Below are 56,672 nucleotides of genomic sequence, written 5' to 3' on the forward strand. Positions count from 1 at the left end.
TCTTTCCTGTATGGCGGGTTCCCGCCAAAGGACTTAAGGCACAAATTCCTGATGGCCCAGGAAAGCAGTGCAGAACACCTTACAGAGAAGGTTCTTCCAAATGGGATGAATGTACTTCCTCTTCCCGGCCATTTTTTTGATATGGTGGGTTATAGAGATATGGATGACGTCGTTTATTTAGCAGACTGCCTGTCGAGCAAAGAAACTCTGGAAAAATACCAGATCGGGTTTATCTATGATGTATCCGCTTACCTTAACACCTTGGAAATGGTAAAGACCTTGAAAGCAAAGGTTTTTATCCCCGCCCACGCAGAAGCAACCGATGATATCGCCCCGCTTGCTCAGATCAACATTGATAAGGTACATGAAATAGCAGTTGAGATACTTGGGATTTGTAAAGAGCCGGTTATCTTTGAAAGGGTTTTACAGCAGCTTTTCAATGACTATAGTCTGGTAATGAATTTTGAACAATATGTACTCGTTGGCAGCACTGTACGCTCATATCTTTCCTGGCTAAAGGATACCGGGCGAATTGAAGTGATTTTCGAAAATGGACAGCTGCTTTGGAAAGCATTGGAATAAGGGGGGATTTAAATGGTACTGTTGGTAGTAGATGCACAGGATATGATTGTTACAAATGAACTATTTCAATATGAAACCTTTGTAAATAACATGAAGCAATTAATTCGTTTAGCAAGAACCAAGGGCATAGAGATTATCTACGTTCGCCATGATGATGGTTTTGAGCTGACTAAGGGCATAAAAGGATTTGAAATATTTGAACAATTTGCTCCAATGAATGAGGAAAAAATCTTTGATAAACATGTTAATAGTGCATTTAAGGATACGGGATTGCTAGAATACTTACACTCTAAAAACGAAAATACCATTATGATTACTGGTTTGCAAACCGATTACTGCATAGATGCAACAATAAAATGCGGTTTTGAACATGGATTTGAAATTGTTGTTCCGGCTTATTGCAATACGACTGTTGATAATGAGTATATGACGGCGGAACAATCCTACAAATATTATAATGAGAATATGTGGAATTCCAGATATTCAAGGTGTGTAAGCTTTAACCAGGCATGTGATTTGTTTTAAGGATTTTACTGAGAATTATGTTTTTTTGACATAATTTAGAAAACTTGTCTTGACAAGAGGGGAGAAATCTTGTAGAATTATTCGTGTTGCAGGTGGTTATGCCCAGATAGCTCAGTTGGTAGAGCAGAGGACTGAAAATCCTCGTGTCGCTGGTTCGATTCCGGCTTTGGGCATTGTGCTTTTCAAAGCACTTTTGAAAAACTTCAGAAATTCCTTGCGGGTGTAGTTCAATGGTAGAACACCAGCCTTCCAAGCTGGATACGTGGGTTCGATTCCCATCACCCGCTTTAACTAAAGAAACCTATTTTTGGCAATAGTCAAGAATGGGTTTCTTTTTATTTCGTGACCTTTCGCCCCTTAAAGATCTGACTTTATACACCACCATGAATTATTTATGACATTAAAAGGCCAATTTAAAACAGCTTGTTCATAATAGCATAATAAATCTTGTACAATAAAATGAATATACATTTCTCCCTGTGAATCGAAAGCCCTCCAAGTCTGTGGAAAGCCGGTAAAGAGTTATGAATTTTCTCTCGTATTCGATTGTGCAGAATCGGCGGGGGTTTTGTTATATATTTTTACAGTACATATTAAGGAGGATTTTTTATGAGTTATGAAAGCAAACCATCTCAGTTCACCTGGGAATCCCTTGGAAATATTGATGAGGGAAGAAAAAATATGGGCTCTGATGTACCGGTGCTTGTTTACCGTCTGCTGCAATACACCTTAAAGGATATCCTGGCCCGTGAATATGACGAGGAGACTTCCAGCCGCCTGTTTAGGGCTGCCGGGCATTTGGCGGGCAAAGAACTGGCAAAAAATGTACTTGATCTTTCGGGTGATTTTGATTTCTTCATCGCCAACTTAACCAATAAGCTGATGGAGTTAAAGATTGGTATTCTGCGCATGGAACGAGTGGATATGGATTCCCTGTCATTTACTCTGACCGTTTCAGAGGATCTGGATTGTTCCGGCCTTCCCATATCAGGAAAGACGGTTTGTGATTATGATGAAGGCTTTATTGCGGGGATTTTGGAAGTCTACAGTGGTTGTCAGTTTCGTGTGAAAGAGATTGATTGCTGGTCTACCGGGGACAGAACCTGCCGGTTTGCAGCTGAGAGTCTGGGATAAGGATCAGCTGGAGTTGAAGTATGAGCCGTAATAAGGAGGCAGGGGATGAACCAGGAAGATCATACGATGCTTATGACAATACAGAATTTATTTGAGAACCTGTTGTCCGGGAAACAATGTGATATTGTGGAGTCAGATGACGCTGCGCCGGAATGGCAGAAACTAATTGGACAGATCAATCAATTGATTCAAGATATCAATGAAGTGAACCACCTGGCGATTGACTTATCGGAGGGAAGGCTGAATGGAACACTTCCTTCCAGGAGTAATTATCTGTCTGGCTCCCTTAAGCAGCTGCACTCGCGGCTCTCTGTTCTGACCCAGAGCGGGAAACTGCTTAAAGAAGGATATGTGGTCAGCAAGCTTGAGTATTCTGGAGAATTATTTGATATGTTTAACGATTTGATTGACCGGGTTGCAGACGCATCGATAAGAGATAACGGGGAGGCAGCCGGTAAGATTCCAGCTCCTGTCAGCAGCTGGCGTTATCATCAAATCCTTCAGGCGCTTGATCTCCTTCATATTTCCGTATTAGAGGTAGACTTTGGTGGACATGTGGTATATGCCAATCGCCCTGCGAAACGGATATTGGGAGATATTGAAAATCTGACGATTCAACAGGTACAGGGTAATGTCCTGTTGACGTTGATCACAGAGCTTGGTGAGCAGGATAACTTTCCGGTTTTTCGTGAAGTTTATGATGACAGCAATAACACATGGTATCGGATTATGTCAAACAGGTGCATGCTGCCCAATGGTCAGGTGCTGTACCTGTATGTTATCGAGGATGTCAGTGATTGGAAAACCAGAGAACACCGCTTGCAGATGACTGCGTCGACAGATATCATGACGGGTGCATATAACCGGGAAACAGGGCTGAAGGAACTGGAAAAGACCTTGTTATACAGCGATGTTCCAAGTTGCCTGGTCTTTATTGACATTGACAACTTAAAGGTAATCAATGATACATACGGTCACGATGAAGGTGATTATACCATTAAGAGCATTGCGAAGGTGATTTTACACACTGTTCGCAGCTCGGATGTTGTCTGCCGGTATGGCGGCGATGAATTTTTCATCATCTTTAAAAACTGTATGGAGAATACTGCTGAAAAAATCATAGAAAGAATGCACTGTGTACTGAAAAATCTGGAATGCACAGCTTCAAAGCCCTACGGAGTGTCGTTTAGCCACGGCAGTTTGTCGTTTGACTCCGAATCTGGATATACTACGTCAAATCTTTTGCAGGAAGCGGACCGAAGAATGTACGCATGCAAAAAAAACAAAAAGAAAGAGCAGATTTAACCTCATCAAGCAGCGAAGAGGATATCCGATTGTATAACCGGAATTATAAAGCGGGGCAAGGCAGCAGAAAGCGGCTTGCCCCGCTTCTTTTTCATCCTTTCTGGTTTTCGCTCAACCTGGGAATATGGATTCTGACCAGGAATGTCTTGTTTTTAAAATCCTCTTCATATATAACAAAACCACCTAAACCTTCTGCAATTTGTTCTACGATTCTAAGCCCCAGTCCATGACATTGCTTTTCTGGCTTTGTTGTAAGGAATTTTCCGTTATGCACATGCGATTTGCCGTTATAGGAATTGACCACCTGAAGCGTGACCCACTTCAGCTCGTTAGTACTGACAATATCTATAAACCGATCTGAAACCGGGACCTTATAGCATGCTTCCACAGCATTATTGATAAAATTCGAAAAAATACGGACTGCATCAATTGTAGACAACCCCGTGTTGCGGGGAAGAGATACGTTTGATGAGAGGCGAATTTTATTTTCTTCACAAATATTAGAAAGATCCTGAAGCATGGCGTCCAGAATAACACTATCGGAATATTTTTTATGGACAACCACTTTTTTCTGCATCTCTTCAAACATATCATCAATCAGAAGAAGAGCCTTTTCATTATCATTTGTCCGGATCAATGATTTTAATACTACCATCATGGATCGGTAGTCATGCTTGAAGGCCCGGAAGCTTTCCGTGTATTTCTGATATGATTTGTAATGCCGCACCTGCCGTTCGTACTGCTCCTCCAGCATTTCCATTCTCCATTGGTACTCCTGCAGTTCCGTACTCCGGATCGATTGGTAAATGGCGTAGATGAGCATGCCAATGGTAAGGACATAAGCTCCTAAGCCAATATTTACATACCACCTGCCGTAAGGAGATAAGATGTTACCGGATGAAAATATATCAAAAGGAAATAAATCACGTCCGGAATTAATGACAACCAAATTGGCTGCAGCTGTAATCTCATAAGTAACGACATATTTAAGCTGATTGCGGTTATACAAAAAGAGCTTTAGCTTGTCATCGGGGAGAATGGTCTTATATAAAATAGTAAGGAATAAAAGTACTAAAGGAAGGACCAAAACGGTACTTGCATAGTAAGTCTCTATATTAGAAAGATCTTGGCCGCCGAAAATAATCGCACTGATTACTGCCAGTATGCCGCGGAAGCAGTAAGCGTTTAACACCGAAAAGCTTCCGCCATAGACTGCCTGCAGCCAGTCCATACCAGTGGAAAAGCGTAGCCCTATGGACATGGCAATCATGATTACTGGAAGCCTTAGCCATCGTATACCTAATGGGGTTAAGTAGATATACGATGAGGCGATAATTGCCAGAATAAGCATAACTTGAATAGGCCTTTTCTTTTGCATAGGAAAAAGCTTACGGTAGTAAAACAGAAAAAAATAATAATACAGGAGAACTACCGGAATAACAATATAGATCATAGCTTCTCCTTCTTCTAAGATAAACTTTTGGAAGTGTAAATATGAAAACGTGAAATATAATCAGAAAATGCCTTTTTCAGGGATTGAACGTAAGTGACTCCTACTGGAACTGTTTCTCCGGTTTTTAACTGGACGGTCTGCTGCCTAAAAGTCACGATATAGGGCAGATGAATCAGGTAAGAACGGTGCGACCGCACAAAGTCTTTTCCGGAAAGCCTTTTTTCTATGCGTTCCATGCTGCCGTAGAATTTTGCCGTTTTTCCATCGCTGTAATGTACCGTCACAATTCTTTGCCAAATTTCAAAATAGGAGATTTGATGGATAGGGACTGCGGTTGTCTTGCCGTCAAATTCAAAAGTAAATAATTCATCATCTTTTTTTGAAGCAAGCTCTGCTGCCTTCAGGAAAACTTCCTCAAACTTTTCTGCACTTGTATTATCTTTTAAAAGATATTGAAGAGCATTTACATCAAATGCCTCATAAACATAGTCTTCATAACTTGTTAAAAAGACGATTTGTGCTTTGCAGTCGCAATCCCGCAGCTTACGGGCCGTCTCCAGCCCATCTGTTTTGCCCATCATGACATCTAAAAATATAATATCTGTTTGTTCAGGGGCTTCGGAAAAATGAAAAAGCAAGGATTCTCCGCTTAGATAACTGGAAACCTGGATCTTTATCTGATGCTTCTCTGCAATTTGGGAAATTAACTCCGCGTATTGATTGATCGCACATCGGTTGTCATCGCATAATGCTATTTTCAGCATATTTTGTTTAACTCCCTTCTTCATAAAAAACTAGTTATTAATTGTCTATTATGATCCTCTCTTCCTATTACCCCACCTATTTTTATTGTCCAGCTCATTTCCTTTTATTTTGGGAAATGCCAGATTGTCCAAAGGGGCTTATCATTTGTTTAGACCTTACGGTTATATGATAATATTTAGGATTGGATACGTCAAGTGATTAATCCTAAACAATTGTCTGTAACCAAAATTATAGTAATAATGGTATATTTTTTACTTATCTGTTATAATAATAACTGGATGTTTCTGAGCTTTTTTGGATACTTTTACAGGACAACAACGCAAAGCGATGATTATAGAGTCCATGCTTGAAGCCGCTTTACAGATATTCACAGCACCAGTTTACGTCTATTATGTTCCGGGGCAGATGAAGGCGTTTCTTGACCATTTTGGGTACCAAAGGATGGCTCATCAGCCGAGAAAGGAAATGTTTCATAAGCAGGTTCTTATCATTTCTACGGCCGCAGGTGCAGGAACCAGGTCTGCACTGAGGGATTTAAAGGATAGCATGACCTTTTGGGGCATTTCGCATATTTATACATTTGGAAGGAATGTCTATGGAAGCGATTGGGATACGGTGGCTGGCAAAAGGAAGGCAAAGCTGCAAAAGAAAATTGACAGGCTTTCGGATAAAATCAAAGGAAAAAACAAACTGGTAACTCCTTCTTTGAAGATTAAAACTCTATTTTATGCCATGAGGTTTATGCACAAACAGTTTCATTTTAACCCTGCGGATGTGAATTACTGGGAATCTTTGGGATGGTTTGAAAAGGAAAGGCCATGGTGATTCGGATTTATTAACTCTTTGATCCGAATTCATTTGGATTTTCCAATATTGCGAATATCCCATTGACTCGGACAGCCATGCTCTTGTATCTTGTTAAAAATAAGAATAATTCTCATTTATGTAACAATGTCACTGAGACATTGCCTTATAACCGTTATAATGAGACCATCGTTATAAGAATAATTTAAATGAGAAGGAGATGCTGAAATGAGCATATTTAACTTTTTTTCTAACCATTCGGATTTTGCTTCCGGAGTTGAGCAGGCAAACAACACGTCCAATGCAGTATTGCTGGATGTACGTACGGTACAGGAATATGCCAATGGTCATGTTCCTGGCAGTGTTAATATGCCGCTGGATCGTTTGGAATCCATTAAGCTTAACAAAAATAATCCGGTATTTGTTTATTGCCGCAGCGGAGCCCGCAGCAGACAGGCCTGCCGTTACCTGCGGACCTATGGTTATTCTGTTACAGATATAGGCGGAATCGCGGATTACCGCGGCAAACTGGAAAAGGGAACATAACTGCATGCCAGGTTCTTATCACCTGCTGGCGCATCATTGCCTGTTGCCGCATTCTTTCCTCTGGGAGTATATGGGAAGGTGGTCTGGCTTTTGATATCCATGATGGTTTTGGGAATCGGGCATATTGGTATTCATCTGCAGCATCACAGGGAAATGGACGGTAACGGCAATGGATAAAATTGAAGAATTAGTAAATGGGTTAAGAAATCAAGATAATGATTATGCTTATCAATGCCTGAAACAGCTTGAGGAGGAATGTGGCAGTTCCGATTCTGTTTACCCCTATTTTGACGCTATCACGGAAATGCTTTATGACCCAAACTCATATGTCAGAACCAGGGGCATCATCCTGATTGCCGCCAATGCCAAATGGGACAGGGACAACCGGATTGACGAAATAATCGATGAGCTTTTGATGCATGTAATGAACGAGAAGCCTGTCACGGCAAGACAGTGCATTAAGGTTCTTCCTCAGATTGCCGCAAGCAAGCACCATTTGGCTGATTGCATCATCGATGCGCTGGAATCTGCCAATCCGCAAAGATATAAAACCAGTATGCAATCACTGATTTGCAAAGATATTCAAAATGCACTGAAAAGCATTAATCGTGTTCAGCGAAAAATATAAACATGCCATCAAACCTGTAAAAATTATGATGATTTTAATACGGAGCCTCGCTCCATGACTGGATCCCAGTCATGGAGCGAGGCTCTCTTTTCGTTATGAAAAGGACTTGTTCATCGCCTTCTGCGCTGCTATTGGGGCAGATTTTTAAGGAATGCAAGTAAACTTGTATGCAATCCTCCAGCCGGAGCATTTTTTGGGATAATATGGCATTTATTTGTGAAAAAAATCAGAAGTACGCCAAAAGATTAATAATTAATGTAGAAAATGCTAATAAAATAGTTGATTTTAGAAAATGAATGTGATATATTTTACAAAGTAAATAAATAGAAAATGATTGTAATAACGCATATTTCGAGTACTGATATGCATTTTGCGGGATACTGATGTGCAATCCTGATAAGTGCTTGTGTGCAATTGGATACAACAGTTTTCATAGGGAGGCAAAAGAGTGATGGAAGTAGAAGTAGAAGTAGGAAAAGGTGACCAGAGGAGCGACATCTATAACCAGCTGCGCATGCAAATATTGAATTTGGATATTCGGCCAGGTGAACGCCTGAGTGAAAATATTCTGTCCAGCCAGATGAATGCCAGCCGGACGATGGTGAGAGATGCACTTTCCCGACTGGTAGAGGAAGGATATATCGTCGTTTATCCTCAGAGAGGAACTGAGGTCACGCTGCTTGACAGCGAACGAATCAGGCAGGCCGTTTTTTCTCATAATGTGCTGGAACAGGCAATCATTGAAGAGATCTGCCGCCAGGGTCTTACAAAATCTCAGCTCGAACAGCTGGAAGAGGTCCTTAATTATCAGAAATTCGAGGTAAATAAAGATAATCCCATTGATTTTCTGATCGTGGAGCAGCAGCTTCATTATCTGCTTTCTACCTTTTGCGGCCATGAGTATGTCTGGGAGGTTTTCCGGACCATGGATTGTGATTTGCTGCGTTTGAATTATCTTCAGTATACAACATTTAACTATAAGACAGACATGTCTTCCCTGACGAGCCTTGAACACGTCCAGGTGGAGGGACGTCTTTTGCTTGATAATCTAAAGCGCAGGGATGCAGAAGCCGCATGCCTGATCTGTGCCAATCATTTTAATTCGGTTCTTTGGAATGCGGGAACGCTTCGGGGAATCTATCCACAGTTCTTTTCCGGACAGGCGTAAAAACCAGCCCGGATGGAAATAAATATTTATTATGATGAACGCCCTGAGGGCATACCTTTTTGCCCAATAAGCATGGGCAGAAAAGATGAAAGGAGTATGGGAAAAAGATCTGAGAGAGACTGCCGCCTTAAGGGAGCGGCAAAGGAGTTTGCATTGTATGGAGAATAAAAAGTCATAGGAGGTATTACTTTGGAGTACATTATTGGAATCATTTTATTAATTTCGTTCTTTGGCCTGGCGTATTACTGTATCAAGGGTCATAACCTGATGATCGGCTTCCTGCTGATTACGCTTCTTTGGACCATCCTTCCAATCGGAGGAACATTTTTTGCAAGTGAGTCATTCCTGACGTCTAATCCAATCCTGCAGTTTGGAAAAGACAACACACTGATTGCCGCTTTAAACAAGATTTATCAATCTGCCCCTGAAGGTTGGGGAACCACTCTGGTTAACGTTTGCTGGGGTGCCTGGTTTGGCCGCGTGCTTATGGATACCGGAATTGCTTCCACGCTGATCCGTAAGACTGTTGAATTAGGCGGAGATAAGCCATTTGTTACAGTGGCTCTGTTAAACATTGTTACGGCTTTGATCTTCACTGCCATGACAGGAGCCGGCCCGGTTATCGCAATCGGCGTTATCGTGCTTCCGATTCTTATGTCTTTGGGTATTCCAAAATCTGTCGCACTGTTTACTTTTATGGGTTCTGTTGCATCCGGTATTTACTTAAACCCGGTAAACTTTGCACAGTACCGTGCTTTCTTTATTAAACCAGAAGAGATGCCAGAGTTCACCCTCGGCTGGTATGCATCACACTGGGGCTATGCTGCCCTGGTTATCATGCTGGTTGCAACAACCGTACTTGCTGCATTCTATTTAAAGCGTGCAAAAACCGTACATGCATGGGCTGCTCAGACCCGCAGCACAGCATCTGAACAGAAGAATGCTCCTTTTTACACACTGCTTCTTCCTGTTGTACCGGTTGTTCTTAAGATCTGGCTGGATTTCTCCGTAATCGGCGGTTTTGTAATCGCAGGATTCCTGGCTCTGTTCCTTTGCGGAAGAATGAATGGGACGTTCAAGGAGAACTGCCAGCTTGTTAACAAGCTGTTCTATGATGGTGTAGTTGATACCGCTCCGCTAGTAGGATTCCTTCTTACTCTTCCTATGTTTAACCAGGTAGCAGCTTATGCTTCTCCTTATTTCAAGGTGATTTTAGGCAACGTAATGCCAAAGAGTGAGATCGTTGTCTGTATCGTGTTCGCTGTTCTGCTTTGCATGGGATTGTTCCGTGGACCGATGACCCTGGTTGGATGTGGAGCCGCAACCCTTGGCGTGTTGTCCAATGTTGCTTCCTTTTCTGTACCGTTCTTATATGCGGTATTCGCTATTCCGACAATTACAGTAAATATCGGAAGCTGTATCACCCAGTCATGGGTTGCATGGGGACTTGCTTATACAAAGGTTGAATCAAGAGATTTTTTAAAGCTATCCATCCCCAACGCATATCTTGCCGGCGTGCTGCAGTATGTCGCAACCTTTATTATGTTGGGCGGACTTGGAGCCGCATGGTTCCTTTCATAACAAGCACAGCCTTAATATTGAAAACCCGAACTCTTCAAACTTAAGAAAGATCACCCATAGGTCCGGGCGCGCCTTTGCGCACCCGGACGCTTTTCACAATTCATCTGAATGAGAGAATAAATATTGTTAAAACTAAGGTGCAAACACCTAACAAGTATACCTTTATGCCAGAATGCGTGGCTAGGAAATGGAAAGGAATGGAAAATTAATGGCAGAACGAATACACAGACCGGTTCGTATGGGAATTGACGTAGGCGGTACCTATACCAAATGCGTTGCAATGGATAACGATACCCATGATATTATCGGAAAAAACGAAGTAAAAACGACACATGACCACAAAGACGGCGTTGCTGCCGGAGTTGTGCAGAGCTTTAAGAACTGCATGAACGAAAATAATATCTCTCCGGAAGATGTGGTTTTCGTGGCTCACTCCACCACCCAGGCTACCAATGCCTTTATCGAGGGCGATGTGGCAAGCGTCGGAGTCGTAGGAGTAGCAGGGGGTGGTCTTGAGGGCTTTCTGGCAAAGCGCCAGCTGGCTTTAAAAAACATTGTGCTGGATGAAAAAGTCGGCCGTATGATCAAAGTGTATAATACCTTTATTAAGAAAAAAATGCTGACAGAAGATATCATCAATAAGAACATCGATGATCTGCTTGCCCAGGGCTCTCAGGTAATGGTGGCTTCCATGGCCTTTGGCGTGGACAGTATGGGGGAAGAGCAGATGATCCATGACTGCGCAAAGAAGAAAAATGTGCCTGTAACAATGGCTTCCGATATTACAAAACTTTACGGACTTACCCGCCGTACCCGTACGGCGGCAATCAATGCCTCCATTCTGCCGAAGATGATGATGACTGCAAATGCAACAGAAACCTCAGTAAAATCTGCGGGCGTCAACGTGCCCTTAATGATTATGAGAGGTGACGGCGGTGTTATGGAGATCGGTGAAATGAGAAAGCGTCCGATCCTGACTGCACTATCCGGTCCGGCAGCATCGGTTATGGGTTCCCTCATGTATCTTCGTGCTTCCAATGCCATCTATTTTGAGGTTGGAGGTACTACCACCAACATCGGGGTCATCAAAAACGGCCGTCCTGGTGTGGATTATGCAAAAATCGGGGGTCACGACACCTATATCAACTCTCTGGATGTCCGGATCTTAGGCTGCGCGGGCGGTTCCATGGTCCGTGTCAATGATAAATGTGTGGTAGATGTAGGCCCTCGTTCCGCTCATATCGCCGGCTGTGAATATGCCTGCTTTATGCCGGAAGATGAGATCGTTGATCCACAGATCGAAATGGTAAGCCCAAAACCAGGGGATCCGGGTGACTATGTGACCCTGCGGTTAAAGAATGGAAAGCGCATCTGCTTTACCAATACGGATGCTGCAAACGTCCTGGGCTTAATTGATGAAAAATATTTTGCCCATGGCAATGCAAATTCCGCCAGAAAGGCCATGCAGCCTGTTGCTGATAAGCTTGGCATAACAGTAGAAGAACTGGCTACCCAGATTCTGGATAAGGACTTTGAAAAGATCAATGCCTGCATCAACTCTCTGGCTGAAAAGTACAAGTTAGATCATGACAGCATGAAACTGGTTGGCTGCGGCGGCGGTGCTGCTTCCCTGGTTCCTTACTGCGCCGGCAAGATGGGACTGCAGTACAGCATCCCGGAAAATGCGGAAGTAATTTCTTCCATAGGCGTGGCGCTGTCCATGGTTCGTGACGTGGTAGAGCGTGTCATTCCAAACCCAACACAGGAAGACATCCGCGAGCTGAAAAAAGAGGCGGCAGATCTGGCAGTCAGCTCAGGCGCTTCTCCTGATTCAGTAGAGATCCATATAGAGATCGACAGCCAGACAGGAAAGGTGACGGCCATAGCCACAGGATCCACAGAAGTAAAGACCACAGATCTTTTAAAGGCCTGCGAGGAGCCGGAGGCTTGCGAGCTTGCTATACAGGATTTCGGTCCCAAGATCTGCAATGTGGAATTGGCTGAGATGACAGACAAGTTTTATGTTTATAAAGGAGAAAAAGACGGTAAAACACCTCTGCGTATCGTAGACAGCAAGGGATTCATTAAAGTTCAGTGTTCCGACGGTGTTGTAGAGAAATGTAAGGCAAAGGATTACGAAGAGGTTGTGGAAAAGCTTTGGAAGGAGAACGCCGTGTTTAAGACGGATACCGTGCTGCGTCCGGATTTCTTTGTATGTTTCGGACCCAGGGTATGCGACTACAGTGCAGTGGATTTAGAGCAGGTTATGCTTCTTATGAATCTGGACCTAGGTGACCGGGAGCCAGAGGAAGATGTCCTGATCATAGCTTCCGTACAGGAGATTTAATCGATTATGAAGAAGGAAGAGTTTCGGAATGCCCTAAAGCCCATTACAGATGGACTTTTCGGAAAGCAGAGGACAAGCGTGTATGAGCGCCCCCACTTTGACGTACGTCCAATCGAAGACATGGTAAATGACTTAGCGGAAATTGAACCGGTGGAATGGTATTCCTATGCATTTTCCAGAGAGCCTTTAAATGGAAGGTTTAACGAGGAGCAGCGAAAGGAATGGATGGAGAAAAGTCTGGCCTGCGGCAAAGAATATGCTCATAAGGTTTGTGAAAAGTACCAGACCAGGGATCCTAAGAAGCTGGCACAAGCCATGGGAATGGATATCTCCTTTCCGGAATACCCGGATAAAACCGACCGGGTGCTATTCGCTGAATACCGGGTACCTAATAAAATCTGCATCTATATGGATGCAGTGAAAAAAGGGGAGAAGCTCTTTGGAAGGCTGGGGATTTCAGAATTGTTAGCAGAGGGGCTTGATATCAGCCGCCTTCTGCTGGCCCACGAGCTTTTTCATTTCGTGGAAGAGCAGTACAAACATGAAATTTTCACGAAGACAAAGAAGGTCAGACTGTGGTCCCTTGGTTTTCTTCATAACGATTCTAATGTGATCGCCTTCAGCGAAATTGCGGCAATGGGGTTTGCCCAGGAGATCATGGGAATCACCTATTCCCCCTATATAATGGATGTATTTTTGGTATATGGCTATTCACCGGAAGAAGCCAGCGGACTTTACGAGGAGATGATGGTCTGCGCGGGGAGAACGCCGCGGACCGCCTAAGAGAAAGAGGAGAAGATATGAGTTTAAAAATTCCATATGAGGCAGTAAAAGAAACAATTAAAAAAGCGTTGTTAAATGCAGGTCTTACCATGGAACAGGCTGAGGTCTGTGCAACCATCCATGCCCAGTCCAGTGCCGATGGAGTAGAGAGCCATGGATTAAACCGTGTTCCGCGTTTTGTAGAATATGTGCAGAAGGGCTGGGTGGACCCAAAGGGACAGCCGGAGCTTATAGGGGCCAGAGGAGCCGTTGAGAATTACGACGGACATTTAGGAATCGGTATTACCAATGCAATGTTTTGTGCAGACCGGGCCATGGAGCTTGCCAAGGAACATGGGATCGGATGCGTTGCCTTGAGAAATACGACACACTGGATGCGTGGCGGCACCTATGCATGGAGAATGGCGGAAGCCGGCTTCATGGGTATGAGCTGGATCAACACGGAGAGCTGTATGCCTTTGTGGGGCAGTGATGAGCCGGGCGTAGGAAATAACCCGTTCTGCATTGCCATTCCAAGAGTGGATGGCCCGATTGTTCTTGATATGGCGATGAGCCAGTATGCTTATGGAAAGCTTGGAGTTTACCGTCTGGCAGACAAAAAGCTTCCATTCCCCGGAGGCTTTGATAAAGACGGAAACTTAACGGATGATCCGGGAGCCATTGAGGAAAGCCGAAGGATCCTTCCCACCGGATACTGGAAGGGAAGCGGTATGGCCATTGCGTTAGATCTGGCAGCAGCTCTCATGGCAAACGGTAACAGCGGTTTTGATATGGATGAAGAAGGAAGAGGAAGCTGCACTGGCTGCTGTCAGATTTTCATTGCTTATGATCCATATCTTTTCGGAACAAAGGAAGAAATCCAGGAAATGCTTAACCGGCGTGTTGCTGCGGCGGATGCAAGTCATCCGGAGCGGGAAGGCGGCCAGGTTACCTGTCCGGGAGAACGCACCATCACCACCAGGGAACGCAGCATGAAGGATGGCGTATCCGTGGATGAGACTGTCTGGGACCAGGTAGTTGCCATTTCAGAAGGCGATTTATATACAAAAGATATTGCAAGCAAATAAAAAGGGACTGTTCCCCATGGGGAGCAGAAGGGAGAAAACTTATGCTTTTTTCTAATATTTCAGTTGCAGAAACATACGATTATCTGGAAGATAAATTCCGGGCAGCCTATGAGTGGCTGAGAGAAACGGATATCCGTTCTTTACCGGTAGGAAGCTATGAGATCAAGGGAGATATGGTGGTGGCAAATGTACAGGAATACACCACTTTTCCTGCAGAGCAGGGATCCTTTGAGACCCATGAGAAATATTTTGATATTCAGTACATGGTTTCCGGAAGGGAACAGTTCGGCGTCTGCAAAAGAGACGGCTTAAAGGTGAAGGAACGGATTGAGGAAAACGATGTGATCTTCTATGAAGAACCGGAGTTTAGCGGAAGCGTTCTGCTGGAAGAAGGAGATTTAATCATTGTGGCTCCTGAAGATGCCCATAAGCCCCGCTGCGCGGCAGGAAAGCCCTGTGATGTAAAGAAGGTCGTAGTAAAGATCGCCCTCTAAAAAGATCTGTCCGGCCTATCGTAATTCCAGGCCGGACAGAGAACGTTAAATGATATTCATGGTCAAAGGCATCATAAGGTGGGTGATCAGGACCTGATAGGCCTGGAGGCTATCCTCTTTTTTCAGATGCTGGTAAAAGGTTAAATGTTCTTCGTAGGTTGCCTGTGCACGGCCGGTGACGGTCAGAGCATTGGCAGTGGTCAGATGTATGGTATAAAGAAGGCGCTGGAACAGATGGTCAAATTCGCTGTTCTCAGCGAAATGGACTAAAAGCATATGGAACTGATGGTCTTCTTCTGTAAAGGAATCCGGGAAATTCTTTGCGGAGAGAGCGGTTTTCTGCCTGGCAAGGGATTCTTCCATATCCTTTAAAAGCTTGTGAAGCCGTTTTTTATCCTCGCAGCCTGCGGCCAGATGGACACAAAAGCCCTCAATGGCGCAGCGGACCTGGATGGATTCCCGCATGGTCTCCTTGTCCAGACGCCGGATCATGAAACCGCGGCTTGGAATGATGGTAATATAACCTTCCTGAGAGAGATACTGAAGTGCCTCACGCAGAGGGGTCCGGGAAATACCCAGCTCCTTTGCCAGTCTGGTTTCCGAGTATAAAACCTCTGAGTCCAGGGATTTGGAAAGGATCTGTTCTTTAATTGTATGATAAGCCTGATATTGCAGGGAACCGGTATCGTTCATGAAAGACTCCTGTCGTTTTTGGAAATACCAGACAGCCTTGTCTGGCTATAAGTGTTACGGAAATTATCATACCCGAAAAGATCCATGAAGTCAATAAAAAAAGATTGACCGGTATACCGGTATACTGGTATAATAAATAGAGAAAGAAAAAACTATTTTTAACACAGGAGGTACTAACAATGAGCGCATATGAACTGGGAAATGGGTTAAGAGTCATTGATTTAACAAAGCAGCTGGATCCGGAAACTGAGACAAGACGGTGCCATTTATTCCGTTTTAACACAGGCGGTCCTATTCCGGATTTCCACACCATTATGGACTTAACCAGCCATTTAGGCACTCATGTGGAATGTCCATATCACCACAACGATAACTGGACAGACGTACAGGGTCTGCCTATCAGCACCTTCATGGGCCGTGCGATCCTTGTAAACATCGATCATATGGAGCCTAACGGCAAGATTAAGGGAGAAGATTTAGAAAAAGCCTGCGGCGACCGCATCAAAGAAGGAGATATCGTTATCCTGGATTCCCCACGCAAGCTTCCCCCATTCACTCCTGCTTCTAATACGAAAGAGGATAAGCGCCTTTTCATCTGCCGTGAGACTGCAGAGTGGTTAAAGGAGAAGAAAGTAAAATGCGTTGGCTTTGGCGACGGCGTTTCCATTGAGAGCAACAACGAGGATGTATGCGCATTCCACGATGTTTTGATGGAGGTTGATGTAGTATTCTTAGAGGTATTAAAGAATTTAGAAGAGCTGACCACTGACACTTTCTTCATGTCCTACGCTCCGATTCCGATCAAAGGACTGGATTCCTGCCCGATCCGCGCATATGCCATCGAGGGAATTGCGGAATTTTCGAAATAATAGAGGGTGATATTTATGAAGATTGCTGTTATAGGGGCAGGGGCAATGGGTTCCATCTATGGTTCCCATTTGTCCTTGAACAATGAAGTATATATGGTAGATACGGCGCCTGCAGTTGTGGAGCACATCCAAAAGGAAGGGATCAAGGTTCTGGAAGATAACGAGGAGCATATTTACCGTCCCAATGCTGTTGCTTCCACAGAAGGTATGGAGCCTGTGGACCTTGTCATTCTGTTCGTTAAATCCTTATATTCCAAAGCAGCACTGGATGCAAACAGAAGCCTGCTCGGCCCTGGAACCTACTTGATGACCTTGCAGAATGGTTCCGGCCATGAGGATATCCTGGAGGAGTTTGTTTCCAGGGATCATATGGTTATCGGTACCACAGACGACAACGGCGCAGTTTTGGGACTTGGCTATGTGAAACGAGGCGGTACAGGCAATACCAACGTAGGCATGCTGGCAGAAGATAAAGAGCAGTTCCTTCCAAGGCTGAAAGAAGCTTTTGAATGCTGCGGCTTTCGGGTAAATGTCCATTCCAATATCCAGCAGCTTATTTGGAACAAGCTTTTTACTAATGTATCATTAAGTGCGGTCACAGGCATACTTCAGGTGGATATTGGGTATATCGCATCCAATGAGCATGCCTTTAATATGACGGTCCGCCTGATTAAAGAGGCGGCTTCCGTGGCCCGTGGTCTGGGCCTACATGCGGATGACGATGAGATCATAGAAAAGGTGAAGAAAACCTCGGAGATGTCTCCAAACGGCTGCACCTCCATCCGTGCAGATCTGCAAAATGGACGGAAAACAGAAGTAGATACGATCAGCGGTTCCGTAGTAAGGGCTGCAAAGAAATGCGGCATTCCGGTACCAACCCATGAGTTCCTGGTGGAAATGGTACACGCTATGGAAGACAAAAGCCGGTAACAGGATATAGAAAGAGGCTGGTTTTCCGCCGCAGGGTGTATGCGCTGCCGGAAACCGGCCTCTTAATCTTTTATCTTCGTAAAGGCAACGGGCCAAGGTCAAGCTTGCTTGATTTTGACGACTGAGAGAAGGGGTCTTATACATGTAAAGGGGAAAAGTCAAATGAGAAGGGGGATTACAAATCATGAAGAAATTATATGTTGCTTCCATTACTCCGTTTCAAGAAAATGGAGAAATCAATGAATCCGCTGCAAGGCAGCTTTGGGAGAGAAATATTTCAGAGGGAGCGGATGGATTTTTTATCGGGGGAAGCTCGGGGGAGTGTTTTCTTCTGACCAGAGAGGAGAGGGTCCGTTCCTTTGAACTTGCTTCAGAATATGTAAACCGCGCGGATATATTTGCTCACGTAGGATCCATCAGTACGGAGGAAGCTGTATTCTATGCGAAAAAGGCAAAGGATTTGGGCATCCGGAATATAGCGGCGACTCCTCCGCTTTACTTTGGATTCTCTGAGAAGGAGATCGCAGGATATTACTACGATATTGCTGAGGCAATCGGCCAGCCGGTTCTCTATTATAACATCCCATCCAGCACCCACAAAGAGCTGGAAGTTTCCCAACCGGATATTCAGGCGCTTTTAAAATCCGGTGCAATAGGATCTGTAAAGCATACCAATCTTAATCTGCTTCAGATGGAGCGGATGAGGAATATAAATCCGGATATTAAGTGCTTCGGAGGCTTTGAAAGCTGTATGGTGGCTTTCCTCGCCTTTGGCTGTGACGGCTTTATCGGAAGCAGCTTTAATTTTATGCTGCCCCAGTTTAAGCATGTGATGGAACAGTATCTGGATGGAAGGGAGGAGGAAGCCAGAATCCTCCAGACCAAATGCAACAACATCCTGGATGTGCTTTTAAAGAACGGATTGTGTGCAAACCTAAAGTATATCGTTTCCAGCCAGGGAATTCCGGCCGGAGAAGTGAGAAAGCCCATGCTGCCTCTGACGCAGGAGAAGAAGGACGAGATGGATCAGGTGCTTAAGCAGTATCTGGAGATTCGCTAGTGCTCTTTGGATACAAGCCACAGAATCAGGTTCAAAATAATAAAGGAGATGTTAGACATATGAAAGCGGTACAAATTGTAAAACCTTATGAGTTAAAAGTCATTGATGTAGAACTGCCGGTAATGGACGAAAAAAATAACGTACTGATTAAAATGACTGCTGCAGGAATCTGCGGCTCCGATGTAGGTATTTACCATGGAACCAATGCTGCGGCTACCTATCCCAGGATCATAGGACATGAAATGGTGGGAAAAGTGGCGGAAGTCGGTTCCTCTGTCAAGAATTTAAAAGTGGGTGACCGTGTAATCATCAACCAGGTGACAAGCTGTGGCCATTGTTATCCCTGCCGGATCGGACGGGGCAATGTATGCGACCATCTGGCTGTACGCGGCGTTCACATTGACGGAGGGTATCGTGAATATATGGCTGTACCGGAATCAGACTGTTATGTACTTCCGGATTCCCTTTCTGATGAAGACGCTGTTATGATTGAGCCTGCCACCATCGGCATCCAGTCCTGCACCCGTGCAGAGCTAGACAAGGATGACATGCTTTTAATCTACGGCTCCGGCGCTCTTGGAAGCTCCATATTAAAGACCGCCCGTTTGATCTGTGACCATATCATTGTTGCGGACATCCAGGATGATAAGCTGGAAACTGCTAAAAAGAACGGGGCTGCTTATACGATCAATACCTCGAAGGAGGACCTCCAGGAAAAGGTAAAGGAATATACCCACATGAGAGGAGCTACGGTTTCCATAGATGCTGTTTGCAGCAAGGATTCCCTGACTCAGCTTCTCCAGGCTACCGGAAACGCCGGCCGGGTTATGACCATGGGATTTTCTACGTCCCCTACGGAGGTCACTCAGTTTTCCATCACCTCTAAGGAACTAGATGTGAGAGGTTCCCGTCTTCAGAATAAGATGTTTGGAAAGGCCATTGAACTGATCAATGAGGGTAAACTGGATCTTAGCGGTTCTGTTTCTCATACCTTCCCCCTGATTCGCGCCCAGGAGGCGTTTGACTTTGTGGACAGCCATGATCCGTCTATTCGTAAGATCGTACTTACCTTTGATTTTTAGTCATAATGTATTCCCAAATAAATCAAGCGGTTCCTTCTGTATTTAAAACAGAAGGAACCGCTTTTTCTTATCAGCCGGCGCGTGCAGCGCATCCATAAGATAATCATATATACGCGTCATGGCTTCCGGCTCAACCCATTCAGGAGAATCCCGATAGCCGCCGTGCATGGTGCTTGAGACATCCATCTGACTGAGAATCATGTCAAACTCCGGTGGATGGCCCAAAAATCCGCTGCCCAGATTGGAAAGGGCATTTAGATAATGGATATCCCAACGGGGAATTGACGCTATGCTGATCGCAGGAATTCGGAGTCCGGAGAAAGAGGCTTCGTCGCTCTTAGGCAAAAATTTCACCAGGAGGCCGTTGTGGGCTGCCAGGATTTCCTTGTTGCAGAAAGTGCGTACAGACTCTTTTTTTGCATTCCCCCGGTCATAGACTGCGATGGTATCACCGTAACCGCATACATCCAGATTAATCACACCGGTAATGGCCTGGCGGTCCATTTGGCTGACGTAATGACGGCTTCCCGAATTGCCTGTTTCCTCTCCGTCAAAAAACGCAAAACGTGCAGGATAGTGTTCGGCGCGCAGGGCTTTGGCAAGAGCGATCAGGATGCAAAGGGCAGCAGCGTTGTCATTGGCCCCAAAGCTTCCGTATACCGCATCGTAATGGGCACAGAACAAGAGGCTGGGCCTGTTATCTTCCGGAGAAATTAAATAATTGATGATTCCTCTGGGAGCATTGGGAGAGGGAGCTTCTTCCTGACGTTCAAATAGCAGGTGTTCCTGCTCCAGGACCCTTTCCAAGGCCATACGGCGCAGATCAGGATCCTTCATGGAAAGTTCCGTTAAATATTTGTTCAGGTTCATGATCATTCCCCCTGTCGGGCGTCACCGGGCAGGCAGCTTTCAAGAGGCACTTTTATAACGATCTTGCGGATCGCCGCAGGGCTTTCTCCGGCCTGGATGGCAGGGATATGAACATCCCAGGGGAAATAAATGGCATAGGAGCCTGGAATCAGGCGGATGCGTCCCTCCGGAGCTACTGGATCATTGCGGAAGAAAAGAATGTCCCTGGGGGTATCAAGTAGATCCTCGTCTGCCTGACCGGTTTCATCCTTACTGTAAAAGCCGGCCTCTTCCGGGCCACCCTTGGCAAGAAACTGTACGTCGATATTTTTTCTGTGAATTTCCGGACGAAGGTCCTCCCGGTCTTTTGTGTCTAAATCAAGGACCTGCAGAATAACGGGCAGGCCGTCCAGTTCTATATTAAATACTCCTGGTTCATGAGCTGCCATATCGTTGTCCTTTAAAAAGCGGATGGCGCTGCGCAGGGGAGCCGGCAGCACGGCAAGCTGTTCCTCCAGCATGGGTTTGTAAATGTTTCCGAAAATCATGGGTAATTCCTCCTGTCTTATGGATTATTGGAGTCTTTCCGTCTTTCCTCTGTAGGCCCCTGTTACTGCATGGCCGTTAAGCCACCGTCCACACCTAGGATCTGGCCGGTCACAAAGGAGGCGGCATCGCTGCATAAATACAGTGCGGCGGCAGCAATATCCTCTTCACGGCCGATGCGTCCGAGAGGGATGCGGTCCGTCAGCTTTCCTAAAAATGCGGGATCATCCAGCTGGGATGAGTTAATAGGAGTCCGCACAAAGGTGGGCGCGATGGCATTGCAGGTAATGCCGTATTTTCCCCATTCACATGCTAATTGCTTTGTATACATATTGACTGCGCCTTTGCTGGTGCAATAAGCGATATAATCCTGTTTTGCACCGATAAAGCTCTTTACGGAAGAGAGATTGACAATACGCCCATATTGATTGGGAATCATGAAACGCTTTCCTACCGCACGGGTTACTGTGTGAATGCCTTTTACATTTAAGTCCATTACCTGATCAAAGGTATTTTCGTCGTAATCCTCCGCCGGCAGCAGACGGTTCATCCCGGCACTGTTAACCAGGATATCGATGCGGCCAAATGACTTGTCCACCTGATCAAGCATCTCTGCCACATCCTCACGGTCACGGATGTCACAGCGCAGGGAAAGAAAACTGCGGCCAGCCTGTTTTGCCTCTTCCTCAAGGCAGGCTGCCTTATCCGGATGCCCGCCGCAAACAGCCACGTCAGCTCCGTTTTGCAGGAAGGCTCTGGCAATGGCGCTTCCCAGACCTCCGGTTCCTCCTGGGATCAGGGCCTTCTTTCCGGTCAGTGTAAATATATTCTTATAGATCTCATTTTTCATAAAGAAACCCTTTCTGTTCCTGTAAACTGGTATCTGTCTGCTCTTTATTACTTTCAATAAAATAGTCCGGATAGCGTTCCTTCAAAGGGGATATTAACAAAAGGATCCGGGCCAAATGATGATGGTAAATGGTACACGCCCGGTCCGTATCCCGTTCTGCAAGCGCATCAGTAAGTGCAGTTAAATCCCTGAGAAAGTCTTCCATTACGGAAGCGTCGGAGGCAGATAAGTAGAGAAGCCTTTGTAAGTCCATTCCGGCTTTCTGGACGGGTTCCCATATAAAATCCATCTTGCCCGCCAGATCATAAAGCAGATGATAATATTCGGTGATCAGCCGGACGGACTGGGTTAAGTCCTTTTGGGCCAGGTAGTCCTCCTGCTGCATCAGATTATGATAAAGAATATCAAACTGAGGCCGTTTCACTTTTCGGATGAAAATGTTTTGAAGCATGGCTGTCCCAAGCTGCTTGTTAATCCATAAGGTCTGCTCAATTCGGTTAATGTCAATTCTGGATACAAAGGCTCCCTTTTGAGGGATGACGTCCACCAGATTTTTACGGGAGAGCTTGTAGAGCGTATCATGGACCGGCGTCCGGCTTATGCTCAGCGCATCTGCAAGTTCTACCTCGTTCATCTTACGGCCTGGGGGCAGATGAAGGTTCAAAATGAAATGCCGGATAATCCGGTATGCATATTGGCGTGCATCTTCTGTATGTCTCCGGGGCGGCAATTTTTGAAACGGTATGAGTGACATGTAAAGCTCCGTTCTGCCGCCTTGACTGGCGGCACAAATCAAATAAATAACGCCATGGGCGTTGGTGGCTGTCCTGTGTTGCCATCAAAAATTAACATAAGGCTTGTCTGGTACATGGTTTTATATGAGTACCAGGTATGGACAGGACAGAAATGAATTAAAATTGTATGCAATATCTATCTATATTTTATCATTCTTTGCTGAAAAAAGCTACTGAATTTGATGCTGCACGTGCCGGGAGCGAACCGGCGATTATGCCTGTTATCTGCTGGATATCGTGGAGGAATTTTACATTATCGGTAATAACAGAGGAGGAATAGTCAGCTAACATCAGAAAATTGTATGTCCAAAAGAGTTGAAATAAGCAGGAATTTTTGGAAATATATAGTACAATACAACAAAAAAATGATATTAACCTCTTGCATTTATTAAAAACGTATGATATAATTCCAGTGTTGCAGCAAATGAATAATATAATTTATATGCGCGAGTGGCTCAGTTGGTGGAGTACGACCTTGCCAAGGTCGGGGTCGCGGGTTCGAGTCCCGTCTCGCGCTCTATAGAAAACGCAGTTATTTATGAGGGTTTCCGAGTTTCGGGAACCTTCTTTTTGTTTACATAAATATAAGTAATCAAGTATAGTTAAAGCTTTTGAGTGACCACGAAACACAAGTATACATTCCGATTATTCCTTTTTAGAGGCACATCAGCGGCCGGCTTTATGTCTGAAACCCTTAACTTGTGAATGTCTATAAGAAATAATCACCTATATTCATTTATCTCATATTCTATATTAGATAAATGAATATATAGCTTATTCCATTAACCAGTTCTTTATAAGTACATAGTACTTTTAAGCTGAAATTTTAGAACTATCAATGGAAGGAGTAAATAATATGAATTTATCATCAAAAGCTAATTATAAAGATGATTATGAAAATAGTAATAAAAGAAGTGACTCATGCGGACAAACTCTAAAATGCGGAGAGGTTGGTCAAGCGCTATTATTTAATGGTGCAACTATAGGAACTACGGTACCAGCCGCTACTATTACATTAGATACCTCTAAATTTTGTAACCCATGTATCATGCTTGAATTTTCATCAAATATAATTGGAACACTTTTTCAAGGAACATTAAATTTTCAACTATTTCGGTCTTGTAATAATCAACTGCCAATCCCTGTTGGCCCGCAATACTATTTTTCACGACCGATACCGGCTTTTTTGGCTGATATGTTTTCATTTTTTGTATGTGATTGTAATTCATGTTCAAATGAATGCTGTACCTATAGTATTGTAGTTTCGGTCGGTGGATCTGCTCCTGTTATTGGTAATGTCGGCATATTCGCAGCAAGGCTGGCAGCAATTGTAGTAGATAAACCGAACCATGATGATGACTGTCACCCCTGCAATAAACTTTGCTGTAAAGATAACAGGACTATTTTAAAATGCGGAACATCAGGCGGTGTATCAATAGCTCCAGGTACTTTGGCAGGTACTGCATCTACCGTCAGTACGCTCTCTTTAAATACTTCCTGCTTATGTGAGCCATGCGTAAAGCTTGAATTTGCAAGCACGATAGCTTATTCAAGTCCTACTACTGCGGATAGCACCGTTGTAAATTTTCAGGTATTTAAACTTTGCAACAATCAGCTTAACCCAATACCAGTTGGTCCGCAATTGGTTTTTTCAGTTCCATATACAACGGTAATAGTTCCGCCAGCAGCACCTGGATTTTCTGGTACTTCAACGTTTTCTTTCTTTGTTTGCGATTGTGAGATCTGCAACCATGAATGCTGCACCTATTCTGTGGTAGCAACTACAGCAACGGCTGATGCTGCTGTTACAATTTCCAACGCAAGGCTTTCCGCAATAGCCGCAGATCATAACTGCAGATGCTGTTAATTTAAAATATTAAAACTTTACTGCTATAAAAGGCTCTGATCATTATCCGGGCCTTTTATTTTGCTAGAAAAGTCATCCTCAATTTCTACCAAAATTAACGTAACATAGTCATCTCTGTTTTTAGTACCTATCTCAAATATAAGATACTCCTCATAAGCATTTTTTCCTAGGTTTATCTGATGTTCCTTTGCGTACTGCATAATTTCTGTATACATTTCACTGATCCTTGGATAACTTCCCTTATAATAAACCTGGAGATACCAACCCTCTTTTCGCACAAGAGTGTTGTTTTTTTTATCAGCATTATTCGTTTTCGTATACAGATAGGAAAAGCTGTCAAATCTTTTATCACGGATATTATCAATGGTAAGCGATGCTCCCAGAAAATCAATCATACTTGCATTGCTGTTATTGCGGAATGCGATCAGCTCTGTTAAAAAGTTTGGGTAAGAGTTGTCATTGTCATTATCCATTAAGGTACTGCATAGCGCTTTCATGCTTTTATGATAAGCCGTCTCTATCATATTGTAGTCCACGGATAAGGCATTTTCTGTTAGTTCTTTAAGGGAGTCGATCTCACGTTTCGTGTTTTTTAACTTTTTAATTTCCTTAGACACTTCATTTGACTTTTGTTCCAGTAAATCTACCAGCTTTGCAGGATTTCTTTCATCCATATACTTTTTAATTTCTTTTAATGGCATTCCCAGCCTTTTTAATGCAGAGATAATAGAAAACGTATCGAATTGGCGGAAAGAGTAATAGCGGTAACCATTTTCTTTTATGATCTCAGGCTGAAAAAGCTTTATCTGATCGTAATGAAATAAAATATGCTTAGGAATTCCGCAGATTTTTGCAAACTCTCCTGTTGTTAAGTATTCATTTTTATCTTTAGACATAAAGTTACCTCAGTTCTATGCTGCATATTACGAATTTCATGTTTGCAGCCGCAGTATTGACACATGGAGTTTTTTTTTCTTGACTATAAGACAACCTTATAGTTTATAATAGTCAAACAGCCTTTTTCTGTCAAGGATTGCGGCTGAAATTTTATATGTATTTATACAGTAAAGCGAAAGGAGTCATGTTATGAAGTTAATGTTAAAATATCTGAAGAGATATCCGAAGCTAATTCTGTTAAACATCATAGGAATCTTTAGTTTTGTAGTAGTACAGCTGGGGATTCCCACGGTTATGGCGTGGATGATTGATAACGGAATAGGCGATGGTGATATCGCTTATATTAAGAAAATGGGAGGAATTATGCTGATAGTCTGCATTCTTGGAGGTGCAGGCACCATTTTATTAACTTTCGCTTCATCAAGAATTTCAACCTATATGATTCGGGATATCAGAAATGATGTTTTTGCGCAATCGCAGAGATTTTCCCATACAGAATACAATAAATTTGGTGTGTCTTCTATGATTACCCGAACAACAAATGATGCATTTCAGTTAATGTTGTTTTCCAATTTGTTGTTTCGTACTGCGCTTCTGGCTCCAGTCATGATTATTATCAGTGTTTTTATGACGATCAAAACAAGTGTTAATCTCTCTATGGTTATCGGAGGAAGCTTTCCATTTATAGTAGCGGGAGTCATAATCATTGCCAAATTAACCAATCCGCTTTCCGAGAAGCAGCAAAAAGGTATGGACCGGCTGAATCGGATTTCAAGAGAAAACTTAACCGGGGTACGTGTGATCAGAGCTTTTCGAAAAAGCGAATATGAATCAGAACGTTTCGCAGAAACCAATGACGACTATGCCACTAATTCAAAGAAGTTATTTAAAATCATGTCATTTACGCAGCCGGCCTTTTTCTTCTTACTGCACCTTGCAATGATGGCTGTATTTTGGATATCAAGTTTAATGATTGATAAAGGAACTTTACAGGTTGGACAGTTAGTTGCATTCTTAGAGTATCAGTTTCATGCGATGTTCTCCATCATGCTATTTTCCATGGTATTTGTAATGTATCCAAGGGCGCAGGTTTCTGCAAACCGTATTCAGGAATTATTAGATGAAGAGCCGTTAGTAAATAATCCTGCAGATGGTATTACAGCTGATAATAAAGGTGTGGTTGAATTTGACCATGTTACGTTCCAGTATCCGGATGGTGAGCTCCCGGTGATAAAGGATGTATCTTTTACTGCGAACAAAGGGGAAACCGTGGCATTTATCGGCAGTACGGGCAGCGGTAAGAGCACATTGATTAATTTAATTCCAAGATTTTATGATGTGACAAGCGGTTCCATTAAAATTGATGGTGTGGATACACGTAACTATGACTTAAAGGCGCTCCGTCAGAAGATTGGCTTTATCCCACAAAAAGCTTTTTTATTTAAAGGAACCATAGAAGAAAATCTTAAATTCGGCAATCCCAATGCTACGCCGGAAGAAATAGATCATGCAATTGAAATAGCGCAGGCAAAAGAGTTTATTCAGAATAAGCCGAACAAATTACAGGAATTTATAAGCGAAGGTGCAAAAAATGTATCAGGAGGTCAAAAACAAAGGATCTCGATTGCAAGAGCATTGGTCAGAAAACCTGAAATCTACATTTTTGATGACAGTTTTTCTGCACTTGACTATAAAACAGATGCTACCTTGCGGGCCGCCCTTAAGGAAGAAACAAAAGAATCCATTGTATTCATTGTGGCACAAAGAATTAGTACCATCATGAATTCGGATAAAATTATTGTTCTGAATGAGGGCGAAGTGGTAGGTATGGGAACCCATAAAGAATTATTAAAGTCGTGCAATGTATATTATGAAATTGCAGATTCACAATTAACAAAGGAGGAATTGGAGCGATGAGAAAATTATATCCATATATAAAACCATACTTGAAATTTTTTATCGTAGCGATTCTCCTTACGGTAGCATACTCCGGTTTCTTATCAGCAGCGCCAATGGTGGAAGGTTTCATTACAACCAGGCTAAAAGATGATGTTGTAGATATCGTGAACAAAGTTCCTGGGGCAGCCATCAGTTTTTCCTATGTTATTAAAATCTTAAAGCTGTTGCTTGCTATTTATATCGGAAACGTACTTAGCAGCTTTGGTTCGCAGTATTTCTTGACTAATGGTATACAAAATGCAATGCGTGATTTAAGAAATGATGTACAAAGAAAGATTGCAAAGCTGCCAATCAGCTATTTTGATAAACGTTCCGTCGGAGACATTCTCAGTATCATTTCAAATGATATCGATACTATGTCAAATGCGCTGCAGCAGAGTTTATCAAGGATATTGAGTGCTGTCTTATCCATTATTTTAGCAATAGTACTAATGTTTTATATTAATCCAATAATGGCTACTGTTGCTGTTTTGCTGATACCGGGAAGCGCTCTGATCATGAAATTTATTATGAAGCGTTCTTCCGTTATGTTTAGCAGACAGCAGGATGCACTTGGTGACTTAAATGGTTACATTCAGGAAAGATATACCGGGTTAACCGAAATCAAACTATATGGAAAGCAGGAAGATTCCATAGAACAGTTTAAGGAGATTAACAACAATCTTTGTGAAAACGGATTTAAGGCACAATTTATATCCGGATTGATGTCGCCGTTAATTTCCTTCATTACGTACCTTGCAATTGTAGCTGTTTGCATATTAGGTGCGACTTTTGCAATCACAGGTGCCATAACGGTTGGTCAGCTTCAGGCATTTATCCGATATATGTGGCAGTTAAATGAGCCGCTGGAACAGGTATCACAATTGTCTGCTTCCATTCAGTCTGCGATTGCGGCATCAGATAGAGTATTTAAGTTTCTTTCTGAATCGGAAGAGGTCCCGGAGATTTCTGCTCCGGTAAAAATAGAGGACTTAAAGGGAAATGTTACCTTTGAAGATGTCTCTTTTGGCTATAATAAAGATAAAATGCTCATTGAACATTTGAATATTAACGTAAAGAGCGGCCAGATGGTGGCAATCGTAGGTCCGACCGGCGCCGGAAAAACCACGCTTATTAACCTTTTAATGCGTTTTTATGACGTAAATAAGGGCGCAATTAAGGTTGATGGTGTGAAAATTAAGGATATGAAACGGGATGATCTTCGTTCCATCTTTGGTATGGTGTTACAAGACACCTGGTTATTTAACGGAACGATCGCAGATAATATAAAATACGGAAAAGAGGAAGCAACGCAGCAAGAGATTGAAAATGCAGCAAAAACAGCTAATGTAAATCATTTTATTAAAACACAGCCAGATGGCTACCATATGATATTAAATGAAGAATCCTCAAACGTATCGGTTGGTGAGAAACAGCTTTTAACAATAGCGAGAGCTTTCCTGGCAGACCCGGCTATTTTAATCCTTGATGAAGCGACAAGTTCTGTTGATACAAGACTTGAATTAATGCTTCAGACCGCTATGAAAAATATCATGAAGGGCAGAACAAGCTTTGTTATTGCACACCGCCTCTCTACGATCAGAAATGCAGATTTAATCCTCGTTATGAATAACGGATCAATTATTGAACAGGGAACCCATGATGAATTAATAGCCAGAAAAGGATTTTATGAAAAACTGTATATGAGTCAGTTCCAAAATCAAGCTTAAATATTAAAAAAAGCAGGCCCCTGTAATTGGGAGCCTGCTTTTGGTTTATCTGCTATTCAACTCTTCCAGTACGTCTAATACTTCCCAAAGCCCGTTTATGGAATAATCCGCAAGACTGCGGTCAAAACCAAACCTGTCATCAATAATGGAGGCCACAGTCATTCCTGCTCCATGACCTGCCATGATCCCATAGGTAGAATCTTCCACCACAAGGCATTCCTTTGGTTCACGCTTTAGGGTGTCTGCCGTATGGAGATAAATTTCCGGATTAGGCTTGCTTTCCTTAAATTCCTCGCCGCTTACAATGTAGTCAAAGTCATCTTTCAGCCCGCAGGACGTGAGCACGTCTTCAATCCCTGCCCTGCTGGTAGAAGATGCCAGTGCCACCTGATAACCTCTGCGGTGAAGCTCCTTTAAAATCTCCGGGACTTCCTTTCTTAAAATAGAAGGGTAATCCGGGCGGCAATCGGCCCAAAGTCCTGCATATAGCTCTTGGAACGTGTGGGAATCCACATCCTCTCCAATTACGTCACTTACAATCTCCATCGTCCTTTTCGTGGTGGATCCCACCACGGCAAACAGCGCTTCTCTGTTGATCTGGGGGTACTTAAGCTTCAGTTTTTCATACATATGGTTCAAATATATGATTTCGCTGTCGATCAGAACCCCATCCATGTCAAATATAACTGCTTTTATCATTGGTCAAATTCCTTCCTCAAAGTCCTCAGACGCTTCTACCGGTTCATATTTGTATTTTCCGATCTGAGTTTTTCCTATTTCAATAATTTCATCTGCCAGTATGTCTGCTTCCGGTATCTGGCCCATCATGCAGCGCATTGCCAGTTCAACGGTCATGCCCAGGTTCGTTCCGTAAAGGACCTTTATCCGCTCATCCCCGATGCTTAACATCACTGCATTTTTAAAAGGGGAGCCTCCCAGAATATCGCATAGAACGAGGATTTGTTCACAGTCCTGTAAGCGGTCGAAGGCGGCCCTTAAATGCTCCTTTAACTGTTCCTCGCTGTGTTCCCCCTTAAAATCGACTGGTATTATAAAATCCTGATGGCCGGTTAGAAGCTCTACAGCGCTTGAAATTCCGGTTGCAAATGCTCCGTGGCCTGTAATAATGATTCCAATCATAATATCCTCTTTCCTGCCCGCGTTTTTGGGCATATAGCTATTCCCTCGGGGCGATTCTCCATTCAGATTAATCTCTGTAAACGACAAAGTCGAATCGGTGAGTATTGCCGGGATAGGTTTCAATGCTGTAATCGATGGGACGTTCGTACTGGTCGTAGGCGATGCTTTCCAGCATGTGAACCGGAGAGTCTTTCTCTATGTGAAACAGGTGGGCCTGTACCGGATCAATGATTTCCGCCCGTATGGATCGGACCGCCTTAGCCGGATAGATTCCATATACATCCTTCATGATGTGATAAAGTGATTCTGTTCCATAATCATGGGCTTCAATTCCCGGAAAAAGATCCATGGGAACAAAATTTTCTATGAAAGTAAAAGGACGTTTGTCCGCATAACGCATGCGCTCCAGATGAAGGCAGTGCTGTTTGGGATCCAATCGCAGTTTTTCGTAAACCCGGGCATGATATGGGATGATTTCTTTTTTCTTTAAATCGGTTCCAGGCTTCATGCCGATCATGGCCAGCTCTTCCCGGTAGCTGACAAGCTGCATCAAAAATATTCCCCGGTCTGTATTTGCTCTCACGAAGCTTCCGGAGCCCCGCTTCCTTTCCAGCAGTCCAAGCTTATTCAGTTCTCCGTAGGCCTGTCGGACGACAGGGCGGGAAATGCCGAATTTGCGGCATAGCTCATCCTCTGTGGGCAGCTTTTGTCCCGGGATCAGGGTTCCGCTTCGGATCGCCTTAATCAGGCAGCTCTTTAACTGTTCATACAATGGAACAGGACTATATTTATCAATTTGTATAAATTCAAACTTCATGTACACACCTCCATGGCTGGGAAACCCCATTAGTACAGTATATCATTGAGAGATTTTACCTGCAATGCTATTCTAACGGATATCCAGCATAGCTAAAGGGGCCATACAGGAGAAGGTAAATTCTTCCAGCTCTTCCTGTACGGCCCCCGGCAGAATTCTATTAGATTCCTTCCGTGAGTTACATGATTTTAAAGAAAGACAATACGATTGATACAAGAATGATAAGAATGATCAGCATCAGCGTATTAACATGTTTTTTCTTAAACAGCCAGTAAAGGGTGAATACAAACCCCAAAGGCAGTATGTTCGGCATAATGGAATCGAAGATTGCCTGTATGGATACGCCGCCGGGAGCTACCAGCGTTTCTGCAAAATGAAGGGATACGTAGCTTGGGATCAGACCGCCTACTACCATCATGCCCAGAATGCCTGCAGCCTTTGTAATGGCGCTGGCATTGGAACTGATTAAATCAACGGCTCCCACACCCATGTTATATCCCATGCGCCCAAACCACAGTCTTGATATAGCTCCTAAAAACCAGATGGCTATATAAAGGATAGGACCAAGTACTGATCCGCCGCTGGCAAGAGAACAGCAGATAGCTGCTGAAATGGGAAGTAAGGTAAACCAGAAGATGGCGTCTCCCAGTCCTGCCAGTGGGCCGAATAAACCGGTTTTAATTCCCTTGATCAACGATCTGTCCTGTCCGTTTTCTTCCAGGGAGAGGACAAGACCCTGAAGGAAGGTTGCCATATGGGGCTCGGTATTGATAAAGTCCATGTTGTTTTTCATGGCATCTGAGATCTCTTCCTTCTGGTCCCCGTAAATCTTCTTTAATCCGGGAAGCAGTCCGAGGCAGAAGCCGGGAGCCTGCATGCGCTCAAAGCTGAAGCAGGACTGTTCTAATATGGAAAGCAGGCTCATCTGATTAATATCTTTTTTTGTCAATTTATTTCTAGATACCTTCATCGTCAGCACCTCCTACAGTTACGGCGTTCTTTCTGATCGTTTCATCATTAAGATAACCGATGAATGCAACAGCGATTCCTGCGATAGCTACCGGAAGGATATTGCCCAGTTTCAAGAATGTCATCATTAAGAAGCCTATAAAAAGATATGCCACGTTCTGCTTCTTAAGCATGACAACAAGGAGCAGGGTAAGACCGACTGCAGGGAGCAGGCCGCCGGAAATTTCGAATCCGTGGATCAGCCATTCCGGGAACATGTTTACAAATCCTGCGATCTGGGTCTGTAATGCAAAAGCAGAAAGAAATGTGATCAATGCGTAGATTCCGGCTTTAATTGCAACTCCAAGAAGAACGATCTGTGTAAATTTCTTCGTGTCTGCGTTCTCACATGCGTGATCCAGGGGACGTAAAAAACCTGCAAAAGTAGTATTGCAGACAATTCCGACCCACTGTGCCAGCAAAGCGAAGGGCAATGAGAGTCCCAGAGCTGTTTCTGCGCTCTGGCCAGTCGTGAATGCGATGACTGTTGTCATCATGCCTGCCATCAGGGGATCAGGCGGAACGGTACCGCCTACGGTCAGCAGTCCCAGATAAGAAAGCTCTGCAACGGCGCCCGCAGCCAGGCCTACCTGAACATCACCCAGGATTATTCCGGCGAAGAAGGCGACAACGATGGGACGGAACCAGAAAAAGGCTTCCCAGCAGGCGTCACAGGCACAGATAAAGGCCAGTAAAGCCAGCAAAATCCCCTGGATTAAAGTAATTTGCATAAAAAACCCTCCTTTTATTGAACCGCAGGTTTCTTCCTGCGGTTTTCATCATTATTGCTTTTGGAATTCCAGGCATATAGGTATGCCCGCAGGGTATTTCATCTCATTCTTTCTAGACCTGACTAATATTTTTACTTCACCTCAAAATCATGCTTTTTATCTCCGGGAGCGATCTGGATATACACATCGATGCCTTTTCCCCGAATCAATCTCAAATCCTCTAAGTCCTGTTCATCCAGATACACATGAGGCTCGTTTGATACCTTCTTTCCCGGAGCTACATGCATGTTACCGATGCAGAGCTTATCGATGGGAACTCCTCCCTCAACCAGGGCTCTTGCAGACCGTGGATTTCTTACTACTATAAATATCTTCTGGCTTGGCGCTGCTTTATGGATGACTTCAATTGTTTTTTGAAGTGTAAAGAATCGGATCCCCACGCCGGTGGAATCGGCGGTCATCTTCATCAGAGATTGCTGGACCGGATCACCCGCAGCCTCATCGTCTGCGACTACGATCAGATTACATCCGATGGCTCCCACCCAGGAGCATCCCACCTGACCATGTACCAGCCGGTTATCGATCCTTGTTAATAGAATGTTGGGCATATGTTTGTCACTCCTTTTGAAATTTGTATCCTCAGATATTTTGTACTATTTTATATATTTTCACTCTCTTTTATTAAAAAAGTATAAATAATGTATAAATAAATAATAGTATCATGAAGAAAGTTTGTCAATATGTAATTACAAATATTTGTATGTTTTCGATACATTATTGACTATGCTTAGGGATATGATATAATTATTGCACAAAATACTTTCTAACTCATTTTTACCAAAACGAAAAAAGGAGCGGTAACAAAATGAATGAAAAAATAAAAGAAACAATGATGACGTATGTGAAAGAGTCTCCTGAGGTAATGCTTAATATTATTAAAAACCGGAAGGAACTGACAGCTCCGCTGATCGCAGAATATGAAAAGGGAAATTACAAAACCGTCTGGATTGTGGCTTCCGGGTCCTCCTATAATGGTTCGTACTGCGCACGCCAGTTTATGAGGTATTACTTAAAATCTGAAGTTAAGATCATATCCCCCTTCACCTTTCTTAGCAGTGAACATGATTTTACGGACAGGGATTTTGTTTTTGTCGTTTCCCAGAGTGGGTATAGTACCAATTCCATTGATGCGCTTAAGATGATCCGCGGGCAGGGACGCACCTCAATCGGAATTACAGGAAGTATCTCCAGTGATATGAAAGATTATGCGGATGTGCTGATCGATTATGGGGTTGGAGTGGAAACCGTAGGCTATGTGACAAAGGGTGTAACCTCGTTTGCCTTGTTTCTCATGCTGTTTACTCTTGAAGCTGCCGTTAGAAAAGGACTGATGGCGGAGGAAGAGGCAGAATCAGTATGCCGGGATATGGAGAAGGCAGCCCGGATTCATGAGACGGTGCAAATAGAAACCATGAAATTCTATGAAGATCATTATAAAGAATTTACCTCCATGGAAAATGCTTATGTGTGCGGATTAGGCGCTAATTACGGCACAGCACTGGAAGGCGCATTAAAGTTAGGTGAGACGGTAAAGATCCCTTCTGTAGCTTATGAGTCTGAGGAATTTCTGCATGGTCCTAATCTTCAGATGACTCCCGGTTATACGGTATTTCTCATTGACGGAGGAAACTGCAGCAGCCGGATCCAGACCATTTTTAAAGCCTGCCGGGAGGTAACTGACCGGTCGTTTTTAATAACCAATCAGCCTGGGTACACCGGAGAAGGGATTTTAAACCTTCCGGTGGAGCTGCCGGAGCTTTTAACCCCCTTATGCTTCCTGCCGTTTTTCCAGATCCTTGCATATCAGGCAACCACAGCACTAAACCGCTGGAAGCAGCATCCTCTGTTAAAGAAGATGAAAGATACTGCCGCATGCAAAACGGAAAACTATGAGAATCAGGATGAGGATGATTGATTCTTAAAGGAGACTATTTATGGGGAATATGAAGATCAGCCAGAAAGAACTGGCCGCTTATTTTGACCACACGCAGTTAAGAGCCTTTGCATCCCATCAGGATTTTGTAACTCTCTGCGAGGAGAGCATGGAATATGGCTTTAAGATGGTAGCCATCAACCCGGCGCAGGTGGTCCGCTGCCGGAAGCTTTTGAAAGGCAGCTCTGTCCATGTGGGCGCAGCGGTGGGATTTCCGTTAGGGCAGACAACCATAGAAGATAAGATGAATGAAACAAAGACTGCCATTTTAAACGGATCTGATGAGATCGATTACGTGATTAATATTACGGAACTAAAAGAGAAAAATTACAGCTTCATAGAAAAGGAAATGGCAGAGATAACGGAAATCTGCAGAAAAAACAAGGTGATTTCAAAGGTGATTTTTGAAAACTGCTATCTTACAGACCAGGAGAAAGAGGAATTGTGCCGGATCGCGTTGAATGTGCATCCGGATTATATTAAGACCTCCACCGGATTTGGAACTGGCGGGGCGACCTTTGAAGATGTGGCACTGATGAAGCGAATGGTAGGAGATGAAATTAAGATAAAGGCGGCAGGAGGTGTAAGGACCCTGGATACTGCTCTTCAGATGATAGAGCTTGGAGTCAGCAGAATCGGTTCTACAGCAAGTGTTTTTATCGTGGAAGAGCTTAAGAAACGTATGTAGGCTGGAATGCCCCTTGAGAAGTATTTTTATTTCCTGTAGTGAAAAGCTGTTAAATGACCGATGTGTACTGCTCATTAGGTCATTTAACAGCTTTTTTAACACCTTTCTTAACACCTTTTAATAAGATAATGGGAAACAGGCATTGCATTTGTTGCGGGAAAATATTATAATACGGAAATGCAAAATTTCTTAGCTGATATACCAAGGAGGCACACATGGTTCATGTTAAAAACATATTTAAAATTTTTGCCGGTGATATTAAACGCATTGCGTTTAATCCGGTAGCAGTCATTATTGCTCTGGGGCTTACACTGATCCCAGCTTTATATGCATGGTTTAACATCGCTGCAAGCTGGGACCCTTATGCCAATACAAAGGGACTTAAGGTTGCGGTTGTCAACCTGGATAAGGGGGCTTCTATTGACGATATATTTGACACGGATATTGATGATTCTTCCATTAATATTGGTGAAATGATTCTTGATGAACTTAGAAAAAATGAACAGATAGGCTGGCAGTTCGTCAATAAGGAAGAAGCAATCGATGGAGTGGAATCCGGGAAATATTATGCGGCAGTTATCGTTCCCGAGGATTTCAGCCAGAAAATATCAAGTGTCCTTACCTCTAACATTGAGCGCCCGGTGCTTGAATATTATGTAAATGAGAAGAAAAACGCCATTGCCACAAAGATCACCGGCAAAGGGGTGGAGAGCGTACAGCAGCAAATTAATGAAACCTTTATTAATTCTACCTCAAAGGTGGCTGGGAAGGCCTTAAACAAATATTCAACCAACTGGGATACTGACAAGGAAACGGACAGAGACGATGCCGTCAGCACTCTTACGGATGTAAAAACAGATTTGAATCAGCTGGTGGATACCATTACCATGCTTCAGTCCACTCTCCGCACCGTCAACAGCTTAAATGGCGGTATGAAGGGGACTCTCCCGGATGTGAGCAAAATGATCGATTCCGGCGGACAAACGGCTGAAAGTGCAAAAACCCTGATCGATTCCTCCAGAGGATTCTCTGATACAATGACAGGAGGTATTAGAGATACCCTGGATAATATTAACCAGGTAGAAGAATCCGTGTATGAGTCCTTTCAGGTGATCGGCAAGCTGACGGACACATCCGCTGACGGAGCACTGGATGCATTAAAAGCCACGGAAAATCTGGTCACAGGAAGCATCAATCAATGCAACAGCGTAAACAAGGTTTTAGGGACAATTAACCAGAAGCTGCCCATTCCATTAAAAGATATTACAACTCTTCAGCAGAAGCTTTCAGATACCGTTAAACAGCAGCAGGAACTGGTCCGGAAGCTGCAGGCTGCACAGCAGACTGTAAAACAGACAAAACGGCTGCCGGATACCATGGAGAAGGATATTGGAGACACTCTTGACGGGGTCACCAACTCCATATCAGACGTACTTAACTTTTACACCGGTAAGGTGGAGCTTCCTTTAAAAGACAGTCTGGATAAGACCTATGATGCCCTGGGTACTACTGCGGGAGCTTTAGACAGCATTGGAGGCATGGTAGGGCAGATCGATACCACCCTTGACAGCGTAACAGCCTCATCCCAGAGCCTGATCGAGGCTTTAGACAGTGCCGTCAGCCTGATGAACAGGAGTCAGGAGCGGGTGGATGATATGATCGACAACGTGAACAAGCTGGCGGATAATGAGAAGCTAAATAAGATCATGGACATCATGAAGAATGACCCGGATCAGCTCAGTGATTTTATGAAGATGCCTACGGATATGGTTACCAACAAAATCTACCCGGTAGAAACTTATGGTTCCGCCATGGCTCCGTTTTATACCATTCTGGCCATCTGGGTGGGAGGACTCATTTTGGTGGCTTTGGTAAAGACTAAGGTAGAAGAGAGCAGATCGAAAGGGCTTAAGCTGTATGAAACCTATTTTGGAAGGTATCTCACCTTTATGCTGTTTGGAATCGCCCAGGCGCTTGTGGTGGCTTTGGGAGATTTGTATATGTTAAAGATCCAGTGCCTTTATCCGGGAAAATTTGTGCTGGCAGCAGTGGCAGCCAGTATCATATTCACCAATATCATTTATTCCATGACGGTTTCCTTTGGGGACGTGGGCAAAGCGATCGTGGTAGTCTTTATGGTCATTCAGGTGGCAGGCTCCGGCGGCACGTTTCCCATACAGGTAACTCCCCGGTTTTTCCAGATGGTAAACCCATTGCTTCCATTTACTCATCTCATCAATGCTATGAGAGAGTGTGTAGGAGGTACTTACGGGAATGATTATTGGATAGATATACGAAATGTGCTGGTCTATATTCCTATATCACTGTTGGTTGGAATCGTATTGCGGAAGAAGGTGTTAAAACTGAATGAATTTTTTGAAGAAAAACTCAGCCAAACAGGGATCATGTAAGATGGGAAAGGAAAAAAAGCCGCCGGGAATCAGAAGGCGGCTGGCCTGGGCCGGCGGGGTGGTACTGCTTTTAATATTTCTCGGCGTTTGGGTATGGAATTATCTTCCGATCCATTATGCAAGATTTTACCTGACACGGTCGGCATTGCAAACCAGAGGGCGGTTAATGGATTTATGGGGCAAGGACAAGGAAGGAAAAGGGGCAGAGGAAGATTCCCTGAAGCTTATAGCTGATGAAGTGGATTGGAATGGTCATTCTGTGCTGATACTTCCGGGAGGGTTTGGCATCAACTGGAAGGAGCAAAGGGATGAAAAACATACCTTTACCCAGGGAAGCCTTGATGTGTATTTTCTTGGGGCCATAAGGGATGGAGTCCATTATTGGGCTGACAGAGATAATGCCGTAATATCCATACCTGGGATGAAAGGACCTACCATAAGAACCAGCCAGGATACATTAAAAGAGGTTATCGGTTTTTCCATTGTCCCGGAAGAGAGAGACCATTTAAGAGATCAGCTTAAAACCTTGAAAAAGGATACCGTCCAAATGATGAACCAGAGCCATATGGAGTTTGTCAGCAGGGATAAGAGTGGCGTAACCATAAAGGCATCAGTACCTTCCGGTCTCTTTGACGCCTATTTGAGTAAGGCAGGAGAACTGCTTAGAGCGGGGCCCGGAAAGGATATGAAAGAATGGGGACAGATGTTAGAGGAACGGAAGACCCAGGGAGAGGCTCAGGAAATATTCTTTATCATTGACAAGGGGCTGCATATCACGGAGATCAAAGTGGAGGGTCTGGCTGATATGAGCCTTTTACTGGAGTCTAATGAAGGGCTGTCAGTAGCAGGAAGTATAATGCTTCGCGAACGGAAGCTTGATATGAGCGCAAAGGTCTATTTTGGCAATGGGCAGGAGGGGAAAAGGGCATTCCAGATCCCTGAGTTAAATCTTACATATCATAATGAAAGATTTGAGCTTGGACTGAAGCTGAGCGGAGGATATGAAGGCGGTAAGATCTCTTCTGATGCTCTGGAATATAGGAAACTGTCTGAGACAGGCGGGGAATCCTCCGGTGACGGATTGCAGAAGGTCAAGGACGAGTTTCTAAAAAGAACCGGGCAATTAGGCCTTGACTTTTATAAGTAAATAAAAAAAATCTATTGACAAATACAACTGTAACTTTTATAATAACAGTAAAGATACTGAAACTCACAAAGTTACAGTTTTCCATGCAATAATCCAAAAAGCGGGGATATTTAAGAAGATTATGATAAAACTATAAAAAAGAACACCGTCGGCTGGAAAACATTGCAAAGGATGTACTGTTCATCATATGATCGGCGCATACCCGGACCCGGAGTAATGTTGATAATTATGAATAAAAGGCGCTTTTCGTGAATACACAAAAAGCAAGTCAAGAAGGAGGAACATGATATGGCAGTTTTAACATTAACACAGGAGAATTTTCAAACTGAAGTGACAGATAACAGCGGCATTGTGGTGGTGGATTTTTGGGCGACCTGGTGCGGTCCGTGTAAGATGTTTGCACCGGTGATAGACGAAATTGCTGAAGGGAATCTTCCCGGCGTTAAGGTAGGCAAGGTGGATGTTGACCAGCAGCCGGACTTAGCAGGGCAGTTTAGGGTTATGAGCATTCCGACCCTTGTACTCTTTAAGGATGGTAAGGCGGCAGTTACTTCCGTAGGAGTGAAATCCAAGAAAGAAGTTCTGGATATGATTGAGAAATTAAGATAAAATACAGCAAAGGCCACGGGTCTTCCGGTTAACCGGAACGGCCAGTGGTCTTTTTTTACAGCTTTTTACTGCTTCCGGATCGTATCTTTTTCGTATAAAATAGATAACATAAGTAGTTATTGACATTCCCCTATACAGGAAGGATTATACTAAGTTAATCAGTACAAATAAACTCGTAATTGTAGAGGGAAACTATTAATGGACACATAGACAAGGCATATGCTTAGGGGGTTTCAATGAAAGAAAAAAAATTATACTCAATTGGGGAAGTGAGTAAGATCTGCAACATTTCTACAAAAGCTTTGAGGTTTTATGATAAAATCGGTATCATATCTCCGGATATGATCTGCAAGGAAAACAGCTACCGGTATTATAACAAAGAGTCGCTTCTGACTGTCCCGGTGGTGAAATACTACAAGCAAATGGGATTTAAACTGGAAGAGATGCAGGGACTGGTCGAAGGAAATACTTATTATTACCTGGAACAGAATTTCCGGAACAAGATTGACCAGTTATGTCTTCAGGAGCAGCAGATCCATAACAGCTATATTGCGGTTAAGGACTGGTATGAGCTGATACAGGAAGCCAAACTGGTGCTCCTGAATGATGTTCATGATGTTGCCGTAAAATATATACAGCCGGCGACCTATTGCGGCATGGAGCAGGACTTTGACTACAATTACATGGAATCCATTATCAATATAGAATGGACCAATCACTTAGAGCAAGAAGAGAATGAAATCACAGGACCGGTGATTTTAAAATTTGATTCATTTGAGGAAAAGATGGCAGGCAAATGCAGCCGCACCAGAATCATGCAGCAGGCCATTCATCCATGCAGGAACTGTTTGAACCGCCAGGTCTTTGGAGGATTTATGGCTGCGTCGGTTTATCATATCGGAAAGCATGAAACGATTGATGAAGAATATGAGAAAATACTTAAATGGGCGGCAAAAAGGGGCTATAAGTGCGGGAAAGAAAGCTTTGAACGGTATGTGGTCGATTACTGGACCACCAGAAGCCGGGAGGAGTTTGTTTCAGAGATCATTGTTCCGATATACAGAGAATAAGGGAGCATCTTTTAATTGCTGGCTTCCCTGGATACAGTATTCAAAAAGAAGCTGTACCAGGGGGGTCTTTTTTTATTTTCCGGGCTGGTTCCGTTCCTCCCAATATTTGGAGCATAAAAAAGTTTAAAAACCTGTTGACATTTACCCTAGGGGGAACATTTATACTAAATGCATAGAAAAACACAAAGCGTCTACGTAAAATTAGTAACATTAACTGGCGTGATGTGTTTTCTAAACGTTTTCAGCTGAACGTGAAGAAAAAAGCAGAGTAACATGCTAACTTGAATTTTGTGCAGCACCAATTGGGGAAGGAAAACTTAAATGACGGAAGCACGAAAAAAATTTAAAGCAATTGGCGTTACAACAGGCTTGATATCAGGTCTTATGTATGGGTTATATACCACATTCGTTTTGATCGCCGGTTATTACAAGCCTCTAGCCGGAGCGGTTGGGTTGTTTGCTGCTCCCTATGTAACCTCGGGCCTGAATGATTTGTTTGCAGGCATCTGGCTGACCGCTTATAACGTAAAGACCGGAAGAATCCGGGAAATCGGAAGAAGCTTACGCCTGTTCCCGGGAAAAATCATTCTTATCGGCTCTCTGGTTGGCGGACCCATAGCAAGTGGAGCATACCTCATGGGACTCGCCATGGCAGGAGCTTATGCAATACCGATTTCCGCCATGTACATACTCTTTGGAGCATTGTTTGCAAGGATTTTCCTAAAGCAGAAAATCGTGCCGAGAGTTGGCATTGGAATGGTGATCTGTGTGGTTGGAGCAATAGTCATCAACTGGGTAAAGCCGGAAGGCAGCACTAATTTTACCCTTGGGATCATCTGCGCGTTTGTTGCAGCCATCGGCTGGGCTTTGGAAGGTGTATTCGCAGCTTACGGAAGTGCTATGCTGGATACCGATGTGGTAATCAACATACGCCAGCTATTATCCGGTATTGTGGATTTGGTTGTTATTTTGCCGATGGTGGGAGGCATGGGACTTTTAAAAGACACCCTGTTCTCAATGCCGCCGGTTATGTGGCTGCTGGTTTCCGGACTTTGCGCCGCAATATCCTATTTGTGCTGGTATAAATCCAACAGTACAATAGGCTGCGCTATGGGAATGTCACTGAATATTACCTACGCGTTCTGGGGAGTGCTGTTTTGTATCCTGTTTTTAAAACAGCCATTGACCCCGACTATCATCATTGGTTCCATTATAATCATTTTGGGCGCGGTTTTAGTTTCCGTAGATCCATTTGAATTGCTCATAAAAAAGGAGGAAGTAAGCAATGAAATTTGATGCATTAGGAATGATCGAGACAAAGGGCCTGATCGGTTCAATCGAAGCTGCAGATGCAATGGTAAAGGCAGCAAACGTTACTCTGGTAGGAAAAGAATTTGTCGGCGGCGGTCTTGTTACCATTATGGTAAGAGGTGATGTCGGTGCGGTAAAGGCAGCGACCGATGCAGGTGCGGCTGCAGCCCAGAGAGTTGGAGAACTGGTTTCCGTTCACGTAATTCCTCGTCCTCACGCTGAGGTTGAAACCATTCTTCCGAAAGAGAAAAAGGAGTGTAAATAATGAGTAACCAAGGAATGACATCTGTATCCGCGGATGCAAAAATGGCGGCAGTCAATAAAAAATTCAGGACAACCGGTATGACAACCGGTGCATTATCCGGACTGACATACGGAATCTATACCGTACTTGTACTGGTGGCCGGATATTATGAACCTCTTGTCAGTGCGGCAGGACTTTTAGCAGGACCATATGTGTGCTCCGGCTTAAACGATCTTTTCGCAGGAATCTGGCTGACTGCTTATAATGCAAAAAGCGGCCGTATCCGTGAGATGGGAAGAAGCCTTAATACATTCCCTGGTAAAATGATAGTCATCGGATCCATTCTCGGAGGTCCCATTGCCAATGGCGCTTATCTGGTAGGCCTTGCCATGGCCGGTGCCTATGCGATTCCAATTTCCGCATTATGCAGTTTATTCGGTGCAATTTTTGCATGGATCTTCTTAAAACAGAAAATCACCAAGAGAGTCATGTTAGGTATGCTGGTATGTGTGGCTGGCGCTATCATCATCAACTGGACGAAGCCGGAAGGCAGTGATAACTTCACACTGGGAATTATCTTCTCCTTTATTGCAGCAATCTGCTGGGCCCTGGAAGGCGTATTTGCCACTTACGGCGGAGCCATGATCGATACTGATGTTGCAGTAAACTTACGCCAGCTGATTTCCGGTGTTGTGGATTTATTCGTGATCCTACCTATCGTTGGCGGCCTGGGACTTCTTGGCGGAACACTTATGGCAGGAATACCAGCCATCTGGCTTGCAGTATCCGGCTTAAGTGCCGCAGTGTCTTTCCTTTGCTGGTATAAGAGTAATTCCACCGTTGGATGTGCTGTGGGAATGTCCTTAAATGTAACCTATGCGTTCTGGGGAGTTTTCTTCTGTATCCTGTTTTTGGGACAGGCAGTGACACCTACGATTGTAATCGGTTCTTTTGTAATCGTATTTGGTGCGATTCTGGTTACCATGAATCCACTGGATTTATTCAGGAAAGGGGAATAAGGAAATGTTATTACCTGCAAGAACAGCGGTTTTAAATTATTTATATGGAGTGGAAAATGCGGATATTGCCCAGATCATGGAGGCTTTAAAACCGCTTTACGGCGGAGAACGCCAGTTTACCAAAGACCGTTACATGGATCATGTTATGTCTTTGGAAGCAAACGGTATGGTCAACTTGTGCAGCTATGACTTAGATCAGAACGGAGAGCTGCGCATGCGCTACGAAATCAATGATGATGGAAGAAGCGCAGTTGACAAATATGTGGATAAGAAATACCGCAAATAGCATAGAGGAGGTTTACAAAGGTGAGATATTACGGCGAAGAAGCGTTAGGCCTGGTAGAGACCGTTGGACTGGTTCCTGCACTGGAGGCAGCAGACAAGATGCTTAAGGCAGCAGATGTAGAATTGATTTCTTATGAAAACGTAGGTTCCACCCTGGTGACCATTATGGTAAAGGGTGATGTGGCAGCGGTACGCTCCTCCGTAGAGGCAGGTGCAGAAGCGGCAGCAGCAATCGGCAAGCTGACAGCAAAGAACGTAATGCCAAGGCCGATTAAAGAGGTCGGAGACATTGTATCCGTACACGATATAGACGCATAGAGAGAGGAAAACAGTATATGGAAAGATATGAAGCCATAGGCGCGGTAGAAACATTTGGTCTGGTATTTGTTCTCGAAGCGGCGGATGCAATGTGCAAGGCGGCTGATGTGGAACTCATCGGCTATGAAAATGTAGCTTCCGGTTATATTTCTGTTTTGGTACGGGGAGATGTGGGAGCCTGCAAGACGGCTGTAGAAGCTGGAATTAAGGCAGTAAAGGATATGGGAGCGGATGTTTACAGCTCCGTAGTCATTCCAAGACCTCATCCCCATCTTGAAAAAATCATCAGACGATATGCCTTAAGTGTTGCTCCTGAACAGGAATAGCAGGCATCCCGGATGAAGGGAGAATCGAATATGAATTTTGTAGATAAAGACCTGCTCTCCATACAGGAGGCAAGGATTTTAATGGAAAGTGCACGGGAAGCCAGAGAGACCATGCTTACCTTCCCCCAGGAAACGCTTGATCTCATTACAGGCACCCTGGCTGCGGCAGCAAAGGAACTGGCGGAGGAACTGGCGGTCATGTCCGCGGAAGAAACCGGATATGGACGTTTCCAGGACAAGTACGTGAAGAACACCTTTGTCTGCAATTTCCTGCCGGAGCGCTTAAAAGATATGAGGTGTGTCGGCATCTTAGAAGAAGACTCAAGGCATAAAACCATGGCAGTTGGCGTTCCTGTGGGTGTGATTGCCGCACTGACGCCGGCAGTGAGCCCGGTTTCTACTGCGATTTACAACATTCTGATCGCTGTTAAGTCCGGCAACCCCATCGTTATCGCGCCTCATGAAAGGGCTGGGAAGGTAACGGGCAGACTGATTGACCGGCTGATGGAAGCAGGAAAATGCTGCGGACTTCCGGAAGGAGCCATCGGGTATTTAAAGACAGTGACAAGGGCAGGAACCCTGGAGCTGATCCGCCACCCGGCAGCAGCCATGGTGGTCAACACCGGAGTACCGGAGCTGTGCCGCGAGGCAGCAGAAAGCGGAAAACCTTATATTTACGGCGGTACCGGAAACGGACCAGTCTTTGTGGAACGGACTGCCGATGTAAGACAGGCGGTAGAGGATATCATTACAAGCCGTACCTTTGATTATGGGATCGTGTCTGCAGCCGAGCAGTATATGGTGGTAGACAGCCTCATTGCAGCAGAAGTAAAAGCCGAAATGCTAAAGAACGGCGCCTACTTTATGAATGGGGAAGAGGAGAAACAGTTAATTGATCTCCTTTGCCTGGAAAGCGGGAAGGCGGATACGGAAATCATGGGAAGACCGGCAGCAGAACTTGCGGTCAGAGCAGGATTTACGGTTTCTGATTCCACAACGGTGCTGGTTTCTGAACAGAAGTATATTTCTGACAGGAATCCGTTTGCAAAAGAGCTTCTGTGTCCTGTACTGGCTTATTACATTGAAAATGACTGGATGCACGCCTGCGAGAAATGCATGAGCCTTCTGGTTAACGAAAGCCATGGACACACCCTGGTAATCCACTCCAGGAATGAAGAAGTGATACGCCAGTTCGCCTTAAAGAAGCCGGTGGGCAGAATCCTTGTCAATACACCCGCCACCCTGGGCAGCATGGGAGCGACCACGAACTTATTTCCGGCCATGACCCTTGGTAGTATTACGACAGGCGCCGGAATTACGGCTGACAACGTGTCGCCCATGAATTTCATCTACATCCGGAGTGTGGGATATGGAGTCCGGGATGCGAAAGAATTCCTTGGAGTTACAGGAAACGTTTCGGGCGGACATGGAAAAGCTCCTGAGACAAAAGGAGGAAGCGAAGATGCAAAAGCGCTCCTGAAACAGATTTTAGAAACCTTGTCCAGGGAGCTTGATGATAAGTGTTGAAAGAAAAGCGTCTTTCAACCTTGAATTTGTGAATCAACTGGATATGCAAGCATATCCGCTTGATTCATTAGGTGGCAAATAATTGAAAGAGAGGGAAACCAGATTGGATATTCGTGAATTTTCAAATAAATTTGTGGAAGCAACGAAGAACATGACACCAGAAGAAAGAGCTTCTCTGATGAAGATGTTTGAAACTGTTTCCGATGAAATCAACAAAAAAGAGCCTGCTTCCCAGGCGGCAGCATGCCTTGAGGGAGGAACAGAGATACCGGATGGCATTACTCCGAGGCTTCAGAACTTAAAGGAAAATTATTTAAAGCATAAACCATCGATCACAACATACCGTGCAAGGGCTATTACCAAGATCGCAAAAGAAAACCCTGGTATGCCAAAGATCATGCTTCGTGCAAAATGCTTCCGTTACTGCTGTGAAACAGCTCCCCTTGTCATTCAGGACAACGAGCTCATCGTAGGTGCTCCCTGCGGCGCTCCGCGTGCAGGTGCATTCTCCCCGGATATCGCATGGAGATGGATGGTAGATGAGATCGATACCATCGGTACACGTCCTCAGGATCCATTCTATATTTCCGATGAAGACAAGAAAATCATGAAAGAAGAGCTGTTCCCATACTGGTCCGGCAAATCGGTTGATGAGTATTGTGAAGATCAGTACCGTGAAGCAGGCGTTTGGGAATTATCCGGAGAATCCTTTGTATCTGACTGCTCTTACCATGCCATCAACGGCGGCGGAGATTCAAACCCCGGCTATGATGTGATCCTTATGAAGAAGGGCATGCTGGATATTCAGCAGGAAGCCAAGGATCATTTAAAAGAACTGGATTATGAGAATCCTGATGATATTGAGAAGATTTATTTCTACAAATCCATTATTGATACCACAGAAGGCGTTATGATCTACGCAAAGAGACTTTCCGAGTATGCAGCAGAGCTTGCAGCAAAGGAAACCAATCCAAAGCGTAAGGAAGAACTGTTAAAGATTTCAGAAGTAAATGCTTACGTTCCTGCTCACAAGCCAAGAACCTTCTGGGAGGCCATCCAGGCAGTATGGACCATCGAATCCCTGCTCGTAGTGGAAGAAAACCAGACCGGTATGTCCATCGGACGTGTGGATCAGTATATGTATCCATTCTACAAAGATGACATCGAATCCGGACGTATGAATGATTACCAGGCATTTGAGCTTGCAGGCTGTATGCTGATCAAGATGTCTGAGATGATGTGGATCACCAGCGAAGGCGGTTCCAAATTCTTTGCAGGCTACCAGCCATTCGTAAACATGTGTGTAGGCGGTGTGACCCGCAGTGGACACGATGCCACCAATGATTTAACTTACTTACTTATGGATGCCGTTCGTCATGTTAAGATTTACCAGCCATCACTTGCATGCCGTATCCACAACAAGTCCCCGAAAAAGTACATGAAAAAGATCGTAGATGTGGTTCGTTCCGGTATGGGATTCCCAGCCTGCCACTTTGACGATGCCCACATCAAGATGATGCTTGCAAAAGGCGTATCCATTGAAGATGCACGTGATTACTGCCTGATGGGCTGTGTAGAGCCTCAGAAGTCAGGACGTCTCTATCAGTGGACATCCACTGCATATACCCAGTGGCCGATCTGTATCGAGCTTGTTTTAAACCACGGAACTCCGTTATGGTATGGCAAGCAGGTTTGCCCGGATATGGGTGACTTAAGCAACTTCAAAACTTACGAAGAGTTTGAAGCAGCCGTAAAAGAAGAAATCAAATATATTACAAAGTGGACCGATGTTGCTACCGTAATTTCCCAGCGCGTTCACAGAGACTTAGCTCCGAAGCCACTCATGTCCATCATGTACGAAGGCTGTATGGAAAAAGCAAAGGATGTATCCGCAGGCGGTGCGATGTACAACTTCGGACCTGGTGTGGTATGGTCCGGACTTGCTACCTATGCAGATTCCATGGCAGCGATCAAGAAGCTTGTATTTGAAGAGAAAAAATATACATTAGAGCAGATAAACGAAGCGTTAAAGGCTGACTTTGTGGGATATGACCAGATCCGCACCGATTGCCTTAATGCTCCAAAATACGGAAATGATGATGATTATGCAGATTTAATTGCAGCTGACCTGGTTGACTTTACAGAGCATGAACACAGGAAATATAAGACCTTATACTCTGTATTAAGCCATGGTACCTTATCCATTTCCAATAACACTCCATTCGGACAGATGACAGGCGCTTCTGCCAACGGCCGTAATGCATGGCTGCCTCTTTCCGACGGAATCAGCCCAACCCAGGGTGCAGACTTCAAGGGCCCGACTGCAATCATCAAGTCCGTATCCAAGATGTCCAATGACAGCATGAACATCGGTATGGTGCATAACTTTAAGATCATGGCTGGTCTTTTGGATACCCAGGAAGGGGAAGAAAGCCTTATCACCCTTCTTCGTACGGCCTGTATGTTAGGAAACGGCGAGATGCAGTTCAACTACCTGGATAACAATACCTTGGTTGAGGCTCAGAAGCATCCGGAGCTGTACCGCGACTTAATCGTCCGCGTAGCCGGCTATAGCGCATTCTTCGTAGAGTTATGCAAGGATGTACAGGATGAGATCATAAGCAGAACTATGCTGACACATTTCTAAAAGAAAGTTGAGATCAATCACAATGGACCATGGAACGACAGGAGAGATTGAACGTAAGGCGTTTATCTTTAACGTGCAGAAGTACAACATGTATGACGGGCCGGGAATCAGAACCCTGGTATTTTTTAAAGGCTGTCCGCTCCGGTGTAAATGGTGCTCCAATCCAGAAGGAATGGTGCGGAAATTCCAGGTGATGTATAAGCAGAATTCCTGTGTAAACTGCGGGGCGTGCGCTGATGTATGCCCCGTGGGAATCCATGTGATATCCAAAGAGACGGGAAAACATGAAATCCGGCGGGAAAAGGATTGCATCGGATGCATGAAATGCAAGAATGTCTGCCCCAATGCAGCGCTGACCATTGCCGGAGAAGTTAAGACCATTTCAGAACTGCTTAAAATCGTGGAAGAGGATTCTGCCTTTTATGATATTTCAGGCGGCGGCGTGACTCTTGGGGGCGGCGAAGTGACTGCCCAGCCGGAAGCAGCCTTAAACCTGTTAATGGCCTGCAAGCAGGAAGGGATCAATACGGCAATTGAGACCTGTGGTTATACAAATACGGAAACGATTTTAAAAATTGCAGAGTATGTGGACCTGTTTCTGTTTGATATCAAACATATGGATCCTGTCCGCCACAATGAACTGGTGGGTGTGAACAACGAACAGATTCTTACCAATTTAAAGGAACTGCTTCACCACCGTTTTAATGTGAAAGTCCGCATGCCTATGTTAAAGGGGATCAATGACAGCCGGGAAGAGATCGATGAGGTCATTAAATTCTTAATGCCCTTCCGTGACTACAAAAATTTTAAGGGAATTGATTTACTTCCGTACCATAAGCTGGGCGTTAACAAATATAATCAGCTTGATATGAAATATCCCATTGAAGGGGATCCAAGCTTAAGCCCGGAGGATTTAGACCGGATTGAAGGCTGGATGAAGGAATATCAATTTCCGGTTACTGTGGTGAAGCACTAAGAAAGGGGAAAAGGCCATGATTGAGATGCAGCGTGTCATAGAGGAATCCGTTCCTGGTAAACAGGTGACCATCGCCCATGTGATCGCATCTCCCATTCCGGAGGTGTATGAATGCCTTGGCATCGATGAAATGGGAGCCATCGGAATTCTCACCCTGTCCCCTTTTGAAACCTCTATCATTGCGGCGGATATTGCAGCAAAGGCAGCAGATGTGCAGGTGGGCTTCTTAGACCGCTTCACAGGCTCTGTGATCATTGCCGGCGATGTGGACAGTGTGGAAACCGCTTTGACTGCGGTATGCGATACCTTAAACCGCGGCCTGGGCTATATGGTGCCTGCGGTAACCAAAACATGAGAAAGAAAAGAATCATGATCATCGGTCCCGGCGGCAGCGGGAAGACTTCCCTGGCTCATGCCATAAACGGTTTTACCGGTCCGGCCAGAAGAACCCAGAATATGGTGTATGGGGAAAAAACCTTGGATGTGCCGGGGGTTTACTTAGAAAGTCCCTGGATGCATAAGCATATCATTGCAGCGGCACAGGATGCCTCTCATGTACTGATGCTGGTAGACCAGTCCTCATGCCGGGAAAGTTACCCGCCAGGATTTGCAAAAGCGTTTCGGGTTCCTGTCATCGGTGTGATAACGGGAAGCGGAGAAAAACCGGAACATGACGGCTGGTGTATCCGTCAGTTAAAAAAGGCCGGGGTACGGGAGCCCTACTATCATATTAATCTGTCTGAACGGACAGGCCTTCAGGAATTAATGGAGGCATTAAACTATTAGGTAATACCCTGCAGGTATACCTTTATGCCCAAAGAACGTGGGCAAATAAGAGGAAAGGAGGGAAATGTAACATGGAGCAATTTGTAATGAATACAAAGGTATATATGGGATCTTCCTGTCTGGATAAGATCAAGGATCTTCCTGTGACGAAGGCTTATATTATCTGTGACCCCTTTATGGCCCAGTCTGGAAAGGTAGACTGGATTACAGAGCTTTTGCAGGAAAAGGGGAGCAGCTATGAAGTGTTTTCTGGAGTAGTGCCCGATCCGACCATTGAAGTCGTTTCAAAAGCTATAGGTGGAATGAAATGCTTTGGTCCGGATGCAGTGATCGCCCTTGGCGGCGGCTCTGCTATTGATACGGCAAAGGCAGCAAGCCACATCTTCAGTCAGATGGGAAATGAGAGACTGTTCTTAATTGCGGTTCCAACCACCAGCGGTACCGGCAGTGAAGTAACTAATTTTTCTGTTATATCCGACCCACAGGCCCAGGCGAAATATCCGCTGCGTTCCGATAGCATGGTGCCGGATGCAGCATTTCTTGATCCCCGTTTTACGGTGTCGGTTCCGCCTCACATTACAGCGGATACTGGAATGGATGTGTTAACCCATGCCCTGGAAGCTTATGTTTCAACCAATGCAGGTGATTTTACCGATGCCTGTGCGGAAAAAGCGGTGAGACTGGTGTGGAACTACCTGACACGTACCGTAGAAGAAGGAAGCGACATGGAAGCCAGAACTCATATGCACAATGCTTCCTGTCTGGCTGGAGTTGCATTTAACGGAGCTTCCTTAGGGCTTTGCCACAGCATGGCTCATGCTCTGGGAGCGCGCTTTCACATTCCACACGGAAGAAGCAATGCGATCCTGCTTCCTCATGTCATCAGCTACAACGCTGGTCTGGAAGACGCCAGTGAGCAGAAAGCCTGCGGCAGGTATGTGGCAATTGCCAATATGCTTGGAATCGCGGCCGGAACAGATAAGGCCACGGTACACGGCTTGGTGCGTCACATTAAAAATCTGATGAACAAGATCAAAATACCGCAGCAGATTACAGACTTAAAGATTGATAAAGACGAATTTGAGCAGGCCGTACGGGAAATGGCGGAAAAAGCACTGGCTGACAACTGCACATTGACTAACCCAAGGGTGCCTACGGTAGAAGAGATTGAAACCATCTATCGGAAACTGTGTAAGGGGGGCTATTAATGAAATTCATCACGGAAGACGATTTGAGGATTTTATTCAGAAGAGAACCCTTTACTTCATATGATCTCCCTGCGGGAACAAGACTGACACCCGGAGCGCGACAATTCCTGGTGGATAAGAAGATTCTCATAAGTGACGATCCCATGATGGTAAAAAGAAAAAATGAGAAACCTGCAGAGAAAAAAGAAGAAGCACAGGAAAAAGAAATCTGCCGGGATGGTTTCTTGCTAAAAAAGAAAACGCTTCAGGCGCAGTTTTTGGAAGTGGGCCTTGAACTTTTAAGCCGGGACGTTCTTCTGGCAGAACAAGTATTTGATCTGGAACGAAAACTTTCCAACCTAAAAAAAGAGGGCAGGGAAGAGGAAACCGGATTTAAACCCTGCACCGGATTTCATGAGGATAATATGCAGGAACCTTTTGAGGATTGCTTTGAAATAACAGGTTTTCATGCTCAGTCAGAAAAAGGAAAAGAAATCCTTCTTCTGCACCGCCTGCGCTGCTGCACAAGAGAGCTGGCGGCTGAAGCAGGAAGCGAAAACTTAAACCCGGTCATTAACCGCTTATCGCAGATGATATGTCTGGAATATGGAGGAAAAGCATGTCAAAGGAAGTAATAACATTTGATGGCTGCAATGAGCTGGTGAGCCAGTTTGAAGCAGTTGTTAAGCAGCCCGTTAAGGGAAGCTCCTCTGTTTACTATACCGGTGTCGATCTGGGAACGGCGTGTGTGGTACTGGCTGTTTTAGATGAGAATTACAAACCTGTGGCAGGTGCTTACCGGTATGCGGATGTGGTCCGGGATGGAATGGTCGTGGATTACATCGGTGCAATCCGGATTGTTCGGGAGCTTAAGGAAGAACTGGAGGAAAAGCTGGGCACAGAATTGATTTATTCGGCGGCAGCCATTCCTCCGGGCACCGATTCTTTGGACGGCGGAGCCATTAAGAATGTAGTTCAGGGAGCTGGATTTGAAATAACGGCCCTTCTCGATGAGCCTACGGCGGCAAATGCTGTTTTAAAAATTAAAAACGGTGCAGTCGTAGATATCGGAGGCGGCACCACCGGAATTTCTATTTTAAAAGATGGAAAGGTGGTGTATGTAGCGGATGAACCAACAGGAGGAACTCATTTTTCCCTGGTGGTCTCCGGTGCTTATCAAATGTCCTTTCAGGAGGCAGAGGTCTATAAGAGGAAAGAAGAACACCATAAAGAACTGCTGCCGGTTTTAAAGCCGGTTGTGGAGAAGGTGGCTTCCATCATAAGACGCCATATCGAAGGACACGATGTTCAGGAAATCTACCTGGTAGGCGGTACCTGCTGCCTGACCGGGATTGAGGCAATCATTGAAAAACAGACGGGAATCAGGACAAGGAAGCCTGAGAATCCAATGTTTGTAACCCCTCTGGGAATTGCATTTTCCTGTACGCAGGAAGAGCTGGCATAAAGGATGTGGACAGTATGGAATACCGTATAATTAAATCACCGTCACAGGGAACCATCGATATTTTAAACCGAAGGAAGGGCTCAGGCACTTCCACCCCCATAGGACCGGTAGATGCAGTAGGACTGGTACAGGGCAGGATCATCGAAATGGTTTGTGCCGCAGATGTGGCAGAAAAAGCAGTAGGTGTTACGGTAGAAGATATCAGAGGAAGCTGCCCGCAGAACATGATCATGCTTGCGATTTTTGGAGATACGGCATCGGTAGAGGCAGCCATGGACGAGATTAAGCAAAGAGAGAAGAGAGGAGTGGAAGAATGGTAGCGGCCAGATTGATTGATAACATATGGGCAACCAGAAAAGCGGAGTCCTTAAATGGGTATAAATTTATGCTTGCCGAGATCATTGGAGGTACACGGGAAGGTGAGCGGCTGATCGTAGCAGATATCGTCAGCGCGGGAATCGGTGACCGTGTGATCATTTCCACCGGCTCTTCTGCCAGGCGGATGCTTGGAAGCGACGAAATCCCAGTCGATGCCGTAGTAATTGGGATTATTGATGAAGATTGCCAATTTATATAGAAGGGAAGTGATCATATGAAGCAGTTAATTTGTGCAAAAGATGTGGAAAAGTTAAATGCTGATGGAAAAAAGGTATTTTACGTGGAAAGCGGAAGTATCATCACTCCGTCTGCAAAGGATGCTGCAGATTCGTTTGGTATCAAATTCTGCGATAAGGCAGAAGAGCAGACGCAGGCTCCGGCTGCTTTCGCAGCCATGGATATGGACAGCGAAAAAATTTATATGGTACTGAAAACTTTAATGGAAAAGGGTTTGTTAAATGAGATTTTAAAACCTTACGAGTCAGAAAGCCATGGAAACGGTCTCAAGGTGGTTCGTGGAAGTTCTGTGAAAATGGATGTATTTGATACAGGCGATCCATCTGTCAAAGCTTACTACCAGGAACTTGTAAGCAAAGAGGAGTCCCATATCAGTGCAGGTTTCCTTGTGATCGACCATTCAAACTTTGAATGGGAATTGACCTATGAAGAGATCGACTATGTGATTGAAGGAACCTTAACTGTTACCATTGACGGAAAGACCTACACCGCAAAAGCCGGAGATGTGCTCTTTGTACCGTCAGGCTCCAAAGTAATCTGGGGTTCCCCAGATAAAGCAAGAGTATTTTATGCAACGTATCCGGCAAACTGGGCTGATTTGGTTTAAGGAGGTAAACAATGCAGGCACTTGGCTTTATTGAAACAAAAGGCGTGCTGGCGGCTATAGAGGCGGCAGATGCCATGTTAAAGGCTGCAGACGTGTCTCTTTTGGAAAAGACCAAAGTCGGCGGAGGTCTTGTCGCTGTTACGGTGACCGGCGATGTGGCGGCAGTAAAGGCAGCGGTGGACGCCGGAGCAGCAGCGGTAGAACGCATAAACGATGCTGCTTTAATTACACGCCATGTGATTGCCAGGCCTCATGATGAGCTGACGGCTGTAATCGGCGGAGGTACTCCTGACGAACCGGAACAAGAACCAGTTCCGGAAATCGCTGAAGAACCAGAGGCTGAGGTACTTAAAGAGATAACGGCAGAAGAACCGGTCGAAGAATCTTCCAATGAACCGGATTCTGTGGATACCATAAAACGGGAAACCGTGGACTTATGGATGAAGCAGGACGGTCTGGAAGAAGCCATGAAGATACTTGAAGATATGAAGGTAACAGAGCTTAGGACACTTGCCAGAGAATATCCGGAATTCAGTATAGCTGGACGGGAGATTTCAAAGGCAAATAAAACCCTGCTGCTGGAAGAATTCGGGAAGTATTATGGACAGAATGATTAATATTTTTAGAAAGGGAGAACGGGAACATGGAGAACTTTGATTTTGATTTACGTTCCATCCAGGAAGCAAGGGATTTAGCCAGATGCGGTGAAGCAGCCGCAAAAAAAATTGCCGGATTTACGGCAGAACAGATTGACACCATTCTTAAGAGTATGGCAAAAGCAGGAGAGGAACACGCTCTTTGCCTGGCAGAGATGGCTGTAGAGGAGACAGGCTTTGGAAAGGTCATGGACAAGGCATATAAGAACCATGCTGCTTCCACTCTTTTATATGAAGAAATAAAAGATATGAAGACAAGAGGAATCCTTGCAGAGGATACCGTAAATAAGACCATTGATGTGGCAGAACCGGTAGGCCTTGTAATGGGTATCGTTCCATCTACCAATCCGACCTCAACCGTATTCTTTAAATCCATGATTGCCATTAAATCAGGAAACGCAATTGTATTTTCTCCCCATCCTTCTGCTGCAAAATGCACGTTAAAGGCTGCAGAGGTTATGAGGGACGCTGCAATTGCAGCAGGAGCACCGGAGGGGATCATCGGCTGTGTATCCATGCCATCCATGGGATCTACCAATGAACTGATGAAGTGTAAGGAAGTTTCCGTAATCATTGCAACCGGCGGCCCGGGTATGGTAAAAGCTGCATACAGCGCAGGTAAGCCAGCCATCGGCGTAGGTGCAGGCAACTCACCGGCTTACATTGAAAAGACGGCAGATGTAAAGCAGGCGGTAAAGACAATCCTTGCCAGCAAGACGTTTGACTATGGTACCATCTGTGCTTCCGAGCAGTCCATTATCTGTGAGGAAAGCAATCATGCAGAAGTCGTAGCAGAGTTAAAAAGCCAGGGCGGTTACTTTATGACAAAGGAAGAAACCGACAAAGTCTGTGCCCTGTTATTTAAAAACGGCCATAACATGAATGCCAAATTTGTCGGACGTTCTCCTCAGGTGATTGCTCAGGCAGCCGGAATCCAGATCCCGGAGGAAGCAAAGGTCCTCATCGGAAAACAGGAAGGTGTCGGAGAGGGATATCCATTATCCTACGAAAAGCTGACAACCGTACTTGGTTTCTACACAGTAAAGAACTGGGAAGAGGCCTGCGGCTTAAGCATCCGACTTTTACAGAACGGAATCGGACATACCATGAGCATTCATACCCAGGACAGGGATATGGTTCTTAAGTTTGCTGCAAAGCCTGCTTCCAGAATCCTTGTAAATACAGGCGGAAGCCAGGGAGGAACAGGAATCAGTACAGGCCTTCCGATTTCCTTTACATTGGGATGCGGAACCTGCGGAGGAAGCTCTGTTTCTGAAAATGTGAGCCCGAAACATCTCCTTAATGTGAAAAAGGTCGCATTTGGTATTAAAGATTGCTCTACAATCGCGGCAGATGATCCAACCTTTACCTGGAAGAACAAAACCCAGGAGGCTACCTTTAGCCCTGCTGACTTCGTAGCTTCTTTTGATAAAAAAGAAGGTGAGGCCTCTTCTGCCTGCCAGGGAGGAAACGATGACAATGAGAAGCTGGCAGCTCTTGTAAAAGAGATCGTACTGGCCATGAAAGGCCAGTAAAAGCCAGTAAAAGCAGCAAGGAAAGGAGAACAGGAATGGATAAGTATGAAGCGGTAATCAAACTCTTAATGGAAGCCGTAAAAGCGGAATCCGGAACAGATGAGTTTCGAATACCAGTTGGCGTTTCCAACCGCCATGTACATTTGTCCCAGGAAGACTTGGATGCCCTTTTCGGTAAGGGGTACGAACTGACCAAGATGAAGGAGTTATCCCAGCCGGGTCAGTATGCATGCAAGGAAACAGTTACTGTATGCGGCCCAAAGGGAG

At 44.6% G+C, this 56,672-nt stretch carries 60 protein-coding genes and 3 tRNA genes (2 of these 63 only partly in view); 49 read left to right on the top strand and 14 right to left on the bottom strand.

Annotated elements, in window-relative coordinates:
• From H171_RS21185 to H171_RS21210, 6 genes are all read left to right on the top strand, one after another.
• Window positions 1-582, top strand: partial view of an MBL fold metallo-hydrolase gene (locus H171_RS21185; protein ID WP_100306898.1) — the 3' portion only. Its footprint begins 300 nt before the window's first position; the window shows 582 of its 882 coding nt (coding positions 301-882); its start codon lies off the left edge, out of view; the stop codon is at window positions 580-582.
• Between the two features lie 12 nt (window positions 583-594).
• Window positions 595-1,107, top strand: coding sequence for a cysteine hydrolase family protein (locus H171_RS21190; RefSeq protein ID WP_100306899.1), 513 nt, complete (start codon window positions 595-597; stop codon window positions 1,105-1,107).
• 100 nt (window positions 1,108-1,207) lie between these two features.
• Window positions 1,208-1,280, top strand: a tRNA-Phe gene (locus H171_RS21195).
• Window positions 1,281-1,323: 43 nt separating this feature from the next.
• Window positions 1,324-1,394: transfer RNA gene (locus tag H171_RS21200), tRNA-Gly, on the top strand.
• A 322-nt stretch (window positions 1,395-1,716) separates the two neighbouring features.
• A complete protein-coding gene (locus H171_RS21205) occupies window positions 1,717-2,241 on the top strand; it encodes a V4R domain-containing protein (RefSeq protein ID WP_100306900.1) in 525 nt (174 codons plus the stop codon).
• 45 nt (window positions 2,242-2,286) lie between these two features.
• Window positions 2,287-3,546, top strand: a complete 1,260-nt coding sequence (locus H171_RS21210; protein ID WP_100306901.1) for a sensor domain-containing diguanylate cyclase — start codon at window positions 2,287-2,289, stop codon at window positions 3,544-3,546.
• A gap of 91 nt (window positions 3,547-3,637) precedes the next feature.
• Here the strand turns inward: H171_RS21210 and H171_RS21215 are convergent, their stop codons facing one another.
• Window positions 3,638-4,999, bottom strand: a complete 1,362-nt coding sequence (locus H171_RS21215) for a sensor histidine kinase (RefSeq protein WP_100306902.1) — start codon at window positions 4,997-4,999, stop codon at window positions 3,638-3,640.
• A gap of 14 nt (window positions 5,000-5,013) precedes the next feature.
• Window positions 5,014-5,763 (bottom strand): LytR/AlgR family response regulator transcription factor, encoded by a 750-nt coding sequence (locus H171_RS21220; RefSeq protein WP_100307614.1) that lies wholly within the window; start codon window positions 5,761-5,763, stop codon window positions 5,014-5,016.
• A 295-nt stretch (window positions 5,764-6,058) separates the two neighbouring features.
• Between H171_RS21220 and H171_RS21225 the strand changes: the two genes are divergently transcribed.
• The 9 genes from H171_RS21225 (at window position 6,059) to H171_RS21265 (ending at window position 15,182) form a co-directional block, all read left to right on the top strand.
• Entirely contained in the window at window positions 6,059-6,589 is a 531-nt protein-coding gene (locus H171_RS21225) for an NAD(P)H-dependent oxidoreductase (protein WP_157803202.1), read from the top strand.
• Between the two features lie 207 nt (window positions 6,590-6,796).
• The gene (locus H171_RS21230; RefSeq protein ID WP_100306904.1) at window positions 6,797-7,114 is read left to right on the top strand and encodes a rhodanese-like domain-containing protein; all 318 of its coding nucleotides are present in this window, start codon (window positions 6,797-6,799) and stop codon (window positions 7,112-7,114) included.
• 169 nt (window positions 7,115-7,283) lie between these two features.
• Window positions 7,284-7,742 carry a SufBD protein gene (locus tag H171_RS21235; RefSeq protein WP_100306905.1) on the top strand — a complete coding sequence of 153 codons (459 nt, stop codon included), beginning with the start codon at window positions 7,284-7,286 and terminating at the stop codon, window positions 7,740-7,742.
• A 451-nt stretch (window positions 7,743-8,193) separates the two neighbouring features.
• Entirely contained in the window at window positions 8,194-8,910 is a 717-nt protein-coding gene (locus tag H171_RS21240) for a GntR family transcriptional regulator (RefSeq protein WP_100306906.1), read from the top strand.
• A 189-nt stretch (window positions 8,911-9,099) separates the two neighbouring features.
• A complete protein-coding gene (locus H171_RS21245; protein ID WP_100306907.1) occupies window positions 9,100-10,491 on the top strand; it encodes a citrate transporter in 1,392 nt (463 codons plus the stop codon).
• A gap of 208 nt (window positions 10,492-10,699) precedes the next feature.
• A complete protein-coding gene (locus tag H171_RS21250; protein ID WP_100306908.1) occupies window positions 10,700-12,838 on the top strand; it encodes a hydantoinase/oxoprolinase family protein in 2,139 nt (712 codons plus the stop codon).
• Window positions 12,839-12,844: 6 nt separating this feature from the next.
• The gene (locus H171_RS21255) at window positions 12,845-13,621 is read left to right on the top strand and encodes a hypothetical protein (protein WP_100306909.1); all 777 of its coding nucleotides are present in this window, start codon (window positions 12,845-12,847) and stop codon (window positions 13,619-13,621) included.
• Between the two features lie 17 nt (window positions 13,622-13,638).
• Window positions 13,639-14,688, top strand: coding sequence for a 3-dehydro-L-gulonate 2-dehydrogenase (gene yiaK, locus H171_RS21260; protein WP_100306910.1), 1,050 nt, complete (start codon window positions 13,639-13,641; stop codon window positions 14,686-14,688).
• Window positions 14,689-14,729: 41 nt separating this feature from the next.
• Window positions 14,730-15,182: a YhcH/YjgK/YiaL family protein gene (locus H171_RS21265; RefSeq protein ID WP_100306911.1), complete on the top strand. Its 453-nt coding sequence runs from the start codon at window positions 14,730-14,732 to the stop codon at window positions 15,180-15,182.
• 45 nt (window positions 15,183-15,227) lie between these two features.
• Here H171_RS21265 and H171_RS21270 read toward each other — a convergent pair whose 3' ends face one another.
• Window positions 15,228-15,875 carry a GntR family transcriptional regulator gene (locus H171_RS21270; RefSeq protein ID WP_100306912.1) on the bottom strand — a complete coding sequence of 216 codons (648 nt, stop codon included), beginning with the start codon at window positions 15,873-15,875 and terminating at the stop codon, window positions 15,228-15,230.
• 179 nt (window positions 15,876-16,054) lie between these two features.
• Here H171_RS21270 and H171_RS21275 point away from each other — a divergent pair, with 179 nt between their 5' ends.
• The 4 genes from H171_RS21275 (at window position 16,055) to H171_RS21290 (ending at window position 19,816) form a co-directional block, all read left to right on the top strand.
• Window positions 16,055-16,744: a cyclase family protein gene (locus tag H171_RS21275; RefSeq protein ID WP_100306913.1), complete on the top strand. Its 690-nt coding sequence runs from the start codon at window positions 16,055-16,057 to the stop codon at window positions 16,742-16,744.
• Window positions 16,745-16,759: 15 nt separating this feature from the next.
• Window positions 16,760-17,674: a ketopantoate reductase family protein gene (locus H171_RS21280; RefSeq protein ID WP_100306914.1), complete on the top strand. Its 915-nt coding sequence runs from the start codon at window positions 16,760-16,762 to the stop codon at window positions 17,672-17,674.
• A 184-nt stretch (window positions 17,675-17,858) separates the two neighbouring features.
• Entirely contained in the window at window positions 17,859-18,734 is an 876-nt protein-coding gene (locus tag H171_RS21285) for a dihydrodipicolinate synthase family protein (RefSeq protein ID WP_100306915.1), read from the top strand.
• Between the two features lie 59 nt (window positions 18,735-18,793).
• Window positions 18,794-19,816, top strand: coding sequence for a zinc-binding alcohol dehydrogenase family protein (locus tag H171_RS21290; protein WP_100306916.1), 1,023 nt, complete (start codon window positions 18,794-18,796; stop codon window positions 19,814-19,816).
• Window positions 19,817-19,858: 42 nt separating this feature from the next.
• Here the strand turns inward: H171_RS21290 and H171_RS21295 are convergent, their stop codons facing one another.
• The 4 genes from H171_RS21295 to H171_RS21310 all read right to left on the bottom strand — a co-directional run bounded on the left by H171_RS21295 (window position 19,859) and on the right by H171_RS21310 (window position 22,815).
• Window positions 19,859-20,686: a M28 family peptidase gene (locus H171_RS21295; protein ID WP_100306917.1), complete on the bottom strand. Its 828-nt coding sequence runs from the start codon at window positions 20,684-20,686 to the stop codon at window positions 19,859-19,861.
• A gap of 2 nt (window positions 20,687-20,688) precedes the next feature.
• Window positions 20,689-21,213 (bottom strand): YhcH/YjgK/YiaL family protein, encoded by a 525-nt coding sequence (locus tag H171_RS21300; RefSeq protein WP_100306918.1) that lies wholly within the window; start codon window positions 21,211-21,213, stop codon window positions 20,689-20,691.
• A gap of 62 nt (window positions 21,214-21,275) precedes the next feature.
• Window positions 21,276-22,061 carry an SDR family NAD(P)-dependent oxidoreductase gene (locus tag H171_RS21305; protein WP_100306919.1) on the bottom strand — a complete coding sequence of 262 codons (786 nt, stop codon included), beginning with the start codon at window positions 22,059-22,061 and terminating at the stop codon, window positions 21,276-21,278.
• Window positions 22,051-22,815, bottom strand: a complete 765-nt coding sequence (locus tag H171_RS21310; RefSeq protein WP_100306920.1) for a GntR family transcriptional regulator — start codon at window positions 22,813-22,815, stop codon at window positions 22,051-22,053. Before H171_RS21310 ends, H171_RS21305 begins: the two co-directional genes overlap by 11 nt.
• A gap of 484 nt (window positions 22,816-23,299) precedes the next feature.
• Between H171_RS21310 and H171_RS21315 the strand changes: the two genes are divergently transcribed.
• Both H171_RS21315 and H171_RS21320 read left to right on the top strand, forming a co-directional pair.
• Window positions 23,300-23,372 (top strand) — tRNA-Gly (locus tag H171_RS21315).
• Between the two features lie 339 nt (window positions 23,373-23,711).
• Window positions 23,712-24,722, top strand: a complete 1,011-nt coding sequence (locus H171_RS21320; protein ID WP_100306921.1) for a DUF4489 domain-containing protein — start codon at window positions 23,712-23,714, stop codon at window positions 24,720-24,722.
• A 23-nt stretch (window positions 24,723-24,745) separates the two neighbouring features.
• Here H171_RS21320 and H171_RS21325 read toward each other — a convergent pair whose 3' ends face one another.
• A complete protein-coding gene (locus H171_RS21325) occupies window positions 24,746-25,618 on the bottom strand; it encodes a MerR family transcriptional regulator (RefSeq protein ID WP_100306922.1) in 873 nt (290 codons plus the stop codon).
• Between the two features lie 190 nt (window positions 25,619-25,808).
• Between H171_RS21325 and H171_RS21330 the strand changes: the two genes are divergently transcribed.
• On the top strand, window positions 25,809-27,536 hold the full coding sequence (locus tag H171_RS21330) for an ABC transporter ATP-binding protein (RefSeq protein ID WP_100306923.1): 1,728 nt from the start codon (window positions 25,809-25,811) through the stop codon (window positions 27,534-27,536).
• Entirely contained in the window at window positions 27,533-29,287 is a 1,755-nt protein-coding gene (locus tag H171_RS21335; protein WP_100306924.1) for an ABC transporter ATP-binding protein, read from the top strand. The genes H171_RS21330 and H171_RS21335 overlap by 4 nt, the downstream gene beginning before the upstream one ends.
• Window positions 29,288-29,332: 45 nt before the next feature.
• On the opposite strand, the gene H171_RS21340 is transcribed toward H171_RS21335, so the two are convergent.
• From H171_RS21340 to agaB, 6 genes are all read right to left on the bottom strand, one after another.
• Window positions 29,333-29,986, bottom strand: coding sequence for an HAD family hydrolase (locus H171_RS21340; protein WP_100306925.1), 654 nt, complete (start codon window positions 29,984-29,986; stop codon window positions 29,333-29,335).
• A 3-nt stretch (window positions 29,987-29,989) separates the two neighbouring features.
• Window positions 29,990-30,427, bottom strand: a complete 438-nt coding sequence (locus H171_RS21345) for a PTS sugar transporter subunit IIA (protein WP_100307615.1) — start codon at window positions 30,425-30,427, stop codon at window positions 29,990-29,992.
• 67 nt (window positions 30,428-30,494) lie between these two features.
• Window positions 30,495-31,244, bottom strand: coding sequence for a GntR family transcriptional regulator (locus H171_RS21350; RefSeq protein WP_166433641.1), 750 nt, complete (start codon window positions 31,242-31,244; stop codon window positions 30,495-30,497).
• Window positions 31,245-31,422: 178 nt separating this feature from the next.
• A complete protein-coding gene (locus tag H171_RS21355) occupies window positions 31,423-32,214 on the bottom strand; it encodes a PTS system mannose/fructose/sorbose family transporter subunit IID (protein ID WP_100306927.1) in 792 nt (263 codons plus the stop codon).
• Complete coding sequence (locus tag H171_RS21360) at window positions 32,201-32,983, bottom strand: PTS mannose/fructose/sorbose/N-acetylgalactosamine transporter subunit IIC (RefSeq protein WP_100306928.1); 783 nt, start codon at window positions 32,981-32,983, stop codon at window positions 32,201-32,203. The genes H171_RS21355 and H171_RS21360 overlap by 14 nt, the downstream gene beginning before the upstream one ends.
• Window positions 32,984-33,114: 131 nt before the next feature.
• Window positions 33,115-33,591, bottom strand: coding sequence for a PTS galactosamine transporter subunit IIB (agaB, locus tag H171_RS21365; protein WP_100306929.1), 477 nt, complete (start codon window positions 33,589-33,591; stop codon window positions 33,115-33,117).
• 257 nt (window positions 33,592-33,848) lie between these two features.
• On the opposite strand from agaB, the gene H171_RS21370 reads away from it, so the two are divergent.
• The 26 genes from H171_RS21370 to H171_RS21495 all read left to right on the top strand — a co-directional run.
• Window positions 33,849-34,958 carry an SIS domain-containing protein gene (locus tag H171_RS21370; RefSeq protein ID WP_100306930.1) on the top strand — a complete coding sequence of 370 codons (1,110 nt, stop codon included), beginning with the start codon at window positions 33,849-33,851 and terminating at the stop codon, window positions 34,956-34,958.
• A 19-nt stretch (window positions 34,959-34,977) separates the two neighbouring features.
• Window positions 34,978-35,664, top strand: coding sequence for a deoxyribose-phosphate aldolase (gene deoC, locus H171_RS21375; protein ID WP_100306931.1), 687 nt, complete (start codon window positions 34,978-34,980; stop codon window positions 35,662-35,664).
• A gap of 215 nt (window positions 35,665-35,879) precedes the next feature.
• Window positions 35,880-38,075 carry a YhgE/Pip domain-containing protein gene (locus tag H171_RS21380; protein ID WP_100306932.1) on the top strand — a complete coding sequence of 732 codons (2,196 nt, stop codon included), beginning with the start codon at window positions 35,880-35,882 and terminating at the stop codon, window positions 38,073-38,075.
• Window position 38,076: 1 nt separating this feature from the next.
• Entirely contained in the window at window positions 38,077-39,222 is a 1,146-nt protein-coding gene (locus tag H171_RS21385; protein WP_157803203.1) for a hypothetical protein, read from the top strand.
• Window positions 39,223-39,510: 288 nt separating this feature from the next.
• The gene (gene trxA / locus H171_RS21390; protein ID WP_100306934.1) at window positions 39,511-39,831 is read left to right on the top strand and encodes a thioredoxin; all 321 of its coding nucleotides are present in this window, start codon (window positions 39,511-39,513) and stop codon (window positions 39,829-39,831) included.
• Window positions 39,832-40,067: 236 nt separating this feature from the next.
• Window positions 40,068-40,901 (top strand): MerR family transcriptional regulator, encoded by an 834-nt coding sequence (locus tag H171_RS21395; RefSeq protein ID WP_100306935.1) that lies wholly within the window; start codon window positions 40,068-40,070, stop codon window positions 40,899-40,901.
• Window positions 40,902-41,222: 321 nt separating this feature from the next.
• Window positions 41,223-42,197: a DMT family transporter gene (locus H171_RS21400; RefSeq protein ID WP_100306936.1), complete on the top strand. Its 975-nt coding sequence runs from the start codon at window positions 41,223-41,225 to the stop codon at window positions 42,195-42,197.
• Complete coding sequence (gene eutM / locus H171_RS21405) at window positions 42,187-42,477, top strand: ethanolamine utilization microcompartment protein EutM (protein WP_025230290.1); 291 nt, start codon at window positions 42,187-42,189, stop codon at window positions 42,475-42,477. The genes H171_RS21400 and eutM overlap by 11 nt, the downstream gene beginning before the upstream one ends.
• Window positions 42,477-43,475 (top strand): DMT family transporter, encoded by a 999-nt coding sequence (locus tag H171_RS21410; RefSeq protein WP_100306937.1) that lies wholly within the window; start codon window positions 42,477-42,479, stop codon window positions 43,473-43,475. The genes eutM and H171_RS21410 overlap by 1 nt, the downstream gene beginning before the upstream one ends.
• Window positions 43,476-43,479: 4 nt before the next feature.
• Window positions 43,480-43,761, top strand: coding sequence for a hypothetical protein (locus tag H171_RS21415; RefSeq protein ID WP_054790482.1), 282 nt, complete (start codon window positions 43,480-43,482; stop codon window positions 43,759-43,761).
• Window positions 43,762-43,781: 20 nt separating this feature from the next.
• Entirely contained in the window at window positions 43,782-44,078 is a 297-nt protein-coding gene (locus tag H171_RS21420; RefSeq protein WP_025230287.1) for a BMC domain-containing protein, read from the top strand.
• A 17-nt stretch (window positions 44,079-44,095) separates the two neighbouring features.
• Entirely contained in the window at window positions 44,096-44,404 is a 309-nt protein-coding gene (locus tag H171_RS21425; RefSeq protein ID WP_025230286.1) for a BMC domain-containing protein, read from the top strand.
• A 30-nt stretch (window positions 44,405-44,434) separates the two neighbouring features.
• The gene (locus H171_RS21430) at window positions 44,435-45,931 is read left to right on the top strand and encodes an aldehyde dehydrogenase family protein (RefSeq protein WP_100307616.1); all 1,497 of its coding nucleotides are present in this window, start codon (window positions 44,435-44,437) and stop codon (window positions 45,929-45,931) included.
• An 82-nt stretch (window positions 45,932-46,013) separates the two neighbouring features.
• A complete protein-coding gene (cutC, locus tag H171_RS21435; protein ID WP_330398893.1) occupies window positions 46,014-48,578 on the top strand; it encodes a choline trimethylamine-lyase in 2,565 nt (854 codons plus the stop codon).
• Window positions 48,579-48,600: 22 nt separating this feature from the next.
• Window positions 48,601-49,554: a choline TMA-lyase-activating enzyme gene (gene cutD / locus H171_RS21440; RefSeq protein WP_100306938.1), complete on the top strand. Its 954-nt coding sequence runs from the start codon at window positions 48,601-48,603 to the stop codon at window positions 49,552-49,554.
• A 16-nt stretch (window positions 49,555-49,570) separates the two neighbouring features.
• Window positions 49,571-49,909, top strand: a complete 339-nt coding sequence (locus H171_RS21445) for a BMC domain-containing protein (protein ID WP_100306939.1) — start codon at window positions 49,571-49,573, stop codon at window positions 49,907-49,909.
• Window positions 49,906-50,340, top strand: coding sequence for a EutP/PduV family microcompartment system protein (locus H171_RS21450; RefSeq protein WP_100306940.1), 435 nt, complete (start codon window positions 49,906-49,908; stop codon window positions 50,338-50,340). The genes H171_RS21445 and H171_RS21450 overlap by 4 nt, the downstream gene beginning before the upstream one ends.
• Before the next feature lie 71 nt (window positions 50,341-50,411).
• Window positions 50,412-51,548 (top strand): 1-propanol dehydrogenase PduQ, encoded by a 1,137-nt coding sequence (locus H171_RS21455; protein WP_100306941.1) that lies wholly within the window; start codon window positions 50,412-50,414, stop codon window positions 51,546-51,548.
• Window positions 51,548-52,162: a hypothetical protein gene (locus H171_RS21460; protein WP_100306942.1), complete on the top strand. Its 615-nt coding sequence runs from the start codon at window positions 51,548-51,550 to the stop codon at window positions 52,160-52,162. Before H171_RS21455 ends, H171_RS21460 begins: the two co-directional genes overlap by 1 nt.
• Window positions 52,147-52,992, top strand: coding sequence for an ethanolamine utilization protein EutJ (gene eutJ / locus H171_RS21465; RefSeq protein WP_100306943.1), 846 nt, complete (start codon window positions 52,147-52,149; stop codon window positions 52,990-52,992). Before H171_RS21460 ends, eutJ begins: the two co-directional genes overlap by 16 nt.
• 14 nt (window positions 52,993-53,006) lie before the next feature.
• A complete protein-coding gene (locus tag H171_RS21470) occupies window positions 53,007-53,312 on the top strand; it encodes a BMC domain-containing protein (RefSeq protein ID WP_100306944.1) in 306 nt (101 codons plus the stop codon).
• Complete coding sequence (locus H171_RS21475; protein ID WP_100306945.1) at window positions 53,306-53,569, top strand: EutN/CcmL family microcompartment protein; 264 nt, start codon at window positions 53,306-53,308, stop codon at window positions 53,567-53,569. The genes H171_RS21470 and H171_RS21475 overlap by 7 nt, the downstream gene beginning before the upstream one ends.
• Before the next feature lie 15 nt (window positions 53,570-53,584).
• On the top strand, window positions 53,585-54,214 hold the full coding sequence (locus H171_RS21480) for a cupin domain-containing protein (protein WP_100306946.1): 630 nt from the start codon (window positions 53,585-53,587) through the stop codon (window positions 54,212-54,214).
• 11 nt (window positions 54,215-54,225) lie between these two features.
• Window positions 54,226-54,831, top strand: a complete 606-nt coding sequence (locus tag H171_RS25070) for a BMC domain-containing protein (protein WP_100306947.1) — start codon at window positions 54,226-54,228, stop codon at window positions 54,829-54,831.
• A gap of 26 nt (window positions 54,832-54,857) precedes the next feature.
• On the top strand, window positions 54,858-56,405 hold the full coding sequence (locus H171_RS21490) for an acetaldehyde dehydrogenase (acetylating) (RefSeq protein WP_100306948.1): 1,548 nt from the start codon (window positions 54,858-54,860) through the stop codon (window positions 56,403-56,405).
• A gap of 35 nt (window positions 56,406-56,440) precedes the next feature.
• A protein-coding gene (locus H171_RS21495; RefSeq protein ID WP_100306949.1) for a phosphate propanoyltransferase crosses the window boundary here: on the top strand, window positions 56,441-56,672 show its beginning. 404 nt of this gene lie beyond the right edge of the window; 232 of the gene's 636 nt are visible here — the first part of the coding sequence; the start codon lies at window positions 56,441-56,443; the stop codon falls past the right edge of the window.

This window comes from [Clostridium] celerecrescens 18A (assembly GCF_002797975.1).
Lineage (GTDB): Bacteria > Bacillota > Clostridia > Lachnospirales > Lachnospiraceae > Lacrimispora > Lacrimispora celerecrescens.

Excerpts from the sequence above, each read along its gene's own strand:
- trxA (WP_100306934.1), top strand. The coding sequence starts at position 39,511 with ATGGCAGTTTTAACATTAACACAGGAGAATTTTCAAACTGAAGTGACA.
- H171_RS21205 (WP_100306900.1), top strand. The coding sequence starts at position 1,717 with ATGAGTTATGAAAGCAAACCATCTCAGTTCACCTGGGAATCCCTTGGA.
- H171_RS21305 (WP_100306919.1), bottom strand. The coding sequence starts at position 22,061 with ATGAAAAATGAGATCTATAAGAATATATTTACACTGACCGGAAAGAAG.
- H171_RS21490 (WP_100306948.1), top strand. The coding sequence starts at position 54,858 with ATGGAGAACTTTGATTTTGATTTACGTTCCATCCAGGAAGCAAGGGAT.
- H171_RS21235 (WP_100306905.1), top strand. The coding sequence starts at position 7,284 with ATGGATAAAATTGAAGAATTAGTAAATGGGTTAAGAAATCAAGATAAT.
- H171_RS21240 (WP_100306906.1), top strand. The coding sequence starts at position 8,194 with ATGGAAGTAGAAGTAGAAGTAGGAAAAGGTGACCAGAGGAGCGACATC.
- H171_RS21215 (WP_100306902.1), bottom strand. The coding sequence starts at position 4,999 with ATGATCTATATTGTTATTCCGGTAGTTCTCCTGTATTATTATTTTTTT.
- cutD (WP_100306938.1), top strand. The coding sequence starts at position 48,601 with ATGGACCATGGAACGACAGGAGAGATTGAACGTAAGGCGTTTATCTTT.
- deoC (WP_100306931.1), top strand. The coding sequence starts at position 34,978 with ATGGGGAATATGAAGATCAGCCAGAAAGAACTGGCCGCTTATTTTGAC.
- H171_RS21360 (WP_100306928.1), bottom strand. The coding sequence starts at position 32,983 with ATGCAAATTACTTTAATCCAGGGGATTTTGCTGGCTTTACTGGCCTTT.
- H171_RS21370 (WP_100306930.1), top strand. The coding sequence starts at position 33,849 with ATGAATGAAAAAATAAAAGAAACAATGATGACGTATGTGAAAGAGTCT.
- H171_RS21285 (WP_100306915.1), top strand. The coding sequence starts at position 17,859 with ATGAAGAAATTATATGTTGCTTCCATTACTCCGTTTCAAGAAAATGGA.
- agaB (WP_100306929.1), bottom strand. The coding sequence starts at position 33,591 with ATGCCCAACATTCTATTAACAAGGATCGATAACCGGCTGGTACATGGT.
- yiaK (WP_100306910.1), top strand. The coding sequence starts at position 13,639 with ATGAGTTTAAAAATTCCATATGAGGCAGTAAAAGAAACAATTAAAAAA.
- H171_RS25070 (WP_100306947.1), top strand. The coding sequence starts at position 54,226 with ATGCAGGCACTTGGCTTTATTGAAACAAAAGGCGTGCTGGCGGCTATA.
- H171_RS21430 (WP_100307616.1), top strand. The coding sequence starts at position 44,435 with ATGAATTTTGTAGATAAAGACCTGCTCTCCATACAGGAGGCAAGGATT.
- H171_RS21415 (WP_054790482.1), top strand. The coding sequence starts at position 43,480 with ATGTTATTACCTGCAAGAACAGCGGTTTTAAATTATTTATATGGAGTG.
- eutJ (WP_100306943.1), top strand. The coding sequence starts at position 52,147 with ATGTCAAAGGAAGTAATAACATTTGATGGCTGCAATGAGCTGGTGAGC.
- H171_RS21400 (WP_100306936.1), top strand. The coding sequence starts at position 41,223 with ATGACGGAAGCACGAAAAAAATTTAAAGCAATTGGCGTTACAACAGGC.
- eutM (WP_025230290.1), top strand. The coding sequence starts at position 42,187 with ATGAAATTTGATGCATTAGGAATGATCGAGACAAAGGGCCTGATCGGT.
- H171_RS21320 (WP_100306921.1), top strand. The coding sequence starts at position 23,712 with ATGAATTTATCATCAAAAGCTAATTATAAAGATGATTATGAAAATAGT.
- H171_RS21450 (WP_100306940.1), top strand. The coding sequence starts at position 49,906 with ATGAGAAAGAAAAGAATCATGATCATCGGTCCCGGCGGCAGCGGGAAG.
- H171_RS21265 (WP_100306911.1), top strand. The coding sequence starts at position 14,730 with ATGCTTTTTTCTAATATTTCAGTTGCAGAAACATACGATTATCTGGAA.
- H171_RS21355 (WP_100306927.1), bottom strand. The coding sequence starts at position 32,214 with ATGAAGGTATCTAGAAATAAATTGACAAAAAAAGATATTAATCAGATG.
- H171_RS21310 (WP_100306920.1), bottom strand. The coding sequence starts at position 22,815 with ATGTCACTCATACCGTTTCAAAAATTGCCGCCCCGGAGACATACAGAA.
- H171_RS21475 (WP_100306945.1), top strand. The coding sequence starts at position 53,306 with ATGGTAGCGGCCAGATTGATTGATAACATATGGGCAACCAGAAAAGCG.
- H171_RS21445 (WP_100306939.1), top strand. The coding sequence starts at position 49,571 with ATGATTGAGATGCAGCGTGTCATAGAGGAATCCGTTCCTGGTAAACAG.
- H171_RS21290 (WP_100306916.1), top strand. The coding sequence starts at position 18,794 with ATGAAAGCGGTACAAATTGTAAAACCTTATGAGTTAAAAGTCATTGAT.
- H171_RS21380 (WP_100306932.1), top strand. The coding sequence starts at position 35,880 with ATGGTTCATGTTAAAAACATATTTAAAATTTTTGCCGGTGATATTAAA.
- H171_RS21255 (WP_100306909.1), top strand. The coding sequence starts at position 12,845 with ATGAAGAAGGAAGAGTTTCGGAATGCCCTAAAGCCCATTACAGATGGA.
- H171_RS21230 (WP_100306904.1), top strand. The coding sequence starts at position 6,797 with ATGAGCATATTTAACTTTTTTTCTAACCATTCGGATTTTGCTTCCGGA.
- H171_RS21250 (WP_100306908.1), top strand. The coding sequence starts at position 10,700 with ATGGCAGAACGAATACACAGACCGGTTCGTATGGGAATTGACGTAGGC.
- H171_RS21300 (WP_100306918.1), bottom strand. The coding sequence starts at position 21,213 with ATGATTTTCGGAAACATTTACAAACCCATGCTGGAGGAACAGCTTGCC.
- H171_RS21470 (WP_100306944.1), top strand. The coding sequence starts at position 53,007 with ATGGAATACCGTATAATTAAATCACCGTCACAGGGAACCATCGATATT.
- H171_RS21460 (WP_100306942.1), top strand. The coding sequence starts at position 51,548 with ATGAAATTCATCACGGAAGACGATTTGAGGATTTTATTCAGAAGAGAA.
- H171_RS21275 (WP_100306913.1), top strand. The coding sequence starts at position 16,055 with ATGAGCGCATATGAACTGGGAAATGGGTTAAGAGTCATTGATTTAACA.
- H171_RS21385 (WP_157803203.1), top strand. The coding sequence starts at position 38,077 with ATGGGAAAGGAAAAAAAGCCGCCGGGAATCAGAAGGCGGCTGGCCTGG.
- H171_RS21410 (WP_100306937.1), top strand. The coding sequence starts at position 42,477 with ATGAGTAACCAAGGAATGACATCTGTATCCGCGGATGCAAAAATGGCG.
- H171_RS21325 (WP_100306922.1), bottom strand. The coding sequence starts at position 25,618 with ATGTCTAAAGATAAAAATGAATACTTAACAACAGGAGAGTTTGCAAAA.
- H171_RS21350 (WP_166433641.1), bottom strand. The coding sequence starts at position 31,244 with ATGAAGTTTGAATTTATACAAATTGATAAATATAGTCCTGTTCCATTG.
- H171_RS21190 (WP_100306899.1), top strand. The coding sequence starts at position 595 with ATGGTACTGTTGGTAGTAGATGCACAGGATATGATTGTTACAAATGAA.
- H171_RS21270 (WP_100306912.1), bottom strand. The coding sequence starts at position 15,875 with ATGAACGATACCGGTTCCCTGCAATATCAGGCTTATCATACAATTAAA.
- H171_RS21295 (WP_100306917.1), bottom strand. The coding sequence starts at position 20,686 with ATGAACCTGAACAAATATTTAACGGAACTTTCCATGAAGGATCCTGAT.
- H171_RS21455 (WP_100306941.1), top strand. The coding sequence starts at position 50,412 with ATGGAGCAATTTGTAATGAATACAAAGGTATATATGGGATCTTCCTGT.
- H171_RS21345 (WP_100307615.1), bottom strand. The coding sequence starts at position 30,427 with ATGATTGGAATCATTATTACAGGCCACGGAGCATTTGCAACCGGAATT.
- H171_RS21395 (WP_100306935.1), top strand. The coding sequence starts at position 40,068 with ATGAAAGAAAAAAAATTATACTCAATTGGGGAAGTGAGTAAGATCTGC.
- H171_RS21280 (WP_100306914.1), top strand. The coding sequence starts at position 16,760 with ATGAAGATTGCTGTTATAGGGGCAGGGGCAATGGGTTCCATCTATGGT.
- H171_RS21480 (WP_100306946.1), top strand. The coding sequence starts at position 53,585 with ATGAAGCAGTTAATTTGTGCAAAAGATGTGGAAAAGTTAAATGCTGAT.
- H171_RS21425 (WP_025230286.1), top strand. The coding sequence starts at position 44,096 with ATGGAAAGATATGAAGCCATAGGCGCGGTAGAAACATTTGGTCTGGTA.
- H171_RS21220 (WP_100307614.1), bottom strand. The coding sequence starts at position 5,763 with ATGCTGAAAATAGCATTATGCGATGACAACCGATGTGCGATCAATCAA.
- H171_RS21340 (WP_100306925.1), bottom strand. The coding sequence starts at position 29,986 with ATGATAAAAGCAGTTATATTTGACATGGATGGGGTTCTGATCGACAGC.
- H171_RS21210 (WP_100306901.1), top strand. The coding sequence starts at position 2,287 with ATGAACCAGGAAGATCATACGATGCTTATGACAATACAGAATTTATTT.
- H171_RS21335 (WP_100306924.1), top strand. The coding sequence starts at position 27,533 with ATGAGAAAATTATATCCATATATAAAACCATACTTGAAATTTTTTATC.
- H171_RS21330 (WP_100306923.1), top strand. The coding sequence starts at position 25,809 with ATGAAGTTAATGTTAAAATATCTGAAGAGATATCCGAAGCTAATTCTG.